At 52.6% G+C, this 57,671-nt stretch carries 49 protein-coding genes and 3 pseudogenes (2 of these 52 cut by a window edge); 28 read left to right on the forward strand and 24 right to left on the reverse strand.

Annotated elements, in window-relative coordinates:
* The 6 genes from F6R98_RS06825 to F6R98_RS06850 all read left to right on the forward strand — a co-directional run.
* Positions 1-81, forward strand: partial view of a chemotaxis protein CheA gene (locus F6R98_RS06825; RefSeq protein ID WP_153248349.1) — the end only. It extends 2,124 nt beyond the left edge of the window; only the last 81 of its 2,205 coding nucleotides appear in the window; its start codon lies beyond the left edge, outside the window; the stop codon is at positions 79-81.
* 710 nt (positions 82-791) lie between these two features.
* Complete coding sequence (locus tag F6R98_RS06830; RefSeq protein ID WP_153248350.1) at positions 792-1,433, forward strand: response regulator transcription factor; 642 nt, start codon at positions 792-794, stop codon at positions 1,431-1,433.
* A 672-nt stretch (positions 1,434-2,105) separates the two neighbouring features.
* Positions 2,106-2,912, forward strand: coding sequence for a CheR family methyltransferase (locus F6R98_RS06835; protein ID WP_153248351.1), 807 nt, complete (start codon positions 2,106-2,108; stop codon positions 2,910-2,912).
* The gene (locus F6R98_RS06840; protein WP_153248352.1) at positions 2,912-3,445 is read left to right on the forward strand and encodes a chemotaxis protein CheD; all 534 of its coding nucleotides are present in this window, start codon (positions 2,912-2,914) and stop codon (positions 3,443-3,445) included. Before F6R98_RS06835 ends, F6R98_RS06840 begins: the two co-directional genes overlap by 1 nt.
* Complete coding sequence (locus F6R98_RS06845; RefSeq protein ID WP_153248353.1) at positions 3,442-4,527, forward strand: protein-glutamate methylesterase/protein-glutamine glutaminase; 1,086 nt, start codon at positions 3,442-3,444, stop codon at positions 4,525-4,527. Before F6R98_RS06840 ends, F6R98_RS06845 begins: the two co-directional genes overlap by 4 nt.
* Positions 4,528-5,100: 573 nt before the next feature.
* Positions 5,101-6,858, forward strand: a complete 1,758-nt coding sequence (locus tag F6R98_RS06850) for a multicopper oxidase family protein (protein ID WP_153248354.1) — start codon at positions 5,101-5,103, stop codon at positions 6,856-6,858.
* Between the two features lie 425 nt (positions 6,859-7,283).
* Here the strand turns inward: F6R98_RS06850 and F6R98_RS06855 are convergent, their stop codons facing one another.
* The 12 genes from F6R98_RS06855 to F6R98_RS06910 all read right to left on the reverse strand — a co-directional run bounded on the left by F6R98_RS06855 (position 7,284) and on the right by F6R98_RS06910 (position 21,213).
* Positions 7,284-7,979 carry a hypothetical protein gene (locus F6R98_RS06855; RefSeq protein WP_194270174.1) on the reverse strand — a complete coding sequence of 232 codons (696 nt, stop codon included), beginning with the start codon at positions 7,977-7,979 and terminating at the stop codon, positions 7,284-7,286.
* A gap of 394 nt (positions 7,980-8,373) precedes the next feature.
* The gene (pntB, locus tag F6R98_RS06860; RefSeq protein WP_153248356.1) at positions 8,374-9,777 is read right to left on the reverse strand and encodes a Re/Si-specific NAD(P)(+) transhydrogenase subunit beta; all 1,404 of its coding nucleotides are present in this window, start codon (positions 9,775-9,777) and stop codon (positions 8,374-8,376) included.
* Between the two features lie 20 nt (positions 9,778-9,797).
* Positions 9,798-11,351 (reverse strand): Re/Si-specific NAD(P)(+) transhydrogenase subunit alpha, encoded by a 1,554-nt coding sequence (locus F6R98_RS06865; RefSeq protein ID WP_153248357.1) that lies wholly within the window; start codon positions 11,349-11,351, stop codon positions 9,798-9,800.
* 192 nt (positions 11,352-11,543) lie between these two features.
* On the reverse strand, positions 11,544-12,020 hold the full coding sequence (locus F6R98_RS06870) for a tetratricopeptide repeat protein (protein ID WP_153248358.1): 477 nt from the start codon (positions 12,018-12,020) through the stop codon (positions 11,544-11,546).
* 15 nt (positions 12,021-12,035) lie between these two features.
* Positions 12,036-13,421 carry an HDOD domain-containing protein gene (locus F6R98_RS06875; RefSeq protein ID WP_153248359.1) on the reverse strand — a complete coding sequence of 462 codons (1,386 nt, stop codon included), beginning with the start codon at positions 13,419-13,421 and terminating at the stop codon, positions 12,036-12,038.
* Positions 13,418-14,461, reverse strand: a complete 1,044-nt coding sequence (locus F6R98_RS06880; protein ID WP_153248360.1) for an HD domain-containing phosphohydrolase — start codon at positions 14,459-14,461, stop codon at positions 13,418-13,420. The genes F6R98_RS06875 and F6R98_RS06880 overlap by 4 nt, the downstream gene beginning before the upstream one ends.
* 424 nt (positions 14,462-14,885) lie before the next feature.
* Complete coding sequence (locus tag F6R98_RS06885; protein ID WP_153248361.1) at positions 14,886-18,179, reverse strand: response regulator; 3,294 nt, start codon at positions 18,177-18,179, stop codon at positions 14,886-14,888.
* A 263-nt stretch (positions 18,180-18,442) separates the two neighbouring features.
* Positions 18,443-19,228: a flagellar brake protein gene (locus F6R98_RS06890; protein ID WP_194270175.1), complete on the reverse strand. Its 786-nt coding sequence runs from the start codon at positions 19,226-19,228 to the stop codon at positions 18,443-18,445.
* A 190-nt stretch (positions 19,229-19,418) separates the two neighbouring features.
* On the reverse strand, positions 19,419-19,586 hold the full coding sequence (locus F6R98_RS06895) for a hypothetical protein (RefSeq protein WP_153248363.1): 168 nt from the start codon (positions 19,584-19,586) through the stop codon (positions 19,419-19,421).
* Complete coding sequence (locus F6R98_RS06900; RefSeq protein ID WP_153248364.1) at positions 19,583-19,927, reverse strand: type 2 periplasmic-binding domain-containing protein; 345 nt, start codon at positions 19,925-19,927, stop codon at positions 19,583-19,585. The genes F6R98_RS06895 and F6R98_RS06900 overlap by 4 nt, the downstream gene beginning before the upstream one ends.
* 266 nt (positions 19,928-20,193) lie before the next feature.
* Positions 20,194-20,541 (reverse strand): hypothetical protein, encoded by a 348-nt coding sequence (locus F6R98_RS06905; protein WP_153248365.1) that lies wholly within the window; start codon positions 20,539-20,541, stop codon positions 20,194-20,196.
* A gap of 294 nt (positions 20,542-20,835) precedes the next feature.
* Positions 20,836-21,213 (reverse strand): hypothetical protein, encoded by a 378-nt coding sequence (locus tag F6R98_RS06910; RefSeq protein ID WP_153248366.1) that lies wholly within the window; start codon positions 21,211-21,213, stop codon positions 20,836-20,838.
* 440 nt (positions 21,214-21,653) lie between these two features.
* Between F6R98_RS06910 and F6R98_RS06915 the strand changes: the two genes are divergently transcribed.
* The 7 genes from F6R98_RS06915 (at position 21,654) to F6R98_RS06945 (ending at position 29,894) form a co-directional block, all read left to right on the forward strand.
* Complete coding sequence (locus F6R98_RS06915; RefSeq protein WP_153248367.1) at positions 21,654-22,361, forward strand: response regulator transcription factor; 708 nt, start codon at positions 21,654-21,656, stop codon at positions 22,359-22,361.
* The gene (locus tag F6R98_RS06920; RefSeq protein WP_153248368.1) at positions 22,358-24,250 is read left to right on the forward strand and encodes a sensor histidine kinase; all 1,893 of its coding nucleotides are present in this window, start codon (positions 22,358-22,360) and stop codon (positions 24,248-24,250) included. The genes F6R98_RS06915 and F6R98_RS06920 overlap by 4 nt, the downstream gene beginning before the upstream one ends.
* Positions 24,251-24,338: 88 nt before the next feature.
* Complete coding sequence (locus F6R98_RS06925) at positions 24,339-25,547, forward strand: hypothetical protein (protein ID WP_153248369.1); 1,209 nt, start codon at positions 24,339-24,341, stop codon at positions 25,545-25,547.
* A gap of 276 nt (positions 25,548-25,823) precedes the next feature.
* Positions 25,824-27,233, forward strand: coding sequence for a glutamate--tRNA ligase (gene gltX, locus F6R98_RS06930; protein ID WP_153248370.1), 1,410 nt, complete (start codon positions 25,824-25,826; stop codon positions 27,231-27,233).
* On the forward strand, positions 27,233-27,715 hold the full coding sequence (locus F6R98_RS06935) for an NUDIX hydrolase (RefSeq protein WP_228125141.1): 483 nt from the start codon (positions 27,233-27,235) through the stop codon (positions 27,713-27,715). Before gltX ends, F6R98_RS06935 begins: the two co-directional genes overlap by 1 nt.
* A 5-nt stretch (positions 27,716-27,720) precedes the next feature.
* The gene (cysS, locus tag F6R98_RS06940; RefSeq protein WP_153248371.1) at positions 27,721-29,106 is read left to right on the forward strand and encodes a cysteine--tRNA ligase; all 1,386 of its coding nucleotides are present in this window, start codon (positions 27,721-27,723) and stop codon (positions 29,104-29,106) included.
* Positions 29,107-29,219: 113 nt separating this feature from the next.
* Positions 29,220-29,894 carry a DUF2959 domain-containing protein gene (locus tag F6R98_RS06945; RefSeq protein WP_153248372.1) on the forward strand — a complete coding sequence of 225 codons (675 nt, stop codon included), beginning with the start codon at positions 29,220-29,222 and terminating at the stop codon, positions 29,892-29,894.
* Between the two features lie 96 nt (positions 29,895-29,990).
* On the opposite strand, the pseudogene F6R98_RS06950 reads toward F6R98_RS06945, so the two are convergent.
* Positions 29,991-30,350: pseudogene (locus F6R98_RS06950) on the reverse strand (transposase); the annotation flags it as partial.
* Positions 30,351-31,082: 732 nt separating this feature from the next.
* Here F6R98_RS06950 and F6R98_RS06955 point away from each other — a divergent pair.
* Complete coding sequence (locus F6R98_RS06955; protein ID WP_153248373.1) at positions 31,083-31,412, forward strand: RNA recognition motif domain-containing protein; 330 nt, start codon at positions 31,083-31,085, stop codon at positions 31,410-31,412.
* An 87-nt stretch (positions 31,413-31,499) separates the two neighbouring features.
* Here F6R98_RS06955 and F6R98_RS06960 read toward each other — a convergent pair whose 3' ends face one another.
* Together F6R98_RS06960 and F6R98_RS06965 are read right to left on the reverse strand one after the other, a co-directional pair.
* Positions 31,500-31,658, reverse strand: a complete 159-nt coding sequence (locus F6R98_RS06960; protein WP_153248374.1) for a hypothetical protein — start codon at positions 31,656-31,658, stop codon at positions 31,500-31,502.
* Positions 31,652-32,812 (reverse strand): aminotransferase, encoded by a 1,161-nt coding sequence (locus F6R98_RS06965; RefSeq protein ID WP_153248375.1) that lies wholly within the window; start codon positions 32,810-32,812, stop codon positions 31,652-31,654. Before F6R98_RS06965 ends, F6R98_RS06960 begins: the two co-directional genes overlap by 7 nt.
* A 183-nt stretch (positions 32,813-32,995) precedes the next feature.
* Between F6R98_RS06965 and F6R98_RS06970 the strand changes: the two genes are divergently transcribed.
* The gene (locus F6R98_RS06970; protein WP_153248376.1) at positions 32,996-33,955 is read left to right on the forward strand and encodes an NAD(P)-dependent alcohol dehydrogenase; all 960 of its coding nucleotides are present in this window, start codon (positions 32,996-32,998) and stop codon (positions 33,953-33,955) included.
* Between the two features lie 166 nt (positions 33,956-34,121).
* On the opposite strand, the gene F6R98_RS06975 is transcribed toward F6R98_RS06970, so the two are convergent.
* The gene (locus F6R98_RS06975) at positions 34,122-34,826 is read right to left on the reverse strand and encodes a rhomboid family intramembrane serine protease (RefSeq protein WP_153248377.1); all 705 of its coding nucleotides are present in this window, start codon (positions 34,824-34,826) and stop codon (positions 34,122-34,124) included.
* 116 nt (positions 34,827-34,942) lie between these two features.
* On the opposite strand from F6R98_RS06975, the gene soxC reads away from it, so the two are divergent.
* The 4 genes from soxC (at position 34,943) to F6R98_RS06995 (ending at position 39,082) form a co-directional block, all read left to right on the forward strand.
* Complete coding sequence (soxC, locus tag F6R98_RS06980) at positions 34,943-36,220, forward strand: sulfite dehydrogenase (protein ID WP_153248378.1); 1,278 nt, start codon at positions 34,943-34,945, stop codon at positions 36,218-36,220.
* Complete coding sequence (locus tag F6R98_RS06985; protein ID WP_228125142.1) at positions 36,192-36,731, forward strand: c-type cytochrome; 540 nt, start codon at positions 36,192-36,194, stop codon at positions 36,729-36,731. The genes soxC and F6R98_RS06985 overlap by 29 nt, the downstream gene beginning before the upstream one ends.
* A 252-nt stretch (positions 36,732-36,983) precedes the next feature.
* Positions 36,984-38,066, forward strand: coding sequence for a sensor histidine kinase (locus tag F6R98_RS06990; protein ID WP_228125143.1), 1,083 nt, complete (start codon positions 36,984-36,986; stop codon positions 38,064-38,066).
* A complete protein-coding gene (locus F6R98_RS06995; protein ID WP_153248380.1) occupies positions 38,063-39,082 on the forward strand; it encodes a response regulator in 1,020 nt (339 codons plus the stop codon). Before F6R98_RS06990 ends, F6R98_RS06995 begins: the two co-directional genes overlap by 4 nt.
* Positions 39,083-39,114: 32 nt before the next feature.
* Here the strand turns inward: F6R98_RS06995 and cqsA are convergent, their stop codons facing one another.
* Positions 39,115-40,410, reverse strand: a complete 1,296-nt coding sequence (gene cqsA / locus F6R98_RS07000) for an alpha-hydroxyketone-type quorum-sensing autoinducer synthase (RefSeq protein WP_153248381.1) — start codon at positions 40,408-40,410, stop codon at positions 39,115-39,117.
* A gap of 227 nt (positions 40,411-40,637) precedes the next feature.
* On the opposite strand from cqsA, the pseudogene F6R98_RS21935 reads away from it, so the two are divergent.
* Positions 40,638-41,428, forward strand: a pseudogene (locus F6R98_RS21935) (IS3 family transposase); the annotation flags it as partial.
* Here the strand turns inward: F6R98_RS21935 and F6R98_RS22440 are convergent.
* Entirely contained in the window at positions 41,382-41,753 is a 372-nt protein-coding gene (locus tag F6R98_RS22440) for a DUF6444 domain-containing protein (RefSeq protein WP_153248384.1), read from the reverse strand. The pseudogene F6R98_RS21935 and the gene F6R98_RS22440 overlap by 47 nt on opposite strands.
* Positions 41,754-42,416: 663 nt before the next feature.
* Here F6R98_RS22440 and F6R98_RS07020 point away from each other — a divergent pair.
* On the forward strand, positions 42,417-43,367 hold the full coding sequence (locus F6R98_RS07020; protein ID WP_153248386.1) for a hypothetical protein: 951 nt from the start codon (positions 42,417-42,419) through the stop codon (positions 43,365-43,367).
* A 401-nt stretch (positions 43,368-43,768) separates the two neighbouring features.
* Positions 43,769-45,166, forward strand: a complete 1,398-nt coding sequence (locus F6R98_RS07025; protein ID WP_153248387.1) for an alpha/beta hydrolase family protein — start codon at positions 43,769-43,771, stop codon at positions 45,164-45,166.
* Between the two features lie 437 nt (positions 45,167-45,603).
* On the opposite strand, the gene F6R98_RS07030 is transcribed toward F6R98_RS07025, so the two are convergent.
* The 5 genes from F6R98_RS07030 to zwf all read right to left on the reverse strand — a co-directional run bounded on the left by F6R98_RS07030 (position 45,604) and on the right by zwf (position 52,998).
* The gene (locus tag F6R98_RS07030) at positions 45,604-47,286 is read right to left on the reverse strand and encodes a PP2C family protein-serine/threonine phosphatase (protein WP_228125144.1); all 1,683 of its coding nucleotides are present in this window, start codon (positions 47,284-47,286) and stop codon (positions 45,604-45,606) included.
* Between the two features lie 80 nt (positions 47,287-47,366).
* Entirely contained in the window at positions 47,367-48,344 is a 978-nt protein-coding gene (locus tag F6R98_RS07035) for an ABC transporter substrate-binding protein (RefSeq protein WP_228125145.1), read from the reverse strand.
* Positions 48,341-49,174: a PhnD/SsuA/transferrin family substrate-binding protein gene (locus F6R98_RS07040; protein WP_228125146.1), complete on the reverse strand. Its 834-nt coding sequence runs from the start codon at positions 49,172-49,174 to the stop codon at positions 48,341-48,343. Before F6R98_RS07040 ends, F6R98_RS07035 begins: the two co-directional genes overlap by 4 nt.
* Before the next feature lie 2 nt (positions 49,175-49,176).
* Entirely contained in the window at positions 49,177-51,387 is a 2,211-nt protein-coding gene (locus tag F6R98_RS07045) for a TonB-dependent receptor plug domain-containing protein (RefSeq protein ID WP_228125147.1), read from the reverse strand.
* Positions 51,388-51,519: 132 nt separating this feature from the next.
* A complete protein-coding gene (zwf, locus tag F6R98_RS07050) occupies positions 51,520-52,998 on the reverse strand; it encodes a glucose-6-phosphate dehydrogenase (RefSeq protein ID WP_153248390.1) in 1,479 nt (492 codons plus the stop codon).
* A gap of 98 nt (positions 52,999-53,096) precedes the next feature.
* Here zwf and F6R98_RS07055 point away from each other — a divergent pair, with 98 nt between their 5' ends.
* The 3 genes and pseudogenes from F6R98_RS07055 to F6R98_RS07065 form a co-directional block, all read left to right on the forward strand.
* Positions 53,097-54,056 (forward strand): cation diffusion facilitator family transporter, encoded by a 960-nt coding sequence (locus tag F6R98_RS07055; RefSeq protein WP_153248391.1) that lies wholly within the window; start codon positions 53,097-53,099, stop codon positions 54,054-54,056.
* Between the two features lie 530 nt (positions 54,057-54,586).
* On the forward strand, positions 54,587-55,351 hold the full coding sequence (locus tag F6R98_RS07060; protein WP_153248393.1) for an IS5 family transposase: 765 nt from the start codon (positions 54,587-54,589) through the stop codon (positions 55,349-55,351).
* Positions 55,352-55,369: 18 nt separating this feature from the next.
* Positions 55,370-55,504 (forward strand): annotated as a pseudogene (locus F6R98_RS07065) (IS256 family transposase); the annotation flags it as partial.
* A 600-nt stretch (positions 55,505-56,104) separates the two neighbouring features.
* On the opposite strand, the gene F6R98_RS07070 reads toward F6R98_RS07065, so the two are convergent.
* Positions 56,105-56,389, reverse strand: a complete 285-nt coding sequence (locus tag F6R98_RS07070; protein ID WP_153248394.1) for a hypothetical protein — start codon at positions 56,387-56,389, stop codon at positions 56,105-56,107.
* Between the two features lie 288 nt (positions 56,390-56,677).
* Between F6R98_RS07070 and F6R98_RS22445 the strand changes: the two genes are divergently transcribed.
* The 3 genes from F6R98_RS22445 to F6R98_RS07080 all read left to right on the forward strand — a co-directional run.
* Positions 56,678-56,812 (forward strand): hypothetical protein, encoded by a 135-nt coding sequence (locus F6R98_RS22445; RefSeq protein WP_265588138.1) that lies wholly within the window; start codon positions 56,678-56,680, stop codon positions 56,810-56,812.
* A gap of 84 nt (positions 56,813-56,896) precedes the next feature.
* Positions 56,897-57,265 (forward strand): hypothetical protein, encoded by a 369-nt coding sequence (locus tag F6R98_RS07075; RefSeq protein ID WP_153248396.1) that lies wholly within the window; start codon positions 56,897-56,899, stop codon positions 57,263-57,265.
* A 247-nt stretch (positions 57,266-57,512) separates the two neighbouring features.
* Positions 57,513-57,671, forward strand: partial view of a hypothetical protein gene (locus F6R98_RS07080; RefSeq protein WP_153248397.1) — the 5' portion only. The gene runs 33 nt beyond the window's last position; only the first 159 of its 192 coding nucleotides appear in the window; its start codon is at positions 57,513-57,515; its stop codon lies off the right edge, out of view.

Here is a 57,671-nt window from a genome sequence, read left to right on the forward strand (position 1 = left end):
ATAGACGTGCCTGGTGTGGTGCGTCAGGTTGCCAGTCAGGAGGCTCAGCGCAACGCCATCCCTTCGCTGGCTAGGGTCTGATACGCGGTTTATCATGGGTTTTCCGTTCGCCTGCCTGGGCCAGGCGACGGTTAACTCGGCATATCCGTCGAGCGCCTCCGTTGTCGTTGCAGTTCATCTTGAAACCTTAAACCCTATCCACTTGCTAAAATTCGATCGCCAAAAATAACTCAGTGCGGCATCCACCAGTCTATTTTGACGGCGGCAGGTCAGCAGTTCAATATCGACGCCGTTTGCGTTCCAATTTACAGACAATCCAGTACCTGGTTTTCTCTCGCGCGCTGCATGGTTTGCGAGCCGTTTTGACTAACGGCTCAAGTGCGATTTGATGTGATTTTTGCATTTCGTACAATGTAAGGAATGCCTTAGGCAATTTGCCTAAAAGATAAGTAAATATTTAATATTATGCCTATTTTCAGCGTATTCGAACTGATTTACAGTATTGCGCATTGAGCACGCAGAATTACGTTTGAGCTCTGCACCGCAGCGGTAGGGCTCTACAGGTGTATGTTTCACCTTGATTGCCCAGCGCTTTCCGGTTCAAATCGAAGTCAATTCCGCTGAGAGGTCCGGTAGTTTCGGATTCGCTCTTAAATTGATAAGCGCTTGTGGCGAGTCCGAAGGTCGCTGCATTCCGAGAGCGGACATTACGTTCTCTTGCGGCGAATTTGCCGGTTTTCAATAAGATCCCGACTAAAGGCAGGATATTTAAAACAGCAAGGAGTTTGTGAATGATACGCTTACTGATTGCCGACGATCACGCGATCCTGCGCGACGGCTTGAAGAATCTTTTCGCATTTGTCGACGATATTACTGTGGCGGCGGAAGCGGCTGATCATGAACAGTTATTAGATAAATTGAAGCAGGAGCGCTTTGATTTGATTCTGCTCGATATGAACATGCCCGGACTTCATGGCGTTGATCTTATTGCCCGCATTCGCGCCGACGATAAACAAGTTCCTATACTGATCCTTAGTATGTATAGCGAACTGCCGATCGTACAACGTGCGCTCAAGGCCGGCGCTTCCGGCTATCTTACCAAAGGCAGCGGTGGCGCGATATTGATTGAAGCTATACGAAAAGTCGCCAATGGTGGTCATTTTATCGAGCATGCCTTGGCCGAGCAGATATTCTTTGCGGCAGGTGTAACCGGCAAAACCTCTTTGCGGCATGAAAAGCTTTCAAAACGCGAGATCCAGACCCTGTGTTTGTTGGGGCGAGGCGATAGCGTTAGCGAGATAGGCGCAAAGCTGAATATCAGCAGCAAGACTGCCAGCAGTCATAAATGCGCCCTGATGCAAAAAATGGGCTTTACCAATAACGCCGACCTGGTGCGTTATGCGATGGAAAACGGTTTAACGGACGAGAGTTGAGTATTTTGTTAATTGCTTTAGGTAATAAAATCATATTGATATAAGATTTTGTACCGTATGCGAGAGTTAAGCGGTCGAGAAAACGTATGGACTCGCCTTCCGGCGGCATCGGATCGAGACGACAGGCGTATTTTTGGGGCCGAGAAAAACCATGGAAATCATGACGAATGATAATGACGCTGATTTAAGCTATGGAGGGCGTGTCGGCGCGACGGAGTTTCAGTGCGCGGCGCATTTCCTCGCGAGTTGACATGGCTGCAGTGTGTGTGCCTGATTTTAATGGTTAAATTGCTTGAGCGGATTTGTTTCATCGGCGCTGGATGGGATCCAATCGCGCCAATATGAACAGGTGCGAACGCGCAGGCACATTCGTTATCGATATGTTGTTGTGAACGGCATGGAGAACTTTATCGCAGTGACGATGTTCTGCGTTTCGTCGGCTGGTTTGCCGATCTGACGGTCGGCTGCGGCATCTCATGGATCCTGTTTCCATAAACAGGATCCACAAAGTCGGAAAGATGGACTGGTACAGTGAAGAGGAGCTTCGCCATCGGATGCAATGGTCTATAATCGAAAGGGTATCAGAGGTCGGGGTGAGGTATTTGTGTCTTGTTTTTACTTTCGTGTCCTGCTAGGGCGCTAGCAGCACAGTGACCAATAGGGGGTGATCCGGTGACTACCGGTGCTGTTTTAACCGAGCACGAGTTTTCCCAGTTCAGCAAATTCATTTATGAGCGGGCAGGCATACATTTGCCCCCTTCTAAATTAGCGCTGGTTAGCGGACGTCTGGCCAAACGCGTCAAGCATTATCAGTTCGACAGCTACGGAGATTACTTTCGCCTGGTGATGCGCGAAGGTGGAGCGGAGCTGCAGTTGATGGTGGACCTGCTTACCACCAATGAAACCTATTTTTTTCGCGAACCCAAGCATTTTGACTATCTGCGCGATCACATTTTGCCAGAGCATCGCGCAGGGCGCGCTTTTCGTATTTGGAGCGCTGCGAGTTCGTCCGGGGAGGAATCCTATTCATTGGCCATGGTGCTGGCCGATGTGTTAGGCGATGGATTGTGGGAGGTGCTCGGATCCGACATCAGCGCTCGGGTTCTGGAAAAGGCCAGACGGGGTCACTATTCCCTGGATAGAACCGAAGGGCTTCCTCCCCGTTACCTTAGCCGTTTTTGCCTGAAGGGGGTCGGTTCGTACGAAGGCACGCTGCTGGTCGATCGCAGCATACGCAGCCGGGTCCAGTTCTTGCCGGTCAATCTGGTCGAACCGTTGCCCAAGCTGGGCGAGTTCGACGTGATATTTCTACGTAACGTGATGATTTACTTTGATCTGGATACCAAACGTCACGTGGTGGCGCATTTATTGCCGTTGCTGCGCAGCGGAGGGTATTTTTTTATCAGTCACTCCGAGACGCTGCACGGCATTAACGATACGTTACGGATTGTCGCGCCATCGGTCTACCGTAAACCGTAATGGACCACGGCAGACCGACGAATCCGGTTGAGATTTTTCTTCAACCGGGTGAGATTTATTTCGGTGATGGCAGCACCCGTATCCGAACCGTGCTGGGGTCATGCATCGCCTTGGTGTTCTGGCATCCCGCCCTGTTGTTGGGAGGCATGTGCCATTATATGCTGCCCAGCCGCGCGCATGAGTCCGGCAGAGCAGGAACGGCACTGGATGGGCGCTATGCCGACGAGTCCATGGCTTTGATGGCGCGTGAAATGTATAAGGCTGCCACGCACCCGCGCGATTATCAGGTTAAAGTATTTGGCGGCGGCAATATGTTTCCGGGTAAACGTAACAGCAGTGTGCGTCATGTCGGGTTGAAAAATGTCGAGGCTGCCCGAGAACTGATCATTCGCCACAAACTGTGCTGCGTGGCCGAGCACTTGGGTGATGTGGGGTATCGCAATATCGTATTCGACATCTGGAGCGGTCACACCTGGGTACGGCACGGAAGAATGGGACAGGTCCGGGAGTTGCGGCGGGGGAGAGAGGAATGAAACCAATACAAACAATAAAAGTCATGATTGTGGATGATTCCGCCGTATTGCGGCAGGTACTGTCCGCGGTCTTTGAAAAGGAAGGCGGGATAGAAGTGATCGGCGTTGCCGCTGATCCGGTTTTCGCCATCGAAAAGATGAACAAGGCATGGCCCGATGTATTGATACTCGACGTTGAAATGCCGCGCATGGACGGCATCACCTTCTTGAAGAAAATCATGGCGGAACATCCGACGCCGGTGGTAATTTGTTCAACCCTGACCGAGAAAGGCGCGGCGACGACGATGCAGGCGCTAGCCGCCGGCGCGGTCTGCATCGTTACCAAGCCGAAGATAGGATTGAAAAACTACTTGCAGGAGTCATCCGAGCATTTGGTCAGCGCGGTCAGGGCGGCGGCGCAGGCCAATGTAAAACGTCTTCGCTCTTCACCGCTACTTACTGTTCCGCCAAAGCTGACGGCTGACGCTATTTTGCCTGCGGCGGCGCACGCCATGGAGGAAACCACGCAAACGGTGATCGCCATAGGCACGTCAACCGGCGGTACGCAGGCGCTGGAGACGGTTTTAACCGCGCTGCCCAGAGTGAGTCCCGGCATAGTCATCGTGCAGCATATGCCGGAAAAATTTACCGAAGCCTTCGCCATGCGTCTGGACGATATTTGCCGGATTTCCGTGGCCGAGGCCCGGCATGGCGATCGGGTCATGCCGGGGCGGGCATTGATTGCGCCGGGAGGACGCCATATGATGCTCAAGCGTAGCGGCGCGCAATATTATGTCGATGTAATCGATGGCCCTCTGGTAAGCCGCCATCGCCCGTCTGTCGATGTGTTGTTTCGTTCCACGGCGAAGTTTGCCGGTAAAAATGCCTTGGGCATCATCATGACCGGGATGGGCGACGATGGCGCCAAAGGTTTGCTGGAAATGCATCAAATGGGTGCGCGCACTATTGCACAGGATGAAGAAAGCTGTGTGGTTTACGGTATGCCAAAAGAAGCGGTCAAGCTGGGCGCAGTCGATAAAATCGTTTCTTTGGAGCAGATAGCGGGCGAAATTACCGCTTATGTCAAGCAGACCATGATATAGCGGCGTTGTGCTTAATTCTTCCACGCCCTCCGGGGGACTTGAATAGTTACGGACATGTAGGATGCGCTATGCATACAGGCGTCTAAAGATACGCACAGCGTACACCACCCATAGAGCGGGTAAATTTTTTCCGGAATTATCCCGGGCTGAATAGCTTGTTAATCCGCTGTGCCGCTCGCGCGCCGAAGAAATGCTGCCGGGCGCACAGGCTTGCGCGGCTATCGTGATGCGAGCTTCAAAAGCATAATAGGGTAATTTAATAAATTACTGTTTTTCAATGAATTGAAAAATTTTTCTTAAGGGGCGCCCACGTTTTCCATGCGTTCCTGCATCAGTCATGGATATATTTTGCCTTCGCTTTTCGACAGGCTTGTGATGAGCGGTCTCGGTAAAACGATTTATCAGCTGTGACTGCCTTGCCTGCCGTAACACACTCTTCATTGCAAGCCTCGTCTTTTCTGTGCGACCATCAGCTTCCGCTAATAATGTCGAAATCCGGTATTGCGGACGAATATTACATAAAAAATTGCCGGGTCATTGAAATCCGGTTTACTCGAAGAAGGGGCTATATACATGCACACTACAGCGATAGATCGCCGCCGTTTTATTCAATTAGCCGGGTTGAGCGGGCTTGCAGCCGCCTGCAAGCCTTCCTGGTTGTATGCCGCAACCGAAGGGCGCTACGCCAGAGAGGCGTCGCCGGAGTTTCATGCCGATGTAGAATTTGAACTGACGGCGGGCGTCACTTCCGTACCGATGATGCCGGGTAAGCACACGGTAGTCTGGCGTTATTCAGGCAAGCTGCTAAAGGGGCCGGAAACCGCGCTGGTCGACTTGCCGGGTACGCATCTGGGGCCGATACTGTTTTTTGAAAAAGGCCAGAAGGTGCGTATCTATTTCAGGAACGATCTGCCTGAGGCCAATATCGTGCATTGGCACGGTCTGCATGTGCCTCAGATCATGGACGGTCACCCGATGTATGACGTTAAGACGGGCAGCGGTTATGTCTATGAGTTTACCATCACCAATCGCGCCGGAACCTATATGTATCATGCGCACACGCACGAAGCGACCGGACGCCAGGTTTACAACGGGTTGGCGGGTTTGATTATCGTCACCGATGCCGAAGACCGTATTCTGGACTTGCCGCGCGGCGAATACGATCAACCGATAGTGTTGCAGGATCGCAGTTTCGATGCCGACAATCAGTTGCAATATGTACAAAGCATGCGTGACCGGCATATGGGGATGCTGGGCGATGAAATGATCGTTAACGGCAAGCGCCATTTTGTGCTGCCGGTTGCGACGCGCGCTTACCGGCTGCGATTGATGAACGGGTCCAACTCGCGCATTTACAAGCTGGCCTGGGAAGACGGTACGCCGCTGACTGTGATCGCTACCGACGGCGGTTTGCTGGAAAAACCGGTCACGCGCGCTTTTGTGATGCTGGCTCCGGGCGAGCGCGTGGATTTGTGGGCCGACTTTTCCGGGCGTAAAATCGATACCGATTTGACGATGAAGAGCTTGCCGTTTTCAGGCGCGATGCCTGGTCATGGCGATGGCCGCGGCGCGCGCTCCGGGATGGATCATGGCGGTCAAGGCGGGGGCATGATGGGGCATGGCATGATGGGTGTGATGCATGGCGGCGAGGGCGGCGCTTCCGGCATGCATCAGGGAATGAACAGGATGAATCATGATGAACAAAGTGCCGGGGGGGGGGGAGCCGACGGACACGGCGGAATGGGCATGGCGAGTAATTCAGCTTTGCCGCTTGGCGGCGAGTATGCGGTTTTCAAAGTGCATATCATGCGTGAAGAGAAGGAAACGCATCAGTTGCCGTCCACGTTGACCAAACACGATCGTCTGCAACGCGCCGATGCCGAGAATGCGCAATCGCCACGGAAAATAACACTGTCGATGGCGCGCATGCAATGGCTGCTTAATGGCCGCGAATTCGAAATGGAAGGCGCCAGTCCGGAAGAAACGATTACGATGGGCACCTTGCAGCTTATCGAATTCGACAACGGTTACACTACCGGACAGCATGGCATGGGAATGTCGGGAATGTCGGGAATGGCGCATCCGATGCATATACATGGCCAACAGTTTCAGATTATCGAACGCAAGATCAGAGATGATTTAAGCGGCGGTTACGATACGGTGAGTCCGGGCTATGTCGACGACGGCTGGAAGGATGTGGTGCTGGTCATGCCGGGCGAGAAGGTCACGCTGCTCAAGCGTTTCGATCATTTCAAGGGGCTGTTTCTATATCATTGCCATAATCTGGAGCATGAATCCATGGGCATGATGCGGAATTTCAAGGTGGTTTGATTGACGAAGGTTACTATCCTGCATGGGTCTGCTGCGTGTTGACTACGCCGTGAATCTGTAAGTGCGTGCTCGTCTATGACAGCCTTGCCGTAGACGGACTCGCTGCAAGCATTCTCAATCGTATCTATTCAGTTCGTTCAAGCCTTCTACTGAAACTTTGTAGGAGCGGGCTAAAGTCCGCTCCTACAGTGACCGACGGTAGCTGAACAGTTACTGCCGTGAGGTAGGTATTCAGCGAGCGGCGCTTTCGTGCCATGGCCTAAAGTTTCCAAACCACATTGCCATGAAACGCGCTGATGCTGGTGTTCCCGCTGCCAGACCGTTGGCCGTTGCGCTGGAGAATTGACCTGCAAGCGTCGCGTTGGTGTTGTTCAGCGGCTTGCGGCACGAGCTTTCATTCCGCAAAGGCGTATAATGTCCGGCGTTCAGTAGGGGATCTCTACCCCGATGGTTAGGTAAAGCGCGTAGAATTGTGAAATGGAATTGTCCCAGCGATAACGGATGTAGCCAAAGACGCGGCAATTGTCCAATGCCTGTACGGTTTCTATCTGCAAAAACGGTTGATTCATCGGGTAGGGGTCGAACACGTCGAAATTGGAAAATGCAAACGAATGAGTTTGCTGCAGTGAGTCTGGACGATAATTCAGTCTCAGAGCGAATAGCGGCGTCAGCGTCAAATTACCGCTTGTACCCGGCAATATTGCCGATCCTGCGGTGCTGGAAAATGTCTGTGATAAGCCGAGCTCCGAGTCGATACTCAATCTCTCCAGGCTATCCAGTTTTTTGAACGGATCGAACGATCCGGCCAGGCGTTCGATTAGTATCGTGTCCCGCGTAGAGTTAGAGGTGTAATTGTTTTTTTTCAGCAGGCGTAGCGATGCCTTGTAATTATCCATGAAGCTTTTGCTGGTCAATTCCAGCTTGTAGTCCCACTGCGCGACATTCCCTTCGCTCACGCCGATGCGGGCTCCAAACTGTATGGTGGCCAAGGACGCATGGTAATTGTATAGGCCCGCGAAAGCCAGCAAGTCCGGACTGTTTTTACGGATGACTTCGCGAGGGTAAAAGATAAATTCATTGACGCCGTCGCGTTCTTCTGCACAGGCGTTGATTGAAGTCATCACTGTTAATAGAATCGCGAAGAAATTTCGCACTGTTGGCATGCCGCTTCTCAAAAGGCTATGGATAGCGATGAAACAACCTGCCGCAAACTTTTCCGCATACCCGTTGGAGATGATGTGTGGTGAGCCAGGCTAGACTTTCTGCGCCGATGGATGGGCGCAGACGGTTTCCAGGGACGGACTGCAGCGTGGTTACTATCTCCCGACAACAGCTTCCGCCTGTTTCGACTGACTTGCCTCACTTCCGACAGCGACTGTTATGAGCTTTCAATCTTTCACTGAATAGCCTCCCTGCCACGGGTGTGGATATGTCGATGTGATGCTGAAACGCCGTTCGAAAAAAGCCCCCGATGTCGGGGGCTTCCGGGTTGGCTCATGCCGTATCTGCGGACTATCAGGTTTTTAAAACTGATAATACCTCATCCAGCATTTTCTTGGCGTCGCCGAACAGCATCCGGTTATTTTCCTTGTAGAACAGCGGATTGTCGACGCCGGCATAGCCGGACGCCATGCTGCGCTTCATCACGATGGAGGTTTTCGCCTTCCAGACCTCAAGCACCGGCATGCCTGCGATCGGGCTGTCCGGGTCTTCCTGCGCGCCCGGATTGACGATATCGTTGGCGCCGATAACCATCGCCACATCGGTTTCCGGGAAGTCTTCGTTGATTTCGTCCATTTCCATGACGATGTCGTAAGGCACCTTGGCTTCAGCCAGCAGCACGTTCATATGGCCCGGCATGCGTCCGGCAACCGGGTGGATGCCGAAGCGGACGTTGACGCCTTTTTCGCGCAGCAGCCTGGTGATCTCATAAACCGTATGCTGGGCTTGCGCAACCGCCATGCCGTAACCGGGTACGATGATGACGCTGGAGGCTTCACGCAGCAGTTCGGCAGTGTCTCCCGCGCTGATCGGCGTGACTTCGCCTTGCGGGACGTTTGCGCCTGAAGTTGCCGGTTTGCCGCCGTCGGTGCCGAAGCCGCCCGCAATCACCGAAATGAAACTGCGGTTCATGGCTTTACACATGATGTAGCTGAGGATCGCACCGCTGGAGCCGACCAATGCGCCGACAACGATCAGCAGGTCGTTGGACAGCATGAAGCCGGTGGCCGCCGCCGCCCATCCCGAATAGCTGTTCAGCATCGATACCACCACAGGCATGTCGGCGCCGCCGATGGCCATGACCATATGGATGCCGAACAGCAGCGCGATGCCGGTCATGACCGCCAGCGGCAGGTAGCCGGCTTCGATGCTTTCCGCCTGCAGGAACTTGCAGCCGAACACAATTACCGCGATCAGCAGACCCAGATTGAGCCAGTGCCGAAGCGGCAAGGTCAGCGGTTTACCGCTCATGCGCGCGGAAAGCTTCAGGAACGCGATGACTGATCCCGAGAAGGTCACGGCGCCGATCAGGATGCCGACGTAGATTTCGACTTCATGAATGGATTTCTCCGCGCCGCTGAAATGGCTGGTGGTGTCCATGTAATTCGCGTAACCCACCAGCACCGCAGCGAGGCCGACCAGACTGTGCATCAGCGCGACCAGCTCCGGCATTTCGGTCATTTTGATGCGGGTAGCCGCAAAAACACCGATACTGCCGCCGATCAGCATCGCAATGATGATCGGAACATAATTGTTGACTCTCGGTTCCAGCAAGGTGGCGACTATGGCGATAGTCATACCGACTATGCCGTACAGATTGCCGCGTCTTGCAGTTTCAGGGTTGGATAAACCGCCCAGGCTCAGTATGAACAGGATGGTGGCGCCGATATAGGAAACAGTAACTAATCCTTCTGACATGATAATCAACTCCTATCCGCTTAGCGTCTGAACATGCTGAGCATGCGTTGCGTGACCCAGAATCCACCGACCATGTTGACCGAGGTCAGCGCGATGGCCAAAGTCGCCAGACCGATCAGCAGGTGTCCCGGCGATGAGATTTGTATCAATGCGCCGATGGCGATAATGCTGCTGATGGCGTTGGTGACGCTCATCAGCGGGGTGTGCAATGCCGGAGTCACATTCCAGATCACCATGTAGCCGACGAAGCAGGCCAGTACGAAAACGGTGAAATGCGCCATGAATGCAGCGGGGGCGTAAGCGCCCAGTCCGTAGAAAGCCGCCGCTGCCAGAGCTATCAGCAGCCCGGATTTAACTGGGGAGGATTTTGGTGCGGGTTTTGCTTCCGTGAGCGGAGCCGCTTTGGGGGCGGATTGAGCCGGCGTAGCCGAAATGCGCGGCGGCGGTGGCGGCCAGGTGATGCCGCCTTCCTTGATGACGGTTGCACCGCGTATGACTTCGTCTTCCATATTGACGTTGATGTTGCCGTCCTTGGCCGGCGTCAGTTCTTCGAGCAGCCGCAGCAGATTGGTTGCGTACAGCGTGCTGGCCTGTTTCGCCAGACGGCTGGGCAGGTCGGTATAGCCGATGATGGTCACGCCGTGGGTAACGATAATCTGATTGGGTTCGGTCAACTCGCAGTTGCCGCCCTGTTCCGCCGCCAGATCGACGATGACGCTACCGGGCTTCATCGAGCGCACCATGTCGGCCGTTATCAGCAGCGGCGCCGGTTTACCCGGTATCAGCGCGGTGGTGATAATGATGTCGACATCCTGCGCTTGTTTTGCGTACATCGCGCGTTGCGCGGCCTGATAGCCTTCGCTCATGACTTTCGCGTAACCGCCGACGCCGCTGCCTTCTTCCTTGTAATCGACTTCGACGAACTCGGCGCCCATGCTCTTGACCTGATCCTTGACTTCGGGGCGGGTATCCGAAGCGCGGACTATCGCGCCGAGTCCGCCGGCCGCGCCTATTGCGGCAAGACCGGCAACGCCGACGCCGATGACGAAGACCTTGGCGGGCGGTACTTTACCGGCGGCGGTTATCTGTCCGGTGAAGAAGCGTCCGAATTGATTGGCAGCTTCGATCACCGCTCGGTAACCGGCGATATTGGCCATGGAGCTGAGCGCGTCCAGTTTTTGCGCCCGCGAGATGCGCGGTACGCTGTCCATTGCCAATACCGTGGCTTTACGGTTGCTGAGTTGTTCCATCAACTCCGAGTTCTGACCAGGCCAGATGAAGCTGATCAGCGTGCCGCCTTCGTGCAGGCGTTCGATTTCGTTGACCCCGTCGTCCTGCTTTTCCGGCGCCCGTACCTTGAGAATGATGTCGGCGGTTGCCCATAGCTCGGACGGATTGTGGATAATCTCGACTCCGACTTCCTGGTAGGCCTCGTCGGGAAAGTTTGCCGCAGCGCCGGCTCCGGCTTCGACCGCGACTGTAAAGCCCAGCTTTTGCAGTTTCTCGGCAACCTCAGGTGTGGTCGCCACCCGTTTTTCGCCTGTATGTATCTCTTTGGGAACGCCTATTCTCATGAAACAGTCTCCTCGTTACAAGTATCAGGGGGGTGTAGCAGTGTGGGGAATTTTGCTCTGCTTAGCCGTTTTGTATGCTGCAATTCATCGCTTTACATTACACGCGGGGCCTATGGAGCAACTGGGCTATATAAAGGTTAACCTCCTTTTATGTCAATAATAATAGTAGTAGCTAATAATGTCGGGAGTTCTTCAGCGCGGTTTGAATTGCGCCAGCCAGGCGTCGGCCAATTTACCTGCTTTGGTAATTTGCTCGGGCGTCATGGTCTTTTCGAGGGCCTGGATTTCCTTGTTCGCTTTGGCGACGCGGAACCATTTATCGGCTTCAATGCTGTTTGGAGCGCCCAGTTTGCCTTGCTGGTAAAGCACTCCCAGGTTTTGTTGCGCCTCGGTATTGCCTTGTTCGGCGGCTTTCAGGAACCAGTTCGCGGCTTCCTGAAAGTTTGGGGCGACGCCGATGCCGTCCAGATACATGAAAGCCAGATTGACCTGTGAAGCCGCTATGCCCAGTTCGGCTTCTTTCCGGTAAAGTCTTGCCGCTTCATCGAAATGCTCGGCGGAATAGGCTTCGTCCCCCGGGCTAAGCTCTGGGTGATCGGCACTATGGGCCGCAGGTGCGGCCAGCAATGCGAAGAGCATGAGTAAGTGAATGAGCTTTATGGCTTTCATGGGCGGTTACCTTTATCAGGATGCTTTCCGGCGTGGCTGGCCTGCGCTTTCGCCAGTACGTTTGCGTTGAGCCGCCAACAATATGTCGCTGAGTACTTTTGGCGAAAACGGTTTATGTATATAGGCGTCTATGCCGGCCTGTCTTGCCTGAGTTTTGGTTTTCTCAGCGTCGGAGGCGGTGAGAACGACAAAATAGCTTTTGTCGAACCCGGGGATAGTCCGCAGTGTCCGGCATAATGTCGCAGCATCCAGATCATGGAATACCCACTCGGTTATGATGATGTGCGGTTGTTGTTCCAAGGCAATATCCAGCCCCGCGCTTCCGGATTGAGCGGTATAAACCGTATGTCCGCCGGCGCTGAACAGCTTGTTCAGCATGAAAGTCAGCGCTTTATCCTGGTCTATCACCAGTATGCGCATTTTGCCGGTATTGTCCGGTGCCGGCTCCGTACTTGCGTTTTTCTGTGAGTCTATGTCCGCTTCATTTCGATCCGGTAGCTGGATAGGCGCACGTTCTCGTGTTTCTACGCCGAGCAGTTGACCCCAGGTACGCCACTCCTGCAGAGTTTGATTGGCGATATCGATTGTTGTTTCCGGGCTGAGACCGAGCGTAGCTGCGCTATGCAGGATTGCTGGCAGCTGTTCGGCTCTTTGCGGTTCCGTGGCAAGGCAGATACGGCCCAGCAACGAGGCCAGATGCAGCGTGTGAGTAAGCTTGCTTAAGCGTGAATCAGGGGCGTAGCGCGAATGTTCCGGGTTTTCATGGTGGAACACGCAATCTATGAATAACTGCGGGAATCCCCAATCCGTCATCATTTCCAAAGTGAGGTCGCGGCGGTTCATCCCGAAGCACTCCGACTCGGCCTGCAATAATTGCTCAGGCGAACGGTCGGCAAATTGCCGAAGCAACTTCGAATATTCAGTCGGACACGCGCTGGCCAGACATAGGCGGCCTATTTCGGCGATCAAGCCGCAGGTAAACAGCTCCGGTAGTTGCGCCACGGAAATTCTGCCGCCTATAACCATCGCCGCGCTGGCCATCGCCGTAGACTGCGACCAGAACTCAAGGTAGTTAAACCCCTCGCATCCGTTTTTTTGATTTTTGCGATTGGAAATTAGCGAAAAAGCCAGCGTCATCTGGCGTATTGCATTGATGCCGATGGTGATTAAAGTCGCGGTGGTAACCGAAGCCACCGGGCGGCGTTTACTGTTGGGGTCGACTATGTTGGCAATTTTAATGATGCGGCCAACCAGACCCGCATCGGCTTGAATCGTGCGGGCCAGTTCAGCAAGCGAGACATTGTCCTGTTCGCACAAACGGATGATCCTGAGCGCGACGCCTTCGGGCGAAGGTAATATGCCGGATGCTTTCAGTTCAGCGAAATTGATTGGATTGCTCACGTAAGAGGTTCGTCCTGATATTGTGCCCGTATTGCCAGCACATTCTCCCACTCTTTGAAAAATGCGTCTACACAGAGTGGGTCGAAGTGGCTGCCGCTATTGTCGCGCAGGTAGGCGACGGCGCGATCCAGTCCCCAATCCGGTTTATAGGGGCGCTCCGAGGTGAGCGCGTCGAAAACGTCCGCAATGGCGATAATACGTCCGTGCAACGGAATTTCTTCCCCTTTGAGGCCGTAGGGATAACCGCTGCCGTCGTATTTTTCATGGTGAGTGATGGCTATGATTGCCGCTGCCTGCAATAGCGCCGATGCGCTGCCTTTGAGTATCTCCGCGCCGATCTCGGCATGGCGGCACATGATTTGCTTTTCTTCTTCGTTCAGCGTATCCGGTTTGAGCAGGATATGATCCGGCGTTCCCATTTTGCCTATATCGTGCAATGGAGCCGCATCCAGTATCAATTCCTGTTCGCTTTCCGATAGCCCGAGATTTCTGGCTATGTGGCGTGAATAGTTGGCCATGCGCAACAGGTGCGCGCCGGTTTCCGGGTCGCGAAACTCGGCGGCTCTCGATAGTCTATAGATCAGTTCCCGCTCGCGCGCCTGTATTTCCTGCGTAGCTTTTTTAACTTCGGCTGCCAGCCAGTCGGCGCGGTTGGTCAGCTGCAGCTGGCTTTTGCGCAATGCCAGCATGTTGCGCACCCGAGCGATCAATTCGACCTTATCCAACGGCTTGGTCAGGAAATCGTTGGCGGAAAGTTCCAGCGCGCTATGCCGCACATTGCTTTCGATGTCGGCGGTTACCATAATGATGGGAATGGTTGCCTTGCCGCGCAGCCTTCGGAAGCGCTGAATGAATTGCAGCCCGTCCATTTCCGGCATCATATAGTCCACCAGTACCAGATCGGGGTCATTGTTCTCGCACCAGACCAGCGCCGGCAGCGGGTCGGTAAACTCAATCGGCTCTGCGTCATCCACGCGTTTCACCAGAAAGGAGAGCAGCGTGAGGTTGGTTTTGTTGTCGTCTACGATTAAAACATTCACGGCTTGTTTTTTTCCTGATTGGCACGCGGCTAAAGCCAAACAAATACGCTCCGGGAAGCGTGTATCCATAGTGAAGGATAGCAAATTCCGAGTCATCCATGAGGCCCGTGTTTCGTTCAATCATGCCGGAATGGCTGCTATGCGATACGAATAGGCTGAGGAATCTTGCCTGCTACTGTTGATACAGCGCGATTATTGAAGCAAAGCGTTACCGTCATGCTGTCACGGAGGTGTTCTGAAGCCGTTCATGGAGACTGGATTGCTCATTCCATCCCTGTGATCCGGGCTAAACTCCATTACCTGCGTCCTTGTTGATCCAGTCAAATTTGACCGGCATTCCCTGCCGGAATAACACTGCTTTTTTGTGATCCATCATAACCTATAGGCATGGGCGTTTCACTTATCCAGGTAACGCAAACGGAGCTTAAACGGATTCTATATTAAGCGATTTTTCAATAAACAGGGCGACGCCGTCTACTGTTGCATGTATCGATTTTTGTATTTCGACGATTTGTTGCATGTCGGCAGCCGTAGCCGCTTTTTCCAGTGCGCGGCTCTGCAGGTGCAGCGGGTCTATGCCCAGATTGGAGCCGGACCCTGCCAGTTGGTGCGCGATGGAGCGGATGTTGTCGAATTTTTTTTCCGTGATCGCAAATTCCAGTTTCTTCAGTAACTGGGCGGTCGATGTGCCGAATATATCGAATATTTCCCTGATGGTGGCTTTATCATCGCCGAATAAATCCTGCACGCGCGCCAGATCGACCGGGTTTAGCTCGGTCTGTCCGTTTTCCGTGTCTGTTCCTATAGATTCCGCTGACTTAATAACCGGCGGGCCGGGTAGCCAGCGTTCCAGCAGGACCTGCAGACTTTGCAGGCTGATGGGTTTGGGCAGGTAATCATCCATGCCGGTTTCCAGACAGCGCATGCGATCTTCCGGCAAGGCGTTGGCGGTCATTGCGACGATGGGGATGCGCTGCCGAGTGGCCTGCTCCGTCTTGCGGATGGCCCTGGTTGCTTCGTAACCGTCCATGACCGGCATCTGGCAGTCCATCAGAACCAGTCCGTATGACAGAAAATCCACGGCTTCTACCGCTTCCACGCCGTTATTGGCTATATGGGCGACGAAGCCCAGTTTGTTGAGCATATTGATCGTGATTTTCTGGTTTACTTCGTTGTCTTCGGCGACCAGTATCAGCGAGTGGTTTTTCAGCGCCTCGACGGTATCGATAACGGGCGGAGGCATGCGGCGATCTTGTTCTACCGGTAGATAGCGTTTACGGCGCTCGGTTGTTGTTACGAGCGCGTCGAGTAGCGAAGATTGTTTAATGGGTTGCAGCAAACCGCCATGAAACAGCGATTCATCCATGCTTCCCCACATGCTCTTGGTTTTTGCCAGCAGTACGATACGCAGTGTAGGGTGTATGTCGATCAAAGATTTTGTCAGCGCCGCGATATCTTCTTCCGGAAGATGCATATCCACGATGGCGACAGCGAAATCGGCGCTGGCACGGAGACGATGCTGTGCTTCGTCTCCATGTGAACAGGCTTCGGCGCGGATATTCCATGAGCGCAGATAAGTCAGCATGGTATGGCATTGCGCAGCGGACGCGCTCACTATCAAAATGCCCAGAGAAGAAATTCTATCCACATTGGGGGGAGGGGGCAGCATGGCTTTTTCGCCTCTGCCGGCCGGAATTTCGAGCCAGAAGGTGGAGCCTTGTTTTTTGATGCTGTGTACGCCGATGGCGCCGCCCATCAGCTCGGCCAGACGTTTGCATATCGACAGGCCCAGTCCCGTACCGCCAAACTTGCGGGTGACCGAGCTGTCGGCTTGCGTAAATGGTTGAAAAAGCCGGGCTATGACTTCAGGGGACATACCGATACCATGATCCTGAATTTCGAAACGCAACAGGTGTCTGTTATTGCCGATCGCTGAGGAATGAGCGCGGATGATGATTTCGCCTTCGGCGGTGAACTTGATCGCATTGTCTAGCAGATTGAGCAGAACCTGACGCAATCTTCCCGGATCGGTAACGACGACGGCGGGCGCGTTCGGATCGATGTGGCTTATCAGTGTAAGATCTTTCTGATGCGCCTTCGCAGCCATTAATTCCAGACTGCCTTCGACGAGAGGCACGAGAGCGAATTCCACATGCTCGATTTCCAGCCGCTCCGCCTCTATTTTTGAAAAGTCGAGAATATCGTTGATGATGACCAATAATGCATGAGCGGAGTCGCGTAGCGTTTGGGCGAACTCCTGCTGCTGAGCGTTGAGCGGCGTATCCAGCAGCAAATCGCTCATGCCGATTACGCCGTTCATCGGCGTGCGAATTTCGTGACTCATCATCGAAAGAAACTCGGATTTCAACCGGGTCGCTTTTTCGGCTTGCTCCTGGGCATGGCGCAGTTTGGTTATGTCGTAGAACCAGCCGATAATCGCCGCTTCATTTTTAAAGCGCTCGGGGAAATAGGATGCAAGCGCCCAGATTTTTTGATCGTCGCTGGTGAGTAACTCGATTTGCCGGTTGACGATGCTTTGTTCGTTGCGCAGCGTTTCGGTTATATCGAAATAATCCTGTTTGTTTCGATAAAACGATGCCGGATTCACGCCGAGCATGTCGTTCTTTTCGGTGTGCAGCAGACGCGCATAGGCGTTATTGGCGAATATCAGGCTGGAATCCGAGATGCGCTGGATATGAACTGCTATCGGGCTGATTTCCAGCAGATTGTGCATGCGTTGCTCGTTCTCGATCAGTTCGCTTTCTCTGTGCCGGGCATTGATCAGCATTTGCCGGCGTTCCCGGTTGATTATAGTTACCAGCATCGAGGTTATGATCAGTATGGATGTGTAGATCTGCAGCAATGCAACCGACACCAGCGGCCGTACGTTGCTGAACGGACCCAGGTTGCGCATCGTGCCGATGGTGGCGACTATGCTCAGTAGCGCGATCAACACACTGATTGCGCACAGTTCGAAACGGAAGGCGGCCCATAACAGTATGGGTAACAGTATGAACGCCATCGGATGGGCAATGGCTTCGAACACGTCGAAGAAGAAAAAATAGACCAGTGAGAGCGTCAGCACCAGCACGGCAAAGAACTCGGCGGAATGTAGATTTTTCCATCTCAACTCGCCCCGTCTTTGAAAAAAAGCGGTGAGTAGCGGCACGGTAGTCAGCGCGCCGCTCAGATCCCCTGTGTACCAGGTGAAGCTTTCCAGCGCGATGAGGGATTGGGGAAGGCGTCCCGACAGAACAAAACCGCCGATGCCCACCAGGGAATTAATCAGGCCGGCCAGCAGGACGGCAGCCACCATGCTGAGAAAATTATGTACCGATTCCAGAATATCCGTACCGCACATGAACCTGCGCGAAATGTGAAAAAAAACGGCGCCTTCCATAACATTGCCCACACTTGCCGCCAGCGCCGCCTGGCAACCGGATTTTTCCAGCAGCAATACGGTGAGAAATTGCCCGATAAAAATGCCGGGTAAGGCCTGCAAGCCGTACCAGACTGTCGCAGCCATGACGAGTCCTGTCGGCAACCAGCAGGGTGAGGCGGCGGTAGTATTATGGAAGTTGCCGAGCGTCAGCGACAGCTCTGCCATGATCATATAGGCCGGTATTATTTCCAGCGTAAGCCTGACGACAGCAACGGACTGGTCGCGTTTTTCTCCGCTTATATCAAGCCATGGACGCACTGAATTATTCGAAACCATTCAACTCACCCCTAAATTTACGTGCGTGTCAGGTCCGTCAGGAAAAATACACAGTCGAAGCTTACCGGGTTCATTCCTGCGTTCATTCTACCAGTTAAACTCTGCGTCATAGCCTGACGCGCCGCTTTTCATTTCATCGAACGGCAATTGATCTGCGGGGGATATTTCGGTTCCCGGCATAGAGCTCACCGCGTGCCGGATTCCAGTATACATCTCTTACTCGAAGCGCCTGCTTCGGCTGATTGTAGCCGGCTTTAAGCAGGCTACGCACGAAGCGTTCCGGGCAATTGGCTGTCATGCGCCAGCCCGCTTTGTCTTTTTTTTATTTGCGCCAGCTCATGCTGCAGATCCTGTATGTCTTTTTCGAACGCGAGGGTCGTGTCTGCAAAGTGAAATCCCAGCTTGAAGCGGCGGAATACTCCATTGCTGTCTGCCACTTCGGTACGGCATAGCTTTGCGGTGAAAGGGGTATTGAGTGATGAGGGCCAGGAAAATCGGCACCCCTGAAAAACCTGGCCAATTTCGAGCGTCTTTGATGCATCCTTATGATACTCATGCAAAAGTGAAAAACCTGTCAGCGATATGTCCAGTACCTGAAACGTATGAGTTTTTGAATCGGTTAACGCTATGGTGCATGTCATTCGCACAACAGGCGGAATGGCCGAACGGTAGGCCTGGCGCCGCTGTCTCCAATATAGCGATTTGGGAATGACCACCGCAAAAACCGGTTTGCCGCCCAGCGTTGCGGGAGATAACTTAGATGTTTTGAAGCGCGCGGGTATTCCTTCCACCGAGGTGGAGAAAACAAGCTCCTCGCAGTTTATTAAACTATTGTTCAGTTCCTCATTCGTGCTGATTTCTATGGTGAAAAGATTTTTAGCTGGCAATACTTTGGTAATGGTGGTCATGAAGCCGCCGCTCTCGGTGAAAGAGGGCTTTACGTGGATCAACACCGCCAGACGCTCCATTTGCATAAGCTGATCAACAACATGTGTTCTGCGCGTTATCGTATATGACGCATGATCGTCAGAAGTATGATTGTCTGCCACTGCATGTCCTGTCTCAAAGGGGAAACTATACCGATCGCATGATTGCCGCATTAATGTGCAACGGGCTTATGCATGCTACCCAGATACAGAAATACAGCCCTCTACCTTTCGTGCCGCCCGGTGCCAAGGGCTGCCGATGTTTGCAGGAATATCAGCGAAAAAACAAATCATGGGTAGCTTAGCGTTTCCATTATCGGTTGTAAATTGAGTCCCTATTTGGAAACGATTGCTTCATGCAGTACACGGTCACTTCTGTGCTCATTGCTGGACACGGAAGCGCCGTTTGCAGTGCAGTAAGCCCCAGCAGATCGCTACGCGCCGCCACGGACAATTGCGCCATGGCGTTCGGTACGATCATAGCGGCTTCCTGGCTACAAACTGAAACGCCTCATCGTTATCGTCTACGATGCCGGGACTACCGTGCATCCCCGCAACCCGGACAATTTTCTCCTGCATAACCGCCTGTTTGCTCGCCGTATCACCGATACGGGGGTGATCTCTGCGCGCGATAATGACAGGCTGATGCCGGATAACGACTTCGTGCTGCAAATCCAGGTTATCGTATCGTTCGTGATGAAGGACGGCGTCCAGGATATGGTCGCGCAGCTTGACCACGGTTTCGTTTTTGGATGCCAGCGCGCAGATATTCAGCCGCACCTTCGGCGTTTCGCTTTGTATCAGCTCGAAAAATTTAGGCACAAAAGGTTGCTTCGAAAATAGTGATCAGATTCAAGTCAATAGCGCGTAAATTCATTAATTGTTCCATCTTTAAATAAGCGCCACGGGAGCGCTTATTTCTTCGAGTCAAGTTTAGCTGTATTTGTAAATGTCAATGGCCGAAGTGAAAATATGCCTGGAAAAACGATTGTATCAGCGCTTCCTATGACGTATTTCGCGCCATGCTCGGGAAAAAATGATGTCGGCGCATCTGTATGAGATTGCGCCGAAAAATAATTTTATTCCTTTTATTTTGGTAGTGGTTTTTGTTTTTTTGCCTTATGCGGGCGGGGGTTAAGCTTTGTTCTGATTGCGCTGACTTGGCTATTAATAGAAGCTAGCGTGTTGTTAATTTCCGTGAAGTTGTTTTGTGCCTTGGAGTTAACAGTCAGGATGTCGTTTTTAATGATGGTCAGATTTTTGTTTACATCGGTTTCAAGCTTGTTTATGTTGGAGCTGATATTTGTTATATCGTTTTCAACGACGACCATCTTGTCTTCTAATGCCTGCACCCTGTTTTGCAATGCATCGACTTTTACCTGCGAAGCGCAGCCGCTGATTAGGAAAATAATAGTTGCTAATGAAATTTTTAACATATTTATTGATTGTGACTGATTGTTGATATATGGCGCCCCGGCCTATTGGAAACGGTAATGTATCCTACTTGAGAGGGGTGTCGTGCTTGCGCAGCAGTACGGCGCTGCCCGGTGATTTATTTTTCCGTACGAGTCGTTCTGTCCTTATTATTTATCCGCTTTCATTATTTCCTCCGCTCGGTTACGATAACTTCAATAAGACATGCCTTGCGTCTGCGCAGTACCAGGCTTCACACCGCCCTTGCCGATGCAGCCTTTTAACCCCTGATTATGCCAAGAGCGCTTTTTATCCGGTTACTGTTCATTATATTCTGTCTTTGCTGATTGATAGTAAGAATCAATGTCATTTCCTATTATTCCAATTTGTTGCCAAAGCTCCGTATTCCGTTCATCCGTCTTGGGCAAGCCGGTCAGCACTATGATGCCGCAGATGAGTGCGAGCATCGTGAGCGCCGCCATGCTGCCCGCGTGCAGCTTGTAAGAAAATCGTAGGTGCGCACGTCGGTAATACGATTGCGACGTGCCGCCAACTACATCGAATTCATCGGAATCATCATAAAAAATGTAACTCCGATTTCTCCCGTGTTTACTTGGCGATTTTTCTGCTTTCGATATAACAACACGCGTATTGTGCGTTTTTCTAAATGCAAGCCTAAGCTTATCGGCGTTCATGAGAAGTCGTCTTTCTAAAATTGCGAATCAGGCCGTGATACTGTTGCGCCTATTTTGCTTATTATTGCTGTTCTTGGTCTGATGCGCTTCAGGACCGCGCTCGCCACTGTTATTTTGTAGCCAGTCACCTGAATCCGTGGTCGATTTTCGGAATATTCATGGGATTCATATGGATGCGCCGCTTTTTGCTTCACCAAAAATGAACGTTAATTTCTTGTAAAATCATACTGTTGACTCTATCCACCACGGATTCAGGTAGTATCCATTGCTTTTTTGAGTAAAATTGGCGGTGATGAAATCAGCGGTTCCTCGACCATACGGATTCTAGCTTGTTGATGACTTACGGTGTAGCATTCTTTACCGTCAAATTCTGTTAAAATCTAACAATATGCTACTAAAAAGGTAGGATTTGGCATGAAGTAAGCCCAGGAAGAGTAGGGATGGTTCAACATATAAAATTCCACATTGCCGTCGTTGAAGACGACATAGGTCTGTGCAACGATCTGGTTGAGTTCCTGGGATATTGCGGGTTTACAGCGAGCGGCTTTGAAAGCGCCGAGGCGTTCTACCAAAGCTGGCATCTCAAGCAGGCCAATCTGGTGATTCTGGATATTGCCCTGCCGGGCGCCAGCGGCTTGCAGGCGGCGAAGTGGCTGCGCGCGCGCAGTTCCGCAGGGATAGTCATGCTGACGGGCATGGACAGCCAGAGCGACCAGGTCGTCGGTCTGGAGGCCGGGGCCGACGCCTATCTGGTCAAGAATGCGTCGCTGGAGGTCATACACGCCACATGCCGCAGCGTGCTGCGGCGTCTCGACGCCGCGCCGCTTCCCGCGTCTGCACAGAGTTGGCTTCTGGCTCCCAAAGCCTGGCAACTGACGCTGCCGACAGGGGGTAAAGTCTCGCTGACGCATACCGAAACCCTGTTTCTGCAATGCCTGCTGCTTCATCCGGGCATACCCGCAAGCCGCGCTGAACTGCTTGCCGCGCTGGGCAAGGCGGATACGCTTTCCAATCTGCGCAACCTGGATAATTGCGCAGGCCGTCTGCGGCGCAAGGTACTGAAAGAACACGATATAGAGATCCCCGTGCGTCCGAGCTACGGCAACGGTTATACGTTTACCGGCGACGGCGAAATCGATAGATCATGAAAACGTTGTGGTCTCTATTGCTGTGGGTTTCGTTGTTGGCCGCAACACTTGACACAGTCAGCGCTGAGGAGCCGCCGTTGGTTCTGAGTTCGGGCTCCCGCCACGCCTCGTTGGCCGGACACATGGCTCTGTATGTGGATGCGCAGGGAACACTGCCGTTCGAAGAGGCCACGCAGGCAGAATACACTCCGCTCGCGGTGGCGCGCAGCGCCGGATATACGCCGGATACGCACTGGTATCGTTTTACCTTGATCAGGAGTGACGACGCGGCGCATGACTGGATACTGGCATTGGGCATGGCCACTCTGGACGATGTGCGGATATGGGTGGTTGCGCCCGGTACTCCGATTCGCCAGTACCGGCTGGGCGACCATATCGCCTACGAACAGCGTCCGTTAAAAACCCGGTTGTTTACGCTTCCTCTCGAAATGAAAGCGGGAGGACCGGTTACCGTTTATGTCAGGGTGAGTTCCATCGGCGCGATAAATTTCTCTGCGGAAATATGGCAACCCGCCGACTTCATCACGAACGAGACCCGGGCTAATTTCTACAGCGGGCTTTATTTCGGTATTCTGCTGATCATCATCGTAATTTTTTTGCTGATAGGCGCATGGCTGCGTGACGTGAGCATGGTGATTTATGCGGCTTATGTCGGCAGCCTGTTCATGCTTCATCTGGGTATGTATGGTTATACGGCGGTGGTGTTTGCCCCGCAATCTCCCTGGGCCAATGACGCCATTGTGGGTGGCGGAGCGGCTGCAGGGCTGGGGCTAACTACCCTGCTGTGGAGGTATCTGCTGGATTTAAAAAATAACTTTCCAAGCATCGACCGGCTTTACCGCGTAATTACTGTGTGCTGCGTCTGCGCGTTGCCTTTTGCGGCATCAAGCTATTATCGAGTCATTGCCAGCACCATGATCCTGGTTTCCATGGGGATTACGTTCATCAATCTTGTTTTGGTGATAAAACTCTGGCTACGCCAGAGAAAAATCGAGCTGTTGATTTATTTTTTCGCCTTCGTTGTTGCAAACATGGGTATCAGGACTTATATGGCAATGATGATGGGCTGGTTGCCAAACAACGTCCTGACCGTCCATGCCTACCAGACTTCGGCGATGATTCAAGTATTGGTAATAAGCCTGGGTCTTGCGATGCGCATTCGAAAGATTCAGTACGATAAGATGTTTGCCGAACAGCTTGTCGCGGTTACCGATCAGCGCATGTCGGAACAGCGCCGTTTCGTGGCGATGCTGTCTCATGAATTCCGTAATCCGCTAGCCGCAATAGACCGCGCCGCGCAAATGCTCAGGATCAAGTTGCCGGATATGGCGCAGCCCGAGGCCGGGCGGGTTGAAAACATCCGTAGCCATGCAGCGGCGCTTTCCACGCTGGTGGATAATTTGCTGATGTCGGAAGCGCTCGACCACAAGGCGCTGGCGATAGCGCGCGAGCATTGCGCCATCCGACCGCTGCTGGAGGACGTGATCCAGACGCTGGGCGAAACCCCGGGAGTACGGGTTATGCTTACGGTCACGCCGCCTGACGCAGCCTTTTCTCTTGATCCGACCTTGATGGGCATGGCCGTCGGCAATTTACTGGACAATGCGCTGCGTTATTCGCCGCAGGAAGCCCCGGTGGAACTGTCCGCCATGCTGGATGCCAACGGTTTGCTTATCCAGGTAACCGACCATGGTTCCGGCATGAGCAAAGCGGAATTTTCGATGCTGGGCATGCCTTATTATCGCGGCGCTTCGTCGTCAGGGCAAAAGGGCAGCGGTCTGGGGTTCCATTTCAGCCGCAAGGTTGTCGATGCGCATGGCGGCAACCTGCAAGCGCTTGCCTGTCCGGAAGGAGGCATGAAAGTTGTGCTCAGGTTATCGCATAAATAATTTTATAATCGCGATATCAATTTATATCATATCGAGGCGTCAGGTGAAGTTCGCTGGTCTTAGTAACGGTTTTCTTTCTAACAATCATATGATGCGGACGCTTCCCGTTTTTGGCTTGGCGCTATTGAGCGCATTGGCGTATGCCGACAATAATGCTTTGCCGGCGGCGCCTCCGTCGCTTCCTCCCGAGCAAAGTTCGGCTGTTTTAGCCGAAGGAAGCGAGAAGGCAAACCCGTCGGAGCGCAGCCTGCTGCATTCGCTAGGCCTGCTGGAAGAAGCGGTGGGTCTCTTCGAAGCGCCCAAAATGCCGGCAACGCCGCCGCCGGCCGGGCTGTTTGGCGTTTATATGGTTCCGAAAGGTAAATTCGTGGTCAATTATCTGCCGATATGGTGGCATTTCCAGGGATTGCAATCCGGGACAGGCAGTATCAATCCGGCGCAAGCGGCTACTACGGTGCCGGCCTACAATGCCGGGGGTAATCTGAAGGAACGCATTCTTCCGACGCAAGCCGAAGCAAGCGCTCAACTGCTGGCCGGCATGTATGGGATTACCAACTATCTCAATGTCATCCTGATGCCAAGCTACGTGTCAAAAAACTCCAGTTATGTGACTTATAAAGGCGCATCGGGCGCTACCGCCCTTGGAGCCGGCAGCGTTGCCGCAAGCGGCGTGGGCGACACTTACGCCAGCCTGCAGCTTAAACTGTACGAAGGCTATAATCAGGAACTGATCTTAAGCTGGGGCATCAGTTTTCCAACCGGTTCCATTACGCAAAACGCGGATTTTCTGGCCCCGAACGGGAAAATGGTCAATGGGCGCATGCCATACGGAATGCAGCTCGGAGACGGTACCTACGACGGTCTCCCGATGCTTGCCTATACCGGCAACTATGAACACCTCGCGTGGGGCGTCATGACGCGCGCGCGCCTGCCGCTGCAAAGCTATAACAGCCAGGGCTGGCGCATGGGAAATCAGTACGAGGGCACAGGCTGGGTGGGCTACGAGTTTATTCCGTCATTGTTCAGCGCAACGCTGCGTTTTACCGGCGTTACGCAAGACAGCATCCATGGAGTAGACCCGCAGATGGCGAGTATAAGCAGCGGCGGCAACCCCAATTTTTACGGCGGTCAAGTGGTAAAAGGGTTGATCGGTTTGAACGTGCGCCAGCATATACCACAGATTAACGGCGGCGGACGCATCGCGCTGGAGGCCGGCATGCCGCTCTATCTCAATCTGAACGGCGTGCAAATACCGGAACAGTGGTCGTTGCAATTATCGGCTGCGTTACTCTTTTAGCGCATGAGGGAGAGTATGCTTCGCGGCTTGCACGAAAAGTTTGCCGGCAGATAATCAAACCGCTTTGAGGTTCAGCAGCGTAGCGATGAATTCGTGTTTCAGCATCAGGCAACGATACCGTTCTGTGCGCGTAACGCTTGTTGACGACAAATTTCACGATTGCCAGCAGCCGGACCAACTCGTATCATGGAAGCTTAGAGTGATATAGCCGCCGCTTTGCCGATTTTGGGTATTCACCTGAAACTATAATAATGCCGTTTTGCGAAGTCCTTGCCGATGTCAGTCCTTAAAACCCGATTTGCTCCCAGCCCCACCGGCCTGCTGCACTTAGGCAACGCACGCACCGCCTTGTTCAGCGCGTTTGCCGGTGATCGTTTTTTGTTACGTATAGAAGATACCGACAGCGAACGCAGCCGTTCGGTTTTTGTCGACGGGTTGATAGAGGATTTACACTGGCTGGGTCTGGACTGGGGAGATGGCCCGCAATCGTCCGTGCCTACGGAAGGATTTTTTCAATCCCGGCGCTCGGAAATTTACCGGGCTTATTATGAGCGGCTCGAAGCCGAAGAAATGGCCTATCCTTGTTTTTGCACCCAGGCGGAACTTGAAATTGCGCGCAAAGTGCAGTTAAGCGCCGGAAAGCCACCGCGCTACAGCGGTAAATGCGCCGCACTGACCCGCGAGCAGGTGCAGCAACGCCTGGCGCAGGGACTGAAACCAGCGTTGAGATTTCGCGTTTCGTCCGGCGATGAGGTCGAGTTCGAAGACGGCGTCCGCGGTCCGCAACACTTTCGTGGCGAAGATATCGGCGATTTCATCATCCGCAGGGCTGACGGCACGCCGGCGTTTTTCTTCTGCAATGCGGTGGACGACGCGTTGATGGGTGTTGATTGCGTGATACGCGGCGAAGACCACTTGTCGAATACCCCTCGCCAGTTGCTGATTCTCCGCGCCTTGGATTTGCCGTTACCCGCCTATGCGCATATTTCGCTGATTACCGGCGATGATGGCGCGCCGCTTTCCAAACGCAACGGCAGCGTAAGCCTTAAAGAACTGCGCGAACGCGGTTATTTTCCACTGGCAGTCGCCAATATGCTGGCGCGCCTGGGCCAGTATTACGAATCCGATCCGGGCCTGATGAGCTTTGCTGATCTGCGTGCCGGTTTTGTGATTGGGCATCTGGGCAAATCGCCTTCCCGTTTCGACCCGCATCATCTCGATCATTGGCAGGAAGAAAGCGTGCGCGCCGCCGGCCACGAATCATTATGGCAGTGGCTGTTCGGGGAAACGCGCTCTATCGTACCGGACGCAAACCGCGCGCAGTTTCTGGACGTGGTGCGCAGTAATTGCATGTTTCCGTCCGACGCGGATCAGTGGGCGCGAGTTTTCTTTACCGATGAATGGGAACGGCCTGATGCCGAGGCCGGAACCGAGCTGGCCGCCGCTGGCGAGGCTTTTTTCCTGGCCGCGCTGGATGCGTTGTCCGCTGCTGATCATACGGACTTTTCCGGTTTTCTGGATCGGGTCAAACAGCGCACCGGCCTCAAAGGCAAGTCGCTGTTCGTACCGTTGCGCCTGGCCTTGACCGGACGTCATGACGGGCCAGAGCTGGCGAAAATTTTCCGGTTATTGGGGCGTGAACGCATGACGGAGCGTTTTGCCCGTTATGCGGACATGGCCTGTTAGTGGCGACGACCGGTTTGCCCGCGATCGGGGTCAGCGGCATCGTCTTCAACTCCTCGGGCAAAGTGTTGCTTATTCAACGCTCCAAGCCGCCTGCAGACGGTCAGTGGCATCCTCCGGGCGGAAAGCTCGAGCCGGGCGAATCCTTGATCGAAGGCTGCCGCCGCGAGGTTTTCGAGGAAACCGGATTGACGGTGACGCCCAGATCCATCGCCGCGGTAGTCGAGCGGCGCATGGAAGGGTTTCATTATGTGATAATCGACTTTTTTGCCGATTGCATGGACGATCCGGAGCAGGCGCGGGCGGGCGACGATGCCGCAGCGCTGGCTTGGGTTGCGCCTGATGAATATGGGGATTATTCCCTGCCTGTAGGGCTATTGCCCGTATTGAAGACTGCGTATGCACTATGGGCTGGCAATGCTGCCGGTCTGTTCGATACCGAGGGAAATGGTAGCGATTTTGTTGCATTGGAATTTCAAACTTAAGAGTCATGCTGAAAATTTACAACACGTTGACACGCCGTAAAGACGAATTTGTACCGATCGAGGCGGGAAAAGTAAAAATTTACGTTTGCGGCATGACGGTCTACGATTATTGTCACCTCGGGCATGCACGGGTGATGGTGGTGTTCGATACCGTGGTGCGTTATTTGCGCCACAGCGGATATGCCGTTACCTATGTACGCAATATAACCGATATAGACGATAAAATCATACAGCGCGCATTGAAGAACGGCGAGCCGGTCAAAGCGCTGACCGATCGTTTCGTGCAGGCCATGCATGAAGACGAACAAGCGCTTGCGGTGTTGCCTCCGGATCTGGAGCCGCGCGCTACCGATTCGATAGACGAGATCATCGTGCTGATTTCCCGGCTGGAAAATAACGGTCACGCCTATGTCGGTTCCAACGGCGATGTTTTTTTCTCGGTTTCCGGTTTCGAAGGTTATGGCGCTTTATCCGGCAGGCACCTGGATGAACTGCACGCCGGCGAGCGTGTCGACGTCGATCAGGCCAAGCGCGATCCAATGGATTTTGTGCTGTGGAAAATGGCCAAGCCGGACGAACCGAGCTGGGCGTCGCCTTGGGGAGCGGGGCGTCCCGGCTGGCATATCGAGTGTTCGGCGATGGCGCTTCGCCATTTGGGGAATCATTTCGACATCCATGGCGGCGGCATGGATTTGCAGTTCCCTCATCATGAAAACGAAATCGCCCAGTCCGAGGCGGCAACCGGCGAACCGTTCGTCAACTACTGGATGCATAACGGCTTCGTGCGCGTCAATGAAGAGAAAATGTCCAAGTCCCTGGGCAACTTCTTTACCGTACGCGAGGTGTTGGCGCGCTATCGCCCGGAAACGGTGCGCTTTTTCGTCCTGAACAGCCATTATCGCAGCCCGCTTAATTATTCGAACGAAAACCTGGATGAGGCGCATGCCGCGCTTGCGCGTTTGTATACCGCCATACGCGGCGAATGCTTGCCGGAGAAGCCGGATGCTGAGGCTGCACCTTTTGTTCATCGCTTCGAGGCGGCGATGCAGGATGATTTCAACACGCCACTGGCTATTTCCGTGTTGTTCGAACTGGCCAGGGAGATCAATCGCCAAAAAACGCTGGAGGCAGTTTGTGCCGGGCAGCTTGCGGCAACGCTGATGCGTTTGGCCGCAGTCATCGGCTTACTGAAAGAAGATCCGGAGGATTTTTTCAAGATGAGCGCATCGCATGCATTGGACGAACAGACAATAGAACAAGCGATACAGCGGCGTCTGCTGGCCAGAAAGGAAAAGAACTGGGCCGAATCGGATCGCATCCGCGATGATCTGAAAGGGCAGGGCGTGATATTGGAAGACAGCGCGCAGGGAACCACCTGGCGGCGCGAGTAAATACCGAAACAGCAAGGCTGGCTGCAATGCCCGGCCGAATGACGAATCATCCCGGAAGTTTGTTGAGTTAAAGTGCCGGGTTTATTTTTTTGTTTACCGTAGAGCTTGATTTCATGTTTAGACCAGATTCCGACAGTTCCCTGTTAACGCCGCTGCTGCGCTTTTTCGCCAACAAGTGCCAGCGTTTTTATTTTCGCGCGGTGGAGTCGGTGGGTCATCATAAGCGCGATATATTAATCGGCAGGGTAGGAAACGCCCGCGACGGTCTGCGCGATGCGAAAGAGCAGTTCAAGAATGCGCTGGAAAAATTCACCGAGTTGACCGAGTTCGAAGGAAGCGAACTGGAAAATGTGTACCGCGAGGTCAAGCTTGAGTTCGATTATAGCTACGCCAAGGCGCTGGCGGTCAAGGATCGGATCGACGCGGTGCAGGACGTTGCCGAGGCCTTGTTTGCCGAGTGGGAGGATGAGCTCGGTCAATACAGCAACCGATCGTTGCGTAACGCCAGCCGTCAGAAAATGAAGCAGACTCAGCAGCTTTACGGACAGCTGATCACCGCGATGCGCAAGGCCGAGGGCAAAATAGAGCCGGTATTGCGCGTATTTCATGATCAGGTGCTGTTTCTGAAGCATAACCTGAATGCTCAGGCTGTCGCCGCGCTGCAGGGCGAGCTGATGACGTTAAGCGTCGGTGTGGCCGGATTGATCACCGCAATGGAACAATCCATCAACCGCGCCGACGATTTCATGTCGACCATGACCAGCCAGAAGGCGTTGCCTTCGAAGTGAGGCGCGCCGTTTAGGCTTTGGCTCGTTATTCAACGATTTTCGTAGCTACACAGCAGGTGGAAACTAAGAAGCTGTTCACAATTTTTTAGTAATACACTTCTCCAGCCAAGCGAAAGACCACTCAACCACCCAGCATTGGGGTATCACCGCAACTGTATGCAATTCGTTACGCTTGGCTACCTGCGCCGTCGCCCCAAGCTTCTCTTTGACCGCCAGGGCAAACGGTTGTCCGCTGTAACCGCCATCCACCAATACGCTACGCACCTGCTGAAGATTCGAGAAACATCGATCGAAGGCCGCCAGCGCTCCCTGGCGATCGGTTACTTCCGCCGTGCTGACCGCAATCGCATGCGGCAGACCCTGCGTGTCCACGGCACTATGCCGCTTGATGCCGGAAACCTTTTTGCCAGCGCCGTAGCCTTTATGCCGTGCGCTATCCGTGTTCCTGACGCTCTGCAATCGTGAACAGCTTCTTAGCAACTGAGTTGAGTTGAACAATGCGCCCGCATCCGTTTTTGCATCATCCTCGCTGAGAACGACAACGGTGGTATCCAATCCGGTCACGCGACACCCCACGGCATATTTTCTGACCGTGCAGACCGCAGTATACGGGGCAAATAGCGCCATTAACTTTTGGGCGCTATCGCCCCAACACGGTTCACCCATATGCAAACATATACAGAGCAACCTCAGTCCGCATGAAAAGTCACCTTTAATATCAATTATTTATAACCAGACACCGTGTTCATTATGCTGGAACAGGTGGTCCTAACTCAGCCGTTTCAGCCATAAAATCAGTATCTTATGCAAAAGCGCGAAGCTTATTGCCGGGGTAATATGCCGGGTAAGTTTTAGCAAGCCCCCCTTACCTCCGGCACGAAACAAACCGCACTGCTGGCGCGCTACCCTCCTCCCCCCAAAAAAAGAGACCAGCCACAAGCCCTACGCCATGTGCAATGGCTTGTTCGAGACAGGCGGATAACACGGCCTCAATCATCACACAGCAAAGTTTAGGCCACGACACTTTGAATATTGTGCTATTGTGACAGTGTTTTGCAGTCAACGAAGTAAAGGTTTACCGCCGAAAGCTGTTTCGCTGAAACAGCTACGTTGATATTTTGTTACGATGATCGGATTCACACCATTGTTATCGCTGGGATAAATTGGTTTAGGGAGAGGAGGTTCAGAATGGGTACTAAGTTATATATTGGCAACCTGGGCTACGGCATAGGCGACAGTGATCTGGAAAAATTGTTCGCGGCCTATGGTAGCGTACGATCCGCACAAGTGATCAAAGATCGCGACACAGGGAGATCCAAGGGATTCGGCTTCGTAGAGATGAGCGGCAACCAGGAAGCGCAAGCGGCTATTACTGCGTTGAACGGCAAAGAAGTAGAAGGGAGAGCCCTTGTGGTTAATGAGGCCCGTCCGAAAGAAGAGGGCGGCGGCGGGGGCGGCAAGGGAGGTTTCGGCGGGAAAGGCCGTGGCGGCTATGGCGGCGGCGAGCGGCGCTATTAAACCTCAATCGCCCGGCGATGGAGCAATTTCAGCCCCCCGCTAAGCTGTAAGCCTCAACGTGGCCGTTATCGGACAGGTTGAGGCTTCTTACAGCGACTGCTCAACGCCACCATGGCTGTGCGGAGTTACTTTTGCAGTGGCTATTCCTCCAGAGAAAAACATAGTTACGCGCTTGATGCGCAGGGTAAGCGGCGTTTCCTGGGTGATTTTCCCAAACCTGGCAGCCTGAATAGTTACATTCAGCATTTACCCCCATCCCGCCATGCCTGCAAACGGATAACCGCTTCATCTATCGCCTGATCGGTTTTGGCGAAACAGAAGCGAATCGAGCCGGTAGGTATGTTTTCAGCATAAAACGCACTGACCGGAATCGCCGCAACGCCTACCCGTTCGACCAGTTGCATGCAAAAAGCGACATCATCCGGCTGCGTTGTCAACGCGAGATAATCGGCGGTCAGAAAATAGCTGCCCGATGCAGGCAACACGCTAAAACCGGCACCGCTGAGCCCCAGGCTCAAACGGTCACGTCGCGCGGCCAGTATCGTAGCCAGCGTCGTGTAGTATTCAGCTTGCGTATCGAGTCCCCATGCCACAGCGGCCTGTAACATGGGCGGAGTGGTAAAGGTTAAGAACTGATGCGCCTTCGCAATCACCCCCAACAGTTTTGGCGCGGCGACTATCCAGCCCACTTTCCACCCGGTTACGGAAAATATTTTACCGGCAGAACCGATTTTGACGGTGCGCTCCGCCATGCCGGGCAACGTGCTCAATGGAATATGGCGCTGCTCGTCATAGGTCAGGTGTTCATATACTTCGTCGCTGATAACTGTCGCATCATAACGGCAGGCGAGATCGGCCAGAAACCGGAGCTCATCGAAGCTGAATACCTTGCCGCTGGGATTGGTCGGCGAGTTGACGATCAACACTTTAACGCCCTGCCGGAATGCCGCCTCAATAGGCTCGCGCGGTAATGTCCAGTACGGCGCTTCCAGACGCACGCAGACAGGAACCCCGCCGCCGCGCCTGATTATCGGCAGATAGGAATCATAGAGCGGCTCCAACACCAGCACTTTATCGCCCGGCTCGATCAAGGCGAGCAGACTGGCGGCCAGCGCCTCGGTCGCGCCCGATGTAACCATCACTTCGGTAGCGGGGTCGGGTTGATAACCCCAATAGCTATGCTCATGCCGGGCAACCGCCTGACGCAACGCCATGGTACCCATCATCGACGGATATTGGTGCGGAGCGGCTTGCGCGCATGCGGCCAGATATTCCAGTAACGGAGCGGGTTCCAGACCTTCAGGGAAACCCTGTCCAAGATTGATGGCGGCATGCTTGACCGCCAGCCCGGACATGGTTTCGAAAATGGTAGTCCCCAGATTGGAGAAAATGGAGTTCATTGTGCAATCCCTACAGCATCAAGTTAGTTTTAGCATGTTACTATCCGTAGAATACACAGGTTGGCATCCAGCGGGTAGCAGGTCCTGAATTATAATATTTACCGTAAACCCCGGACTTTGCTTCAGCCCAATAGATTGCAGCTTGCCGTAGTAAAAACCACTAAAAAACCAGGAGAACCAGTTATGAAAGCCATTCAATTCAGCGCCTATGGCGGCCCGGAAAAAGCGAGTCTGGTCGAGTGCGAGCCGCCCATCCCCACCGAGCGTCAATTGCTGATTGAAGTAGAGGCGATATCAATCAATCCCATCGACTGGAAACTGTATGGCGGCGGGCTCCGCTGGATTAAACCGATGCGCTTTCCGTCCACGCCTTGCTTCGATTTTGCCGGGGTGGTGAAAACCGTGGGATCCGGCGTCGAAACTTATAAAGCCGGAGAGCGGGTATTCGGCATGTTGCCAATGAACGGATTCGGCGCAGCGGCTGAAAGCATCGCCGTCGACAGCGACCTTGTGTCGCGAATGCCGGAAGGGTTAAGCTTCGCGGATGCGGCCGGAATACCGCTGGCGGGCATGACCGCCTTGCAGGCGTTGCGCGATCAAGGCAAACTGCAGGCAAACCAGCGTTTGCTGGTCATCGGCGCCGCCGGGGGCGTGGGACATTATGCGATACAAATCGGCAAGGCGTTGAAAGCTCATGTAACCGGCGTATGCAGCACCCGTAATATCGATCGCGTGCGCGAACTTGGCGCCGACGAGGTGTTGGATTATACAGATCCTGGCTTTACGCCGCCTGCGGAAGCATTCGATCTGATATTCGATGCGGTAGCGAACAAAGCGTTAACTTACTGGCAACCGGCACTGAAGAGTCAAGCCACGTATGTAAGCACCCTGCCTAGTCCCGCGCTGATACTGGATACCATGGTGCGAACCTTGCTCATGTCGCGTCAGCGCGTCAAGCTGGTCATGGTCAAACCGCGCCGCAAAGATCTGGATTACCTTGCCGGGCTCGCGCATCAAGGGCAATTAAAAACGCTCATTGATCAAGTATACCCGCTCAGCGAATTCGGCGCCGCGCTGGAAAAAAGCAAACAAGGCCGTGCGCAGGGAAAAATCATTGTAGCGATAAAAGCCGACCATTCCTGAATTTCAATGTAACCTCAGCTACCGGCATCAGGCTCGGGTGATGAGGTAGTCAAGACACGCAGAAGGCGGCGAATCCGTCCAGGGAGGCTCATCTTTTGCCTCCCTGACCAAAGACAGTTCCGCCTGATTCCCCTCACACAACATCAAATTCGGCGGCATTGAATAACTACGTTTCCGTTTGCTTCCCGACATTTCTGACAATAAATAAACGGTGTATCAGCATGCCGGCGATAAAGCCGCCCAAATGCCCCCACCAGGCGACATCGGCATAATGTTCATACGCGCCCAGACCTGAAGTAACCTTGTACAACTGAAAAATAACCCAGGCGCCAAGAAAGGCGATAGCGGGAATCTCAACAAACAACGGCAGGAAAAATACCCACATGACGACGCGCGCAAATGGGTACAGAAAAAAATAAGCCCCCATCACGCCGGCAATGGCGCCGGACGCGCCCACGGCCGGAATAGTGGAAAACGGATTGGCAATCACTTGCAAGAGTCCCGCCACCAATCCGCACAGCAGATAAAAGCATAAAAAACGCAACGGTCCCATGCGATCTTCGATATTGTCGCCGAATATCCACAGCAGCCACATATTGCCTATGACATGCCACCAACTGCCATGTAAAAAGATACTGGTAAAAAACGGTGTAAAATCGGTGCCGGAATACCCCGCCCATTGCGCCCACTCCGGGTAGCCGAAGTAAGCGCCGTAACGCGCCGGTATCAAACCGTAAAGCTGAAATACAACGCGCTCGACCGCCTCGGATTGCATACTGAGCAGCAAAAAAATCAAGGTATTGACCACAATCAGCGACCAGGTAATCCAGGGCCGGTGCAAACAGGGTATGGAGTCTCTATACGGTATCACGTCAACCTCCTGGAAAGCTTGCTGCGATGACTTCAGCATAAGAAATGAGACAGCACAACTGTCTTCCGGTTCAGATACAATAAAACTTGTGTTTACACCCATCCCTATTCGAACACATGAAATCACTCCACACCAATGACGGCGCCGTCATTGCTCCGGCAGCGGACGGCGGGCTGCTGGATCGTCGCCTGTTTTTGAAAAAGGGACTGGTGTTCGGTACGTTCGCACTCGCATCGGACCATATCCCGGCAGACGAGTTGCAACGCACCGCCGCCATGCTGACCCCCGGCGCGCCGTTTTCCGGATATGGACAGCCGTCGCCGTTCGAGCAAGGCCTGCTACGCAACGTCGCCGCCAACGCCGCCGTCGCCGGAAACGGCGCGTCGATGACGCCGCTGGAACGGCTGGCGGGAACGCTGACGCCTTCCGGTCTGCATTTCGAACGGCATCACAACGGCGTACCGAAAATAGACCCCGCCCTGCATCGTTTGATCATACACGGCAAAGTTGCCAAACCGCTTTCTTTCAGCCTGGAACGGTTAAAACGCTATCCGATGACGTCGCATCTCTGCGTGATCGAATGCGGCGGCAACAGCTTCAGCGGCTGGCACAAGGAGGCGATGCAAGGGACTCCGGGTAGTCTTCACGGTCTGGTTTCATGCAGCGAATGGACCGGGGTGCCATTGTCGCTGCTGCTGCATGAGGCGGAACCGGCTGCGGACGCGGACTGGATTATTGCCGAAGGCGCAGACGCCGCCGCGCTGAACATCAGCATTCCGCGCGCCAAGGCCATGGACGACGCCTTGCTGGCCTTGTATCAAAACGGCGAAGCGATACGCCCCGAAAACGGTTACCCGATGCGTCTGGTGCTGCCGGGCTGGGAAGGCGTTACCCAGGTCAAGTGGCTGCGGCGGCTCGAGACCAGCGACCGACCGGTCATGTCGCGCAACGAAACAGCCAAATATACCGAACTGCAGCCGGACGGCAGCGCACGCCAATTCACTTTTTCAATGGGCGTAAAATCGGTCATCACTGCGCCGGCCGGCGGTTACCGTCTGACGGAACAGGGCTATTATTCGTTGTCCGGGCTTGCTTGGAGCGGACAAGGGCGCGTGGCGAGCGTCGACGTCTCCGCCGACGGAGGCAAAACCTGGGCGGAAGCCGAACTGTGCGCGCCGGTGCTGCCCAAAGCTTACACACGCTTTCGCATTCCGTGGCAATGGCAGGGACAACCGGCAACCTTGCAGAGTCGCGCCACCGATGAACACGGCAACATGCAACCGACGCGCGCGCGCCTTGTTCAGGAACGCGGACAAGCCGGTTATTTTCATTACAATGCAATTATCAGCTGGCAGGTCGAGCCCGATGGATACATACACCACATCTTTGCGTAAAGCGGGCGCAACTCTGGCTTTGTGTTTATTAGCCCTTATGCAGGCAAACGCGGCAACTCCGGCGCTAGGCAGCCCGCTGGGCACGGCGGAAGCCGCGAGCTGGAATTTCAGCGTTTTCCCAGATGGGCGTGGATTGCCTCCCGGCAGCGGTACGCCGCAAACAGGCAAAGTCATATACGAACAGCGTTGCGCCTGTTGTCACGGAGTTAACGGAAGCGGAGGCAGTGCCGACGAACTGGCGGGCGCGCAACACGGCCTGAAAGATGCAGAACCCGATAAAACCATAGGCAGCTACTGGCCGTATGCCCCGACCCTGTTCGATTACATCCGGCGTGCAATGCCGGCTGACGCGCCGGGATCGTTGAGCAACGATGAGTTATATGCCGTCACAGCTTATCTACTGTACCTTAACCGGCTTGCCGAGCCTTCGGTAATGCTTAATGCCAAAACATTGCCGCCCATCAACATGCCAAATCGAAATGGTTTTGTTGGTGTCGATGCAAAGCGCTAAAGAGCATTACAAACATTTATGCGAGCATATTTTCAGCGATTTATAGCCCGAATATATTTATCCATAGAGCAAAGAGTACATTTATTCGAACCACGCATTCTTGCTATCAGTCTTATTGCTGTAACAGCATTCCCTCTTTACTACTTTATTTGGCGCGATATTTTTCCTCAGCCCTACGAGAACCTACCGCTCCGATTGATAGGCAGCGCATTATTCTGTCCATTGCTATTCATAAAATACTGGACAATACCCATGCGCAGATATTTATCTATTTATTGGTATATCGGCATGACTTATGCATTGCCGTTTTTTTTCACTTTCATGCTGCTTAAAAACGAAGGCAATACGGTATGGCTGCTGTCCTCGTTAATTGCATCGTTTATTATGATTCTGCTATTGGATTGGCTTAACTTGCTGGTTCAATTTGTGCTTGGTGTAAGCATAGCTTGGTTGGCCTATTATGCGACGACCAGTTCGGCGCAAGTAAATTTTATTACATTAGAAAGCATCCCTATTTATCTGTTTGCGATCATACTCGGCAGCATCGCAAACTACAGCGCGGAAATGCTGGAACAAGCGCGATTACGTGCTGTGCTGGCTACCGCCAGCAATATTGCACATGAACTTCGTACGCCATTGCTTGGCATCAAAACCGGAGCGATAGGGCTGCGCCGATATCTGCCGGCATTGCTCGAAACCTACCAGGCAGCAAAGGAACATGGGCTTCTTGTAACTCCGATACGCCTTGCTCACCTTCACGCCATGAATGGTGTACTGGAACGCATAGAAAACGAAGCCGATCACTCCAATGTAATAATCGATATGCTGTTAAAAAACACCCGCTTGGATGGTTTTCAGACAGAACATTTTACCGTTTGCTCCATTGCATGCTGCGTGAAAACTGCGCTACAGCGTTACCCTTTCGTATCGGAAAAAGAAAAACTATTGATTTTATTGGACCATGAAACCGACTTCAGTTTTAACGGCATCGAAATGCTCATGGTGCATATTCTATTTAATTTAATGAAAAACGCGCTGTATCATATTGCCAAGGCCAACAAAGGCGAAATCTGGATCAAGATGCAAAAGTCGCAACATGGCAACAGGCTAATATTCAGAGACACCGGCACAGGTATTCCAGCGGAAGTATTGCCGCATATTTTTAATTGTTTCTATTCCTGGTCACCAATTAACGATAGCGGTCTCGGTGCGGGCATCGGGCTCGCATTTTGTCGCAGCGTGATGAAAGCATTCGGCGGCGCCATCACCTGTAAATCGGAATTAGGTGTCTACACCGAGTTTACCTTGACATTCCCCCCTACGGAGGCAAAATGAGCGACTATCAAATACTGCCCTTCTATTTTCCTACGACCGTCATATTCGTAGATGACAGTACCGACTTTTTAGTCAATCTGAGTCTGCAACTTTCTCCAGAGCTGGCTTTTCAACTATATGATTCTTCAGAGTCTGCGTTACTTGCTTTACGCGGAGCGAATAATATGACGACACCGCTCGAACGTTTTTTTTCGTGCTTCCATGCAGGAGAAGATATTCCGCTGTCTCACCACGTTATAGAGATCAATCTCGATAAAATTCACCGTGAAGTGTATAATGAATTCCGCTTTGAGCAAGTATCTGTCGTTGTTGTCGATTATGATATGCCCAATATAAACGGCATCGACTTCTGCCGCAGTATTCCAGACACGGCAATAAAAAAGGTTTTATTGACAGGAAAGGCAGACGAGAAAATCGCTGTAATGGCCTTCAATGAAGGCATTATCGACCGTTTTATCCTGAAGCAGGATAAAGCCGTCATCAATGTGCTGAATAAAACCATACGCGAACTGCAACGCGACTATTTCAACGGAATCGAACGCATGCTGGCCGATGCGCTGGCTGTAGGATCGCACTCGTTTCTGCAAGACGCTCTGTTTGCCGCAGAATTCCAGAAAATTTGCAGCGAGCTTCGAATAGTCGAGTTCTACCTGAGCAGCAATCCGGATGGCATCCTGATGCTGAATTCTGCCGGTGTTGAAAGTTTGTTACTGGTTATGGACGACAGTACGCTGATCAGCCACTACGAGATCGCCTATGACCAAGGCGCACCGGATGAATTATTAACAGCATTAAAAAGCAACCAGCTGGTGCCGTATTTTTGGAAAACACAAGGCAATTACACGCCTTCCTGTCACAACTGGCGCGACTTTCTTTACCCTGCAACAGAATTTAAAGGAAAGCAATGGTATTACTACAGCATTGTAAAAAATCCGCCTGGATATAAAACAGATACTGTGTTGTCGTATAACGAGTTTATTGATCATCTTGATCAACAACGTTACATGAACGCTTAGCACAAAGCGCCCATGTAACGGTTTAATCAAGTTTACGCCACGCCAGCCAAATCCCGCATTATTGAATCAGAACATTCATGTGCAGTCGAAGGGGTGCTGCGCTTGCGGCGCGATGAGGGCCAATTCGCCAAGTCGACTTCATCCCGGATATCGGCACAGACCTGGACGATCCTGTCCAAATCGAATTGCGTCAAGCCGCTATGTATCGAGAAACGTATCAGCGCCCGGTTTTTTGCCGTCGCCGGCGCGCAGAACACCGAGCCGAAAATGCCTCGTGCCTCTAAGGCATCCCTTAATACGATAGTTTGCTGTTCGGAACCGGACTCCAAGGAAATAATCTGCGATTGGCTATCATTGAGGTTGTAACCAAGCGCGTCCAAATGCAAACGCAAGTAGGCGGCATTGACATGCAGCTTATCGCGTCGCCAGCCTTCCTTGCGTATCACATCCAGAGTTGCGTCAATTCCGGCCACCTCATAAGGCAGCAGAGTCGAGCTAAAAATAGCGGGATGCGATTCACATTTGAAATATTCGCTAAACCGTTCCGAGCAGACGAGAAAACCTGCTCTTCCCGCAAACGCCTTGGCTAAACTGGCGGTGCGGAAATGAACACGATCTGTCAAACCCATCGAGGCCACCAAACCTTCGCCTTGATCGCCATGAGTGCCGAGCGAATGGGACTCATCCACGACCAATATGCATCCTTGTTCGCCAGCGATTTCGGCAATCTCTCGCAACGGACAAATACTACCGTTGGTGCTGTAAATCGAATCGACTACAATCACACCGGGGCCATGTTTTAATACCTGCTTTTCCAAATAGCCGGGGTCATTGTGAAAAAACATTACGGCAGTCGCTCCAGCACTACGCACTCCTTCCCACAAAGACATATGCGCAAGCATATCCATATACACAGGAGTTCTCTCGTCAGCGATAGTTTGAATCAGCCCGGTATTGGCACACCATCCTGACTGACAAAGAACTCCTGCTTCAGCGTGCATAAAGGCTGCCAATTTTTTTTCCAGCTTTGCTTGAGCACTGCCCGCATGCAAAAAAACGCCTGACATCAGCAATCCATTACCTTCTTCCAACAAGCTTTCCGAGGTCGCTTTGACAATACCTGGGTGGTTTGCCAAAAACAAATAATCATTACTGCTCAGCAGCAAAGCACTTTTATCCGGAACCCTTCCACGCATGATATGCCCGCCACCCCAAGTATTCTGCACCCGATTACGATAGTATGCATTAACACGCCGCTCCAAAAAATCCGGCTCCATGGCGCAGGGAAAGTTTTTTGACAATATCAGTCTTGTTACATTGTTTTTCATTACAGAACCTCATAATCACGATTAAATAGACATTATGTTTAGCGTGCATTTGAAGCTTCAAATGCAGCACCAACTATAGTGTAAGGCTCTATAATTACCAGACAGTAACAATAAAAAACTGATTGTGCAGTTTTCTCACATGCTTGATTTCAAGCAAAAACGAGCTTCCCCCGGAAAATAGTCTTCCAAGGGTGACGTAAAATTCACGTTACTTTTGGAGAAAGAAGATGAAGCTATCGAAACGGGAATACACAACCGAGTTCAAGGAACTGGCGGTCAAGCGTGTTAAGGCGGGCCAATCGGCTGGAGCGGTAGCCAGGTACCTGGGACTGATCGAGCAGATGCTGCGCAACCGGGTCAAGGCCGCCGAAGCCGGGAAGCTTGTGGGAGTTGGTACCAACAAGGCAGTTACCACTGAGCAGATGGAACTCTCCAGGCTACGTGCCGAGAACGTACGGCTGAAGCAGGAGAATGAAATTCCAAAAAAAGCGACGGCGTACTTTGCGAAAGAAACACGGTGAAGTACGCCTGGATTGATGCGCAACGCAAGGATTATGGGCTGGATACGATGTGCCGGTATTCGATGTTGGCGTGAGTGGCTATCACTCATGGAAGCATGGCGGCAAACCGAATCGCAAGTGATTGACCGATGCGTGGATGCTGGCGCTGATCCAGGCTATCCACGCGGAGTTCAAGGGAGTTTATGGCGGCCCGAGGATGGTGCGAGAGCTGCGTGGCCGTGGATTTCCCGCATCTAGGTCACGAGTGTCTGATGCAGAAGAACGGCATTCGCGCACGCCATAAGCGGCGGTACAAGGTAACGGCGGACTCCAAACACAACCTGCCGGTGGCGGCGAACTTACTGAATCGGAACTTCACGCCTTCGGGGCCGAACTTGGCTTGGACATCCGACATTACTTATCCATGGACGGATGAGGGCTGGCTGTATCTGGCAATCGTACTCGACCGGTTCAACAGTGAAGTGGTCGGCTGGTCGCTGAAGCCGGGGGTAGTAGCACGCTATGGCATCCAGCCCGCTCTCCGGCAGCAGCTCTCGCGTGTGGTGGACATGACCCGGCCGCGGCACCTTTTTTACGTCCCGATGATTGCCTCTTTTCCTTGCTCGTCCCGCCTTTCATGCGATCCTGGCTGGGCGGTTTCGATGAGTTACCTGAATCGGCGTTCAGTTTTTCTTCCAACTTTGCTATCCGTAACGCCTGGGCTTCCACGATAGCGATCAGTTTTATCAGCTCATCCCACAGCACCGCGATGACCTTATGCGGATCTTCCAGCGTATCCGGTAACGGCGGTGGCCCTGCAAAGGTGGGAAGTTTGTCTGTCATGCTGCTATTTTGCCGCCTCGGGATGGTTTCAGCAAATCTGGTGAACGGTTACTTAAGCTCTCACCCATGGTTAATTCGTTTGTCTGTATATGTCAGTCAGAGGTCCATACCGAGCTTTACCTAAACTTACATTGTTATTAACAGAAATTAACATTAATGTGATGCATAATTTGACGATCCGGAGCTGATGAATTTTACTGCTATTCACGGACCAAAACGGAGTTTTTTATAGGTATAAACCACTGTTGGTGCAAATCTTGTTTAGGACTGTTCTGACAAAACTAGCGCTAATGCTAACGTGCGTCCAATCAATTACAACGACTTCCGGTACGTTTACCGTGCTAGATATTTACTGTAGAGTCTACAACATCGTGCAGTGTATTCAGGTAAAAGGAGGTGGGGTTCACTGGATCTGCCTGTATGTCGTAGAGTTTATAATACATACATCAATGATTTGCTCTATGCGAACGTTACCAGGAAATATATTATGTCCAGCATTGGCTCATTGGTGGCATAAAATACATTAATTCAGAGGACCTTTAAGTGCTGGTTGCAAAGTTTATTGGAAAAACCTCCTGTTATGCTAATAGCCAATGTTCAGCTGGGTTGCGTGATATTTTTTTCAGTAAATATTGAATAACAACAATAAATTATTGAACCAATATGAGAACAAAAAAATATCGCTCTATTTTTTCTCCCGCAACATATCAGGAGAAAATAATAAATTTGGTGAATTATTGGGTATTTACCCGGCAACATGCCGGGCAACTGTTCGAAGAAGATAGAGATTTAGAAAAAAAACGAGATCGACTGTTGTATTTTAAAAACAACCCCGTTAGCTTGAGAAAGCCGCTGGCTGATCATGAAGCATTTTACCGAAATTATGTTAGCATGAAAGATGATCCTCGCTCGCTTGATCGTTTGACGTTAATGCTGACTAGTATCTACAAATTTTCACGGAATGAGTTGGTTGTGGTTACAGCTGCATGGGATGTGGTTCCCAACATGGCGAATTCACGCAATATCGAAGATAAAATAAGTCGCGTACATTTGGCAGAAGAGTTTTGTCATTGGCGACTGTTTGATGAAATGCTTAGAACTTGCGGACTGGATCGGGTCGAATGGAAGTCTTTGAGTCCCGTTAAGGATTTTATTTATCGTCAGTTTACACGGCTGCCTGGATTCTTAATGGGTACGCCTGTATTTGTCGCTGAGCTGACGGAGCTTACTTATTATTTCCATTTGCGGTTATTATTTGACGAGCTGCTGAGTCATGAACCGGAAGTACGCGACCGCTTAAGAGAACTACTTGAAGAAATTACCATCGATAAAATTGCTCGGGTTGGTCAGCGCAGGAATTTTATCGGACCTATCGGTATCTGGATGTCACAGATTCTGGTTAAACCTTGCCATGTATGGTTCTTCAACGATATTCCAGAAGCAGGCTTGTTGTTTGATATTAATGAAATGGTAAATTACGCCCAGTCTTTTGATTTTAATGAGTTTCCAGATTACATGGCTGAGCGAAGCTGGATACCGTCGTACTGCAAGGTACGGTCTTTAGCCGGCTCATATCGGAGCCCCTGGAGCAAGGGAAGATCGGGTAGAGCCTGATTATATAGCAGGAAGCAAAGAAGGGGCGCTGGCCGCTTAAGGCAAAGCAGTCATTTCTTTCCGATGCTTAGATCGCTCTAATCGGTTTCATCGTTGGCTGAAAGTTGCGACTCAACGGAAATTTAATGCATTATTTCCCATTGTCGCCTGGTTTTTCCGTTTGTGCCATGAATATTGCTCCGCCAGAAAGCTGCGATGTAAGGGATAACCAGAAATAATTTATAGCCCGCCTTTTGACAGATCTGGGCAGAGATGATGCGTGAAAACCGGGACGCTTGTATAAGCCTGCATTGTATTTATTATCAATGAATATTATAGAAATCCGTAAAATGGCTGGCTTCTTAGATATTTATCATTAATTCGTTTGGTCGTACCATTTTGCGAAAAGAAAAAATCTATTTATGAAATATTTTATACGGTTGCTGCTTGCTTGCTACTTGTTTTACGCCATCACTGCATGCTCTGAAAACCATCCACGCACAATACCGGAAAACCGTTCACCTAAAAATACGGATAATTTTGAAATACAGGTCATGAAATGGATGTATAAAGGCGGTTATGTCAAGAAAAATACCTACACGTTAAGATCAGTGGAAGAAACCTGGAAAATAAACGGCGATGAAGTTGATATTGTTTATATTTCACCGGCAGAGACAGGTTTTTTTCCGCTCCTGTTATATTTTCCCGGACCGGGAGAAAATGCCAATGGAGGAAGCCTATGGCGCGCTGCTTGGGCCAAGAGGGGATATGCAGTGCTGTCGCTGCAGCCGCGAAATTTGGGCGCCTTGTCGCGGCAATCAAATGCACCTAAGTCAGATAACCACGCCATTGTTGGTCAAAAAATAGATAAGGCTTCGTTACACGACAGATTTGTGCAATTAAATTTGGCGATTGCCGAATTCAATCGGCTCCGACAGACGGAAAACTCCCCATTCAAAAATGCCGACATTGCGCATACTGGACTAGTTGCATTCGAGCCAGTTCTTCAGATGATTGCCGGTTTAACGGAGGAAAGTACAGAGCATAAATTCGCTCTGCTGCCCGCAGGGTTTAAGCTTGAAGCCTGTCTGTTGGTAAGCCCTCCATTTAATCCGGCGAAAGGCTGGCCGGACCGTCGGCTTTCTTATCCCGATTTTCCTTTGTTAATGGTGACAGCAAGCGGCGATACGAAGCAATCCTCTATAAGCCAGCAACCGCGTCAGAACGGATTTAGCCAGTTTGAGTCTGCCGACAACCAGTTTTGGTTGGAGTTGAATGCCGACGTCCATGACTTGCTGGCCGGGAATCAGCTCAATCAGGATAACAGTGACGCACAAATGGAAGAAGAAATTTTCGCGGAAGGCAAAGCGAAACGACGCGAGTTACCTCCTTCCATTTCGGGTGGAGGTCCTCCTTCAGGTGGAGGTCCTCCTTCAGATGGAGGTCCTCCTTCAGGTGGAGGTCCTCCTTCAGATGGAGGGCCGCCTTCAGGCGGCACCCCGTCTTCAGGGCCACTGGGCGATTCTGCAGGCAATGCAAAACCTGGTTTGGGAAATGCCTCTAATTTTAAGACGTTTGGTCGCGTGCCGCCTAGCGATAGAGGTATGAGGCAGCCTGTATCGAACGTTGAGCTGACCGCAGCAATACGTGCTATTTCAATAGCATTTTTCGAGTCCAATATTAGGCATGACTCGACCGCGCATGATTGGCTGATGAGCAATGCAAACGCTTGGCTAGCCAAGAGCGGCACTTTTCGTGGGCAACTTCGGCATTTCGTACTTAGTCCGGAAAAAGATACGGTAAATCGTCCTGGCAATTAATACAGCACTTTGAACGGACATCCATTGGCAAAATGGGTGCCGTATTGAGGTTTTTTCAACGATGGACAGCTTGTGTCGCCAATCGAAACAAGTTTGATGGATGCAGTGGCAATTAACATCATGTGGTTCGAATAAAGGGTGATATGTTAAATGACGGCGTCCCTTGCGCTCCGCAAGGGACCATAAAATAAGATGATTAGCACTATGTTCACAAGCCATTGATTACTGGTGCAGGACGGAAATTAGCTTGTCCTTATAATTCCAAGGCTTCCATTGGTCGAATCCATACTTTCGTGAATTTCGGTGCTAATCACCTAAAATAATGGACACCCTCTACTATGCATGGCTACAACGTTGTGACTTCTCGTTAAAAGTCGGATAGCGAGTTGACGGCGCTTATCCGGCGATCTCAATGTTCTTTTCTATCTGGAAGCAGACTACGCGCCGCTTTTGCCTTCATCGACATCGGAAAACGCTCTGCGCACGGCCATGATGGTGATATCGTCGGATTGTTCGGCTTCGCCGACATGGGCGCGTACTGCGGTGATTACTTCCTCCACCAGTTCGTCGGCATTCCTGCCTGTCTTGTCCTGCAGCAATTCCAGCAAACGCCGGTCGCTGAACAGCCGGTCGTCGATATTCATCGCCTCGGTCACTCCGTCGGTGTACAGCATCACTCCGTCGCCTGGGTTCAGGGTCAGCTCCTGCTGGGTAAACTCGATATCGTCAAGTATGCCTAAGGCCATGCCTGTTTCTCCTTCCACCATTTCCGCGCGTCCGTTATTTTGCAAAAGAACCGGCCGATTGTGTCCCCCATAGCTGTAGGCCAGCCGCCCGGTTTCCACATTCAATGTTGCCAGAAACAGGGTAACGAACATGCCCATATCGTTGTCCCGGCAAAGTTCGGGATTCACGGCCCGCAAAATTTCACGGGGCGAGTCGTACCCTGCCGCGACGGCCCGAATCATGGTCTTGACCATGACCATGAACAGGGCTGCCGGCATGCCCTTGCCGGAAACGTCGCCGATGGCGATCAGCAGCGTGTGTTCGTTCAGGTAAAAGAAGTCGTAGAAATCCCCGCCGACCTCCTTGGCGGGATCGATCATGGCGTACAAATCCACCGGACTCTTTCTGGAGAAGCGCGGGAAGGCGGTGGACATCATGCCCATCTGTATGTCGCGCGCCAATCTGAGGGACTCCTGCAGAATGCTCGCTTCCAATTCCTTTTGCTTGCGATACGCTTCCACCAGCTCTTCGGTGCGAACCTTGACCTTTTCCTCAAGGGTGCGGTTGTATTCCTCCAATTGTTCGCGGGAGCGTTGGATTTCGCCCGCCATTTCCACGAAGGAACCGGCAAGAATGTCGATTTCATCGGCGGGCGAGGATCTTTCCGTGCTACGGAATGTCCCTGTTCCCATCAGGTGGGTTACGTCATCGAAGTTGCCGCGCGCCAGGGCGCGTACCGACTGAGTCAGCCGGATCAGCGGGCGGGAAAGCGCATTGGAGATCAGCAATACGATGCCGGAGCCGAGGATGATGAAAAAACCGGCAATGCCTCCGGCCAGCATGATGAAGCGTCGCCTCGTGGCTTCGATCTCTGCTTGCGAGCGGGCGATTTCCTGCTTGAGCGCCTCCGTGGAAAATCCCAGTCTCAGCACTCCCCATGGTTTGGCGCCGAAATGTATCGGAAGAATGAATTCGATGGCGTTGTGTTCAGGGTATTCTCTGTGGGTCAAGGCTGTTTGATCCAGCGCGTAGCGGCTGGCTTCGTCCTGAAGCTTTTCCTGCTCCAGCTCCGGGTGGCCGGAATGGATGAAGGCTACGCCCTCGATATTGGTCAATATCGTATAATCCAGCTCCAGGGTATGGTTGATCAGCACTTCCCGTATATGAGAGAAATTGAGCGCCGCGACGTCGTTTTCTACCTCGCCCTCAATGAGTCTGGAAAAAGCCGCCCCCCTTTCATGCAGGTTGGCCCGCATCAGTCCGACGCGTTTGTCCAGCTCGCTTTCCAGCGAGTTTTTTTGCAGCACAAGACCGATAAAGGTCAGCGTGAACACCACGCCAACCAATAGCCCCATCATGGTGGAAAGCAGTTTCCAGTGGATGCCTCGTTTCACCCTTATGGAATAGGCCGGGACCGCTCCGTCCGGATTTAATGAGGTTGCTGAATTTTTTTTAAACAAGCCTGACATGATTTCTATCGACATTCGATGAGTTGGCTTACCGAGTCCAGGGCGTCCTCATTGTAGCCCACTTTGAGTTTGCCAAGATGGCAAACGTTGAGCGTGATGCGTGAACCGACCGGGGATTGTACAGCCACGCCCGGTTTTTTGTGGTGGAGGAGGGACTGTGCCAGGGTGGCAGCCTGCCGGCCGATAGTGGGGATGTCAGCGGCAACCACCAGACTGGCCCCGAAACGAATGAACACATCGCTATACGCGTAGACCGGCTTGCCGGCTCCGTCCGCGGCCTGAAAAATTCCTTCGACCCGGTCGCGATCGATCAGTATGCCGGGGTCGGAGATCAGCCAAAGCACGTCGATCTGCGGCAGGAGTTCATCCACCGCATCTTCCACTTCCTCGCGGGTGCTGTTTTCCACCGCTTGCTCCACCAGGGTAAGCCCCACCTCCTGCGAATAGGCGTGGGCTTCCGCCACACGTTCGCGGTTGAATTTGGGGTCGAAAATCACCCCGACCCTGGTGGCTTTGGGGAGCAGATAACGCAGCAACGATAACTCCTGGGACAGGGATAGTTCGTTGGCGATACCGTAGACATTGGCATGGCGCGGAAAGCGCTGCCAGTTGATGACGGAAGAAAACAATTGCAGCTTGTCCCCGCCATATTCGCCGGCCAGCTGAAAGGCTTCGGAGCCGATGCTGTAGATCAGGCCGGGGTTCTCTCGATCGACGAGATCGCGCAAGTCTTCCGCGTCCATGTTCGTTTCTTCCAGGTTCACATCGACGATGGTTTGCCCGTCCATTTGTCTACGAAACTCATCCTCCGCCAACCGGTAACGCTCCACCGAGCGGGAGGAATTGATCACCACTATCTTGCCGGGCGAGTCTTGCGCGAAAGAGGCGGCGGCATGAATCGCCAAGGCGGCAAACAGCAGGCTCAGCCATGGCGGCAGACTGTTGGGCCGGCGCTGGGCGTGGATTGCAGGCAGGGCTGTCATGGCGCGAGTAATTGGTTTGAGTAAAGGGCTTCCAGCGATTCGACGCGTTTCCAGCCGTCGAGTCCGAGCAGTTTCAGGTTCTTTACTCCCACCGGCTGCTGGCCCATGTCTTCGAGTATCTTGACCAGCGGAGCGCCGTCCTGCCTGAACGAGCGAGGAATTGCCGCGATCAGTAAAAACAGTTTTTCGCTTTGCGCGAGCGATTTGAGCTGGCTATGCTGCTTGGGGTTGATCACGGCCAGTTTTTGCAGACTGCTCTCCGAAGATATGGCGGCACTGGCCATGCCGAAACTCACCGCCATGAGCGCGTCGATGTCCTTGGGTACGCTGAGCAGCTTGAAGCTTTCGACTAGGGTTTTGTGTTCAGGTCCCAGCATTTGCCGCAAAAAGGTTTTCAGGTAATCCTCGCTGCCGGTTCCTGCTATGGTAGCTCCTTTCAGCGCGGAGACATCCGCGGCATCCCTGGCGGAGAGTATCTTGCGCTGCAGGAATTCTCCCTTGGAGGTGCCTACCAGAACCGCGTCCAGCTCATTGCGGGTCTTCACTTCGCGATAGTGTCCGCTGGACAGCATGTAGACGCCGCGTGATTTTTCCGTCAGTGCCTGCTCGAAAGTTGCCCGCACGTTGAAAGGTTGGAATACGTAGGCTCCGAGCGGGGCAAGATAAGTGTCGAATTCGGTTTTCAGCGTCGCGTAGCTGTCGATGTTGCTTTCCGGGTTGAAAAAATACAGTGCATCTGCAGAAATCGCAGCCGGCGGCACGGTGAGCAGCATCGCCGACAGCCAGGCGCGCCAGTGGAGCAGGAAAACAGGACCAGTGTGATTCGACATAGCTAGAACCGCAGGTTCACATGGCCGTAAAAGGTTCTGCCCGGAGCGGAAAAGTCGCCGGGAAACTGGATGTTGGTAGTGGGGGAGACATAATACTGGTTGAACAGGTTGTAAATGGTAAGACCGACATCCAGGCCCTTGACGATCTGTCCGCGGTTGAGCACGCTCAGGTTGAGCAATGCGTAGCCGGGCAGATTGGGTAAATAGGAATCATTGAGTGCGGCCCGGTTTATCGATCCGTTGTAAAGCACATTGGCGAAACCGTTCCAGTGACGGTCGAACTGCCAATTGGCGATGACGTTGACGCGGTTACGGGGAACAAACGGCGATACGACCCCGTTAAGAGGCTGGTATTGGTTGCCATTAGATGGATTGTAATAGTCATGATTATATAGGAACGGATTCTGGTTGACATAGTTAACAAGTAGATAGCTGCCATGAAACTGCCCCTGAAAATCGTATCGCGTTTCCAGTTCCACTCCCTGGGTAATGAGCATGCCTTGGTTTTCATAATAGTGCTTTCCATAAGGGTTACCGACCAGGCTGATCATATTGGTAATCCTGCTCTGGAAATACACTGTCTGGGCGGTAAGCCCTGGTATGGGGTGCGCCACGAATCCGGTTTCGAAGGTTTTCTCTCTCTCTGGCTCCAAGCTGGGATTGCCTTGGAATCTGGGATTCGTGTTGAGGTCCAGTTCACCGGGAGTCGGGGCGCGATAGGCGCTGCCGTAAGATGCCTTCAAGGAGTAATCATGGATGAACTCCCAATTGAAACCCAGGCGGGGGTTGAAAACGCCGGAGAAATCGCTGTATTTATCATAGCGCGCGCCCAGACTCAGGTGTAGATTACGCGAGACCTCCCACATATCCTGCAGGTAAATGCCCCAGCGCGTTCGGGACCTGCTTTTGCCATTGTTGGTGCTCGCGTAATAGGGTGGGAAATATTCTTGGTAATATGGATCAGCGTACGTTTCTTCCGCAAGCGTGGCGCCGCCCATCAAGGTGTTGCTTCGCGAGAGGCGGTAATTGGTCTGGATTTCACCCCCGGTGCGAGTATTGTCCGACCCTCCGTTCCAGGTCAACTGTGAGTTCGAAGGGGGCGGTGTGTTGAACTGTCTTTTGTACTCGTTGAAGAGGCCAGGATCGAGCGGGGCGGAACCTGTAATCCGCTCGCTGAAGGAATCGTAATAGACCTGCGTGCTGAGGGTCAAGTCTTCGTGCAGGCTCCAGTCCCTGCTGAGGCGCAGAAAATAATTATCGTATTGGTTGGCCTGATTATTCGAAAGGACGCCATACGGATTGACCAAGGGATTGACGTGTTTGCTGATAAAACGTCCATCCAGCTTGTAGCCCTCGTAACCCGCTTGCCACTCCAGATCGTAGCGCTGCACGGGTTCCGATCCCGTGCCGGGCGCTTGGCTCGGTAGTTTAAGAGTGCTGTTTACGTCCTGCCCAACGGTGGTGGGCGCACCATCGGTGTTGCGGAAATTGAAATGTACGACGGCTTCCCCGTTGTCGAACTGTTTTCCGGCGGATAGGCGGTATTGCTCGGTATTGTCGTTGCCGAGCCCTACCGAAGTTTGCACGCCGTGGATATCCTTGGGCGTCAGGGTAATGATATTGATCACAGCCATCATCGCGTTGGCGCCGTAGAGCGCTGAACTCGATCCGCGCACGACTTCGATGCGCTTGATGGTATCGACGGCCAGGTCGTCGTAAACCCAGGTGCTGCCTGGGTTGGCGAGGTCCTGGTCGAGGGGGTGGCCATTCAACAGCATCAACACCTTGTCGGAGGTCGAGGTTCTGACGCCGCGCACATCAATGGCGCTGACGCCCAGTCCGGTCTGCGTGATGCCGATGCCCGGCACGATGCGCAATGCGTCGGAGAGGGTGCGCGCGCCCATGCGCCTGATATCTTCCTGAGTGACAACGGTGCTGGTGGCGATGGATTTATCCGTGCGTTCTTCGGTGCGGGAAGCAGTGAACACCGTGTCGCGTTCGGCCGAGAGAAAACGCAATTCACTTTCCATTTCCTGGTCTTCGGAGGTATCCGCAGAAATATGGAAAGAGAGCAGCGTCAGGCTCGCGGCCAGCCCCAGACACATTACTGTCCTAGAGGAGGGCCGTCGCATGGAATGGCGCGTATTAGCGCCGCTTTCCCGCTCGTTCGAGTTAATGGCGGGTCGAGCCGCTGCCCGCGATGTTCCCAGCATCGCTCGTCCTTAGACCAAAGCTTTATATGCCGGTACTTTGCGCGGATAGTGCGTATACCGTCGTTGTTCAGTAGGTAAAATCATAAACCATCGTTGCGGAATCAGAGCTTCCTTGCTCAAAGCCCGTTGTCGTTATTTTTCGTCCAGCAGACTTCTCCAATAGTGGTCGTCCTGGTCGAACAAACGATTGCCTTCGCTTGGCCCCCAAGTGCCGGCAGGGTAAGTATGGATGAAATCGTGCTCCGATGCCCAGGCTTTTTGTATGGGGTCGACCACGCGCCAGGCGTGTAGAACTTCATCGGAGCGCAGGTACTGGGAGTGATCGCCCTCAATGGCGTCGAGCAGCAGATTTTCATAGGCATCGGCTGAACGATCGTCGCTGGTGCAGGTGCTGGCGTCCATTTGCGTACTGCGCGTATGCATTCCCATTCCCGATTCGCGTATTTGTACTTCGGCCCTGATGCACTGTTCCGGCTGGATGCCCAGCAATAGCCAGTTGGGAGGGATTTCCTTGATTGGGGTGTCTCTGAACAACTGTTGCGGCGGATGTTTGAAGCGGATGCTGATCAGCGAGTGTTTGGCTGCCAGTCTTTTCCCGGTACGCAGGTAGAACGGCACGCCGCTCCAGCGCCAGTTGTCGATGTAAAGTTTCAGCGCGGCATAGGTTTCCGTGGTGCTGTTGGCCGCGACTCCTTTTTCTTCAAGGTAACCGGGTACATCATGTCCGTCGATTCGGCCGCGCGTATATTGGGCGCGGAAAGCCTGTGCGCGTACCGCATTTTTACTGATGGGGCGTATCGACTTCAGAACCTTGACCTTTTCGTCGCGTATGGATTCCGCATCCAGGTTGGCCGGAGGCTCCATGGCCACCAGCGTCAGCAGTTGCAGTAAATGGCTTTGTATCATGTCCCGCAATGCGCCGGTATCGTCGTAGAATTCGGCGCGATCCTCAATGCCGTGTTGTTCGCTATGCGTGATCTGCACATGGTCTATGTAGTTACGATTCCAGAGCGGCTCCATCATCAGATTGGCGAAGCGAAAAACAAAAATATTCTGGACGGTATCCTTGCCCAGATAGTGATCGATACGAAACAGTTGCTGTTCGCGATAATCGCTGAGCAGGCTGTTGTCCAGGGTCTGTGCGTCTTCCAGATCGAAGCCGAAAGGCTTTTCCACGATCAGGCGCCTCCAGCCGTCGCTCTCGTTGTTCAATCCCGCATGGGCCAGCTGTTGCGCAACCAGTTTGTATTCCGAGGGAGGCAACGAGAGATAGAATATATAATTGTTGGGGAAAGTCGGAGTGTTTTCCAGCGCCTGCTTAAGGCGCGGGTACATTTCCGCTTCGGAAATGCTGCCCAGGAAGTAATGTACCCGCTGTAAAAAGCTATGCAGTTTTTCCTCTTCCTGCGCAATGCCTGTCTGGGCTTTCAGCGTCGTAGCGACTTGTTCGCGCCAGCTCGCGGTAACCCAGTCGCGGCGCCCTATGCACAGGATAACCAGATTTTCCGGCAAATGCCCGTTGGCGTGCAGATGATAAAGCGCCGGTAACAGTTTGGTGCGGGCCAGATGCCCGGTTGAGCCGAAAATCGAAAACACGCATGAGTCAGACATGGCTATACTAAGCTCCGTTTTTTTGCTTTGGGAAACTATTCCCGCCAGACGCGTTTAGGTGTGCGCCAAGGCGGAAGCGATCTCGAAAAAAGGACACTATGCTGCGATTTATCAAAAACCATAGAACAGGAAAACTTCGTACCATACCGGATAAACTGCGCCGTACCGCAGCCCGGCGGCATCTGACGCGATTTGCCTGGCTGTCGATTATTGCCGCCGTCGTTACTATCGCTCTCAAGACGGCGGCTTACCTGTTAACAGGGTCGGTCGGATTACTGTCGGATGCCATGGAAGCGCTGGTCAATCTGGTAGCGGCTATTATGGCACTTGCCATGTTGATTGTCTCATCTCGTCCGCCCGATGATGAATATCAATTTGGTTTGGGCAAAGCAGAATATTTTTCCAGCGGACTGGAAGGCGTGCTGATTATCGTTGCCGCGGCCGGTATTTCGTTTGCGTCGCTGGATCGGTTGTATCACCCTGTGGCGTTGCAGTCGCTTGATGCCGGTCTGATCGTCTCGCTGGTTGCCTCCCTGATCAACCTGCTGGTTGCACGCCAGTTGCGGCGAGTCGGCGAATTATTTAATTCGATCACGCTGGTGGCTGAGGCAAGGCATTTGATGAGCGATGTTTGGACATCGGCCGGCGTACTGCTGGGACTGGTTGCTGTCAAAGCTACCGGCTGGCAGCAATTGGACCCCATTATCGGTCTGGTGCTGGCCCTGCATATTTTTGCGACCGGCATCATGCTGCTCCGCCATTCCATTGCCGGTTTGCTCGATACGACGCTGCCGCCCGAGGAAAACGCCGAGATTCAGCGCGTACTGGCAAGCTATAAACCGCACGGCGTGCAGTTCCACGATTTACGTACCCGGCGTTCGGGCGCGCACCGCTTCATGACGGTGCATGTGCTGGTGCCGGGCGGCTGGAGCGTACAGTGCGGCCATGATTTGCTCGAGCAAATCGAGCGCGATATTCGCGACAGGCTGGAGGATATCCATGTCGTAACCCATCTGGAACCGATAGAGGATCAGGCATCGTTTGCGCACGAGGTTTAGCCGATTGCTCGCCAGCGCCGTCCATCAAGAGGGCAGAGGAAAGGACACGGCTTCCGCGAGCGATTTCGGCGGAAAGAATGCGGATTCCCATGGGCCTTATCAGTTTTCTAAACAATGCCATCGTTCCTGCTTTTTCAGAAAAAACATTTATTTCAATCTACGAATCAGACCTGATATATCAGAGCGTTAATAGTGAAAAACAGTTTCCGCCATGACCCTTACCCTGTTCCGCGCCCACCGGCTGTGTTGCTTTATAATAGTCCGGTTCGGCAGCGCGGGAATGTGCTTCGCGAAACTCCCGTTGCGAGAAGAAGGAGGGTATCCCTGCCTGCGATGCGTTCTATAATCTTGATTGTATCTATTCTATTCTTGAAAGAAAATCATTCGGTGTCTGAGATATTCCTGTCATGGCTGATCCCGAGCTGCCTGTTTCCTTACGGCTATTTCATCAAGGCTCAATATGGATAACGGGGTCTTAGGTTCTGTTGACATTAGCACGCGCCACCAGTGAAGCTGGAACCATTTCGAAAATGGCTGACCGACTCGAAATTAGCGCCGAAGACTGGAACGTTATCTATCCCATACTGGTGAAACATCGGCATGTCCGATCGACGTCCGAGGAACAGTGCCGGGCCTTTCTGGTTGCCGTTCTGCAAATTCTTCGATCGGGATCGCAATGGCGTTTGCTGCCGGAAGCGCATGGCAAGTGGAACTCCGTGTTCAAGCGTTTTTCCCGCTGGAGCAAGCATGGGGTTTGGCAGTCGCTGTTCGCCGGATGCATCCATCATCCTGATTTGCAAAGCGTGTTTATCGATTCCACCATCAACCGGGCTCATCCCTGCGCTGGTGGCGCGGCGGGCAGCAATGCCGAGGATGAAGCCTTGGGACGATCGAAGTGCGGCTTTACTACCAGGATTCACGCCATCACCGATGCCTTGGGGAATCCCCTCGAATTCTTACTGACCGGAGGGCAGGCCAGTGACATTGGACAGGCTGAAACCTTGCCGGCGCTGACGCCAGCGGGTGCGCGTGCGTTTGTCGGTGACAAAGGCTATGACAGCGATGCGCTCGTCCAGGCCATCGTAGCGAGAGATATGAAAGCCGTCATTCCTCCGCGCTGCAATCGAAACAAGGTACGCGAGTGCGATTGGTTTATTTACAAAGAACGCCATCTGATTGAATGCTTCTTCAACAAAATCAAACATTACCGACGAATATTTTCGCGTTTTGAAAAAACAGCTCGCAACTACATGGCCTTCCTTCACTTCGTCTCAGCTCTCATTTGGTTGCGGTGATACGTCAACAGAACCTAGGATGAAGCGTTGCTGAAATTGTTCTATCTGGCGCTGATGAACATTAGCCGGAAATGGACTATGCCACTGCAAAATTGGAAAGCAGCACTGAACAGGTTTACCATCATGTTCGAGGATCGGATGCCAAACCGTTAACTTAAACTCCGTTTACACAAAATCCAGGACACCCTCCAAGGTTGAGGCAGTTTCCTACCAAATGACCGTTTACACAAAAACTCTTACACCCTCAACTGCCGGGCTTCTGCAATTTACGAACAGGCCTCCCACCTCGGCACAACCTGCTAAACCCTCTACAACTACCCAAAACTGTCAACTTTGACAGTTACGAACGCCATAGCTCCTTATGTATAGTTGGCCGCTCGAATAAATTCCGAACGGAGTTGACAGCAGCGATGATGACATTCTGGGGCTATTTCATAGTCGGGTTGATTGTTGGAGCGATAATCACCTGCATTTGCCGTTGCATATACGGCATTCACTGCCGGACGCTCGAAACAATAAAGAGCTACACCAAGGAATACAGCGAATACAATACACCGGACTGGTAAATCACCTTCATCCAGACAGCAAAAAGCCCGCTTTTCAGCGGGCTTTTCACACCCTTCGGACGGACTTGTAATATGAGAGTGGTATGTTAAATGGCAGCGACCTTGCACCGCGCATAATTCGCATAGCGCATCTTTGGCTGAACTAATGACAAAACATTAGACGTCGACATACCTACCTGATTAGCAGTTAGGCTTTAATGATAGATGAACCTTGTGATTTAAAGAGCTCGTACGCTTTCGCCATGCGTTTTTTATAGGCAGCAAGGGGCTCTCTTTTTGTGGTGTATACCTGTGAAATACTACCGTCTGCTCTTCTCAATCTGAATGAACCGCTCCTGGTACCATCACCATGATCTATTTCCCTTACATTACTCATAAGGCCGCCAACAATACTATCAAGTTCGTCATCACTTAGTGCAGTATCACTTATAACGTCGCCATTTATAAGTTCAAGTTCAATTGCTTCAGTCATTTGTAATCTCCTTTCGGTTGCGTTAAATTTGAATCACGATATGCCGATGACCGACACGGTTTTACTCGTTGGATCATCAAGTCAACCCCATCTCTTCCTATACTTAGTAACTAAAACAGTAAAATTGTTCTCATGACTGAGATACTCAGGTGAAATATTTAGTGTAGGCACCCTACCGGGGCAACGCACTTGACTGTCCCAGATCGGACAGCATGAGCTGTTTGACGGAATCGCGAGACTACTGACCCTGATTCCTTCTCACTGAATGGTAGCAAAGGGAGACTGAAGATGAAAGATGTCGAATTCGAGGGTGCGATTACGCCGTGGCTCAGGTTCTGTATCGGTTCAGCGGTGCTGATGGGCGGCGTTTCTCTAATGCTGCTCGCCGCCGCGCCGTTTGTTCACGCAATCCGCTGGTGGTAATTGCGACGAGAGATGCCCGTTCTAAGCCAATTTGACGCCATAAATCCCCGTGAACTTGTGGATTTCCTGATCACCCGCCGAGATATGCTCCCAGCCGAGGTCAAGGAGCGTCTGCGCGTCAACTTTTCTCCTGCCTCCATCCACAATGCAAATCTCATAGGCGGGAAGGAAGATATTGACCTCTATGCGGAGGTGTGCGAACAGCTCAAGGAGGTCAGAAAACTCAGACTGGACGCAAAAAGCGCCGACTCCATCCGCGACCGGAAGGACTCGCTGGCATCGGCCACGACTTTGCTGTCACTGCCGACCAAGATCCAGGGCGACGTGCTTAATCAAGATCGCGTGCGCACGATACAGAAAGTGACGATCGAAACCATGAAAGAAGCAGCGCCGGAACTGCAAACCAGATTCCTTGAATTACTCGAAAAACGCTTGGGAGGCTCGAATGTTTGAGACGATTTTAACTGTAGTCGCCATGGTTTTCGTGGCCTGCTGGTACTACATAACCGGTAAGGACGACGGAGGTTACAGATGATCGCGTTATTCGTTATCGCGGCTATTCCGATTGGCGGTTTGGCCGCTATCGGGCTTTCGGTTGTTCGGGAAGTCCAAAAGTACGAAAAGGAGGCTTACCGATGAACGAGGACGTGTTTATTTTGCTGATATTCGCTATGTTCTGCTTCACGATAACGAGGTAGCAATGAAGAAAGTACGCAGATGGCTTGCCGGCTTCATACTGGCAGCGGGAGCAGTACTTGGATTGGGGCTGTTCGGCTATATCGCTTGGCCGGGTCTCCAGCAGGTGCTGTCAGGAATCGAACTTCTCTATTCATCCGGGGCCGTGAAGAACCTGACACTA

Origin of the sequence: Candidatus Methylospira mobilis, assembly GCF_009498235.1 — a bacterium.
In the GTDB taxonomy this organism is placed as follows: domain Bacteria; phylum Pseudomonadota; class Gammaproteobacteria; order Methylococcales; family Methylococcaceae; genus Methylospira; species Methylospira mobilis.

Excerpts from the sequence above, each read along its gene's own strand:
- F6R98_RS22445 (WP_265588138.1), top strand. The coding sequence starts at position 56,678 with ATGAAAGATGTCGAATTCGAGGGTGCGATTACGCCGTGGCTCAGGTTC.
- F6R98_RS07055 (WP_153248391.1), top strand. The coding sequence starts at position 53,097 with ATGCTGCGATTTATCAAAAACCATAGAACAGGAAAACTTCGTACCATA.
- F6R98_RS06840 (WP_153248352.1), top strand. The coding sequence starts at position 2,912 with ATGGACCACGGCAGACCGACGAATCCGGTTGAGATTTTTCTTCAACCG.
- F6R98_RS07020 (WP_153248386.1), top strand. The coding sequence starts at position 42,417 with ATGAGAACAAAAAAATATCGCTCTATTTTTTCTCCCGCAACATATCAG.
- cqsA (WP_153248381.1), bottom strand. The coding sequence starts at position 40,410 with ATGAAAAACAATGTAACAAGACTGATATTGTCAAAAAACTTTCCCTGC.
- F6R98_RS06925 (WP_153248369.1), top strand. The coding sequence starts at position 24,339 with ATGATGCGGACGCTTCCCGTTTTTGGCTTGGCGCTATTGAGCGCATTG.
- gltX (WP_153248370.1), top strand. The coding sequence starts at position 25,824 with ATGTCAGTCCTTAAAACCCGATTTGCTCCCAGCCCCACCGGCCTGCTG.
- F6R98_RS07060 (WP_153248393.1), top strand. The coding sequence starts at position 54,587 with ATGGCTGACCGACTCGAAATTAGCGCCGAAGACTGGAACGTTATCTAT.
- F6R98_RS06855 (WP_194270174.1), bottom strand. The coding sequence starts at position 7,979 with ATGACTTCAATCAACGCCTGTGCAGAAGAACGCGACGGCGTCAATGAA.
- F6R98_RS06965 (WP_153248375.1), bottom strand. The coding sequence starts at position 32,812 with ATGAACTCCATTTTCTCCAATCTGGGGACTACCATTTTCGAAACCATG.
- F6R98_RS07070 (WP_153248394.1), bottom strand. The coding sequence starts at position 56,389 with ATGACTGAAGCAATTGAACTTGAACTTATAAATGGCGACGTTATAAGT.
- F6R98_RS07075 (WP_153248396.1), top strand. The coding sequence starts at position 56,897 with ATGCTCCCAGCCGAGGTCAAGGAGCGTCTGCGCGTCAACTTTTCTCCT.
- F6R98_RS06865 (WP_153248357.1), bottom strand. The coding sequence starts at position 11,351 with ATGAGAATAGGCGTTCCCAAAGAGATACATACAGGCGAAAAACGGGTG.
- F6R98_RS06915 (WP_153248367.1), top strand. The coding sequence starts at position 21,654 with ATGGTTCAACATATAAAATTCCACATTGCCGTCGTTGAAGACGACATA.
- F6R98_RS07045 (WP_228125147.1), bottom strand. The coding sequence starts at position 51,387 with ATGCTGGGAACATCGCGGGCAGCGGCTCGACCCGCCATTAACTCGAAC.
- F6R98_RS07040 (WP_228125146.1), bottom strand. The coding sequence starts at position 49,174 with ATGTCGAATCACACTGGTCCTGTTTTCCTGCTCCACTGGCGCGCCTGG.
- F6R98_RS06905 (WP_153248365.1), bottom strand. The coding sequence starts at position 20,541 with ATGTTAAAAATTTCATTAGCAACTATTATTTTCCTAATCAGCGGCTGC.
- F6R98_RS22440 (WP_153248384.1), bottom strand. The coding sequence starts at position 41,753 with ATGACAGACAAACTTCCCACCTTTGCAGGGCCACCGCCGTTACCGGAT.
- F6R98_RS07025 (WP_153248387.1), top strand. The coding sequence starts at position 43,769 with ATGAAATATTTTATACGGTTGCTGCTTGCTTGCTACTTGTTTTACGCC.
- cysS (WP_153248371.1), top strand. The coding sequence starts at position 27,721 with ATGCTGAAAATTTACAACACGTTGACACGCCGTAAAGACGAATTTGTA.
- F6R98_RS06955 (WP_153248373.1), top strand. The coding sequence starts at position 31,083 with ATGGGTACTAAGTTATATATTGGCAACCTGGGCTACGGCATAGGCGAC.
- F6R98_RS06995 (WP_153248380.1), top strand. The coding sequence starts at position 38,063 with ATGAGCGACTATCAAATACTGCCCTTCTATTTTCCTACGACCGTCATA.
- F6R98_RS06870 (WP_153248358.1), bottom strand. The coding sequence starts at position 12,020 with ATGAAAGCCATAAAGCTCATTCACTTACTCATGCTCTTCGCATTGCTG.
- F6R98_RS06845 (WP_153248353.1), top strand. The coding sequence starts at position 3,442 with ATGAAACCAATACAAACAATAAAAGTCATGATTGTGGATGATTCCGCC.
- F6R98_RS06910 (WP_153248366.1), bottom strand. The coding sequence starts at position 21,213 with ATGAACGCCGATAAGCTTAGGCTTGCATTTAGAAAAACGCACAATACG.
- F6R98_RS06945 (WP_153248372.1), top strand. The coding sequence starts at position 29,220 with ATGTTTAGACCAGATTCCGACAGTTCCCTGTTAACGCCGCTGCTGCGC.
- F6R98_RS06830 (WP_153248350.1), top strand. The coding sequence starts at position 792 with ATGATACGCTTACTGATTGCCGACGATCACGCGATCCTGCGCGACGGC.
- F6R98_RS06885 (WP_153248361.1), bottom strand. The coding sequence starts at position 18,179 with ATGGTTTCGAATAATTCAGTGCGTCCATGGCTTGATATAAGCGGAGAA.
- soxC (WP_153248378.1), top strand. The coding sequence starts at position 34,943 with ATGAAATCACTCCACACCAATGACGGCGCCGTCATTGCTCCGGCAGCG.
- F6R98_RS07035 (WP_228125145.1), bottom strand. The coding sequence starts at position 48,344 with ATGACAGCCCTGCCTGCAATCCACGCCCAGCGCCGGCCCAACAGTCTG.
- F6R98_RS06850 (WP_153248354.1), top strand. The coding sequence starts at position 5,101 with ATGCACACTACAGCGATAGATCGCCGCCGTTTTATTCAATTAGCCGGG.
- F6R98_RS06970 (WP_153248376.1), top strand. The coding sequence starts at position 32,996 with ATGAAAGCCATTCAATTCAGCGCCTATGGCGGCCCGGAAAAAGCGAGT.
- F6R98_RS06990 (WP_228125143.1), top strand. The coding sequence starts at position 36,984 with ATGCGCAGATATTTATCTATTTATTGGTATATCGGCATGACTTATGCA.
- F6R98_RS06960 (WP_153248374.1), bottom strand. The coding sequence starts at position 31,658 with ATGCTGAATGTAACTATTCAGGCTGCCAGGTTTGGGAAAATCACCCAG.
- F6R98_RS06895 (WP_153248363.1), bottom strand. The coding sequence starts at position 19,586 with ATGATCGTACCGAACGCCATGGCGCAATTGTCCGTGGCGGCGCGTAGC.
- pntB (WP_153248356.1), bottom strand. The coding sequence starts at position 9,777 with ATGTCAGAAGGATTAGTTACTGTTTCCTATATCGGCGCCACCATCCTG.
- F6R98_RS06920 (WP_153248368.1), top strand. The coding sequence starts at position 22,358 with ATGAAAACGTTGTGGTCTCTATTGCTGTGGGTTTCGTTGTTGGCCGCA.
- zwf (WP_153248390.1), bottom strand. The coding sequence starts at position 52,998 with ATGTCTGACTCATGCGTGTTTTCGATTTTCGGCTCAACCGGGCATCTG.
- F6R98_RS06985 (WP_228125142.1), top strand. The coding sequence starts at position 36,192 with ATGGATACATACACCACATCTTTGCGTAAAGCGGGCGCAACTCTGGCT.